Below are 57,250 nucleotides of genomic sequence, written 5' to 3'. Positions count from 1 at the left end.
CGCCGGTGGTCTTGACGGCGGCCGGTCGCCGTTCAGCTCGTGCGCAGGAGCGCGCGCAGCGGGGGGAGGAAGGGCTCGGGGCCGTCCGCGAAGCCGGTGTGGTCGCCGGGGAACATCACGGGCTCGATGCCGAGCGCCGAGGCCAGCGCCCTGGAGGTGCGGTCGCACTCCTGCCCGGCCGAGTCCTCCCCGATGCCGACCACGATGCGGGTCGTGGTCGCGCGGAGGGCGTCCAGGTCGGGCCGCCAGTGGGTGGTCGCGCGCAGCTCGTGCGCGAACCAGCGACGCTCGTCCGCGACCTGCTGCGGGTCGCGCTCCCCGCCGAACATGTGCTCGATCGCGCCCTCGGGCAGGTCGATGTCGGCATGGGCCATGAACTTCGTCCAGGCCCCGACGACGTCACCGGACAGATAGGTGGCGATGACGTCGTCGGTCTGGGCGTGGATCAGGTCGCGGTCGTCGAGCAGCTCGACCACCGGCGGCTCGTGGGCGATGACGGTGCGGACCTGGTCAGGACGGCTCTGGGCGAGCGCCAGCGCGGTGACGGCGCCCCCGCTGGAACCGAAGACGACGGCAGGACCGGCGTCCAGGTGGGCCAGCAGGCGGGACAGGTCGTCGGCACGCAGCTCCGGCGTGGAGTCCTGGCTCGGGTCGTCGAGCGGGCTGCGGTTGATGCCGCGAGGATCAGTGGTGAGCACGGTGTGGTCGGTGGCGAGCAGCTCGGCCAACGGCGCGAAGGACGTGGCGTCCATCGGCGCGCCGACGAGCGCCACGAGGGGGCCATGGCCGCGCACCTCGTAGTGCAGGCGGGCTCCGGGCACTCGCAGATGCCGTCCAGGGGTGGTGACGGTCGAGGGGGAGATCATCGGGTCCTCCGGTCAAGGCGTTGCCAGCTCCAACGAACTTAACTGTACGGTACAGGACAGTTGCCCTGTACTCAATAGTTAAGTTCTGGGTAGGATGGCGGCCGTGGCCAGAGACACCAGCAGATCGCCCGCCCCGTCGGGCAAGCGCGCCGAACGCAACAGGCAGGCCATCGTGGCCGCCGCCCGCGACATGTTCGTCCGTGACGGGTTCGACACCAACATGGACGTGATCGCCGCCGCGGCGGGCGTGTCCAAGGTGACCGTCTACAACCATTTCCGCAGCAAGGAAGAGCTGTTCACGGAGGTCATCGGGCAGGCCATGGACGAGGCGCACGCGACACTGGCCGAGGTCCGCGCCCATCTCGTCGACACCGGGGACGCGCGCGAGGCCCTCACGCGCACCGCGCGCGCCATGGTGGAGGCGGCCACCGATCCCTCGAGGCTGGCGCTGCGCAACCTCGTCACGAGCGAACTGCGCCGCTTCCCCGAGCTCGGCCAGTCCTACCAGCAGCGCGGGCCGGGCCGGTCCGCCGCCGCCCTCGGCGAGGTCTTCGGCGACCTGTGCGCGCGCGGCCAGCTGGCCATCGCCGACATGGAGGTCGCCGTCATCCAGTTCTTCGGCCTGACCGTCTACCCCCATCTGATCGTGAGCTCCATCGGCGCGACCCTTGGCCAGGATCTCACCGACCGCCTCATCGCCGACGGAGTGGACACCTTCCTCAGCCGCCACCAGCCCCGACCGCCAGGCTGAGGTGACGGCCGCACGACCCGTGACCCCGCGCCTCCTCGGAGGCGCGGGGTCAGTCAGAGGCGGGTTCGCGACGCCTGCGGCGGCGCAGACCGGCCGCGATCAGGCGCGACAGCAGCTCGCGCGAGCTGACCGGCTCGGCGCCCAGGGCGACGGCGCGCTGGTGGACGGTCTCGGGCACGTCGTAGTGGTCCCTGTCGAAGGCCCTCTCCGGCACCCCGAGCAGGGCCGCGAACGCGTGCAGCTCCTCGAGGGAGGTGTCGCTGACCAGATGGGACCACAGCAGGCCCCTGGGCCCAGGCCAGTTGGGCGGATCGATCAGCACGCTCACGGCGTCCAGCGTAGAACCATCCGCGACCGGCAGGGCCCTGGCCCCCTAACCGGCCGTGGGCAGCCAGACGCGCATGGTGGCGGGGCCCGCGTTGCCCCACCGGTGGTACGGCACCAGCCGCAGGCTCGTACCGGTGGTCGCGGGCCGCGCAGGTAGCGAGCTGTAGGGCCAGCCCGCGCTCTCCTCCTCCCCGAGCAGGGCCTCGACCTCCAGCTCGACCACGCCCGAAGGACCGGCGTGCTCGACCGGGGGAGTGAGGCGGGCCGAGAGGCCGGCCAGCGGCGGCTCGTCGGCGACGGACTCGGCGCAGTAGACCAGCGGGCCCCGCTCCACGGCGGCGGTGCCGCGCAGCGCGTCCACCCTGCGGTCGGGGAAGGTCCACCGGGGGGCCATCGGCAGGTCGAGCGTGACGACGTCGCCTGCCCGCCACTCGCCCTCGACGGCCGCGTATCCCGGCGCCGCGTCCCTGACGATCCGCGTCCGCGCGGCCGCCTCGTCGCGGGCGCCTGCAGGGAAGGGCGCCTCCCTCCGCGCGAGGTCGGCTGCCTGAGCGGGGCCGTACCCGACGGTCGCCCCCTCCGCCCACGCCGGCACCCGCAGGGAGAGCCGCCCGCGCCCGTCGGCCAGCATCCGCACCGCCACCCCGCCGGACCAGGGGTAGCCGGTCTCGACCGCCACGCGCATGCCCGCGCCCTCGATCACCGCAGGAGTGTGGTGGTGGATCCGCAGCCCTGAAGGGTCGGCGGCGGCGAGGTAGGAGCCCAGAGAGGCGAAGGTGCGGGCGATGTTGCTCGGGCAGCACGACACCGCGAACCACGGCGAGCGCAGCCCGCCGCTGTGCCCCAGATTGATCCCGTCGGACGGCTCGGCAGGCACCCGCACCTGCAGCGGGTTGGAGTAGAAGAACGACCGCCCGTCCAGCGCCACCCCCGTCGCCAGGACGTTGAACAGGGTCCGCTCGGCCAGGTCGGCGTAGACCACCTCGCCCGTGGCCAGCAGCAGCCGGTGCGACAGCATGATCGAGGCGATCCCCGCGCAGGTCTCGGCGTAGGCGCGGTCGGGCGGCAGCTCGAAGTCCTCGCCGAACCCCTCGTCCGCGTGGCGCGAGCCCATCCCGCCCGTCAGATGGGTACGGCGCGCCACCGCCCGCTCCCACTGCGACCGCACCGCCTCCAGCAGCTGGTCGTCGCCGGTCTCCACCGCGACGTCGACCGCGCCGCAGGCCAGGTAGAGCGCCCGTACGGCATGCCCGCGCAGCGTCGTCGCCTGCCGTACGGGGAGGTCGTCCTGGAAGTAGGCGGCGCCCAGGTGGATCGGGCCGAGCGCGGGCAGCCCGCGCCGCTCCAGCAGGCGGCGGGCCAGCTCCAGGTAGCGCTCGACCCCGGTCGCCCGGTAGAGCTCGACCATGGCCATCTCCAGCTCGGGGTGCCCGCAGGTCTCCGTGCCGTCCATGAAGCGGCGGCACACGTGGTCGGCGGCCTTGCGCACGGCCTCGGTGAAGGCGTCCTGGCCGTGCGTGCGCAGCCTGGCCACCCCCGCCTGGATCAGGTGGCCGTAGCAGTAGAGCTCGTGGCCCCACTCGAAGTCGGTGTAGCGGCTGCCGCTCCACCTGGTGTTGAGGTAGCCGTCGCCCTCCTGCGCCTTGACCACGGTGAGCGCGAGCTCGGCGAAATCCGGATGATCGGCCCAGGCCATCGCCTCGAGCAGCTTGTAGATCTCCGAGTCGCTGAACTCCCTGCCGCGCCTGGGCAGCTCGCCGCGGAAGTTGCCGATCCAGCCTTCGCGCTCCATCCACTCATGGGCGTGCGCGATCGTGACCTCTCTGTTCAGCGCCACGCGGTCGCCCCAGAAACCGGGCGCGAGCCTGACCGCGTCGAGCCCGAGGGGAGACAGCGCGCCGGAGGAGGGCAGGACGGGGTTAGCCACGCAGAGCTCCTGACATGAATCCGCGCACGTAGTGGCGCTGGAGGAGGACGAAGAGGATCAGGCAGGGCAGCGCCATGACCATGACGCCCGCCTGCAACACGCCGTAGTCGATGGCGCCGAAGGTCTGCTGCGTCATGCTGACCACGGCGACCGGCAGGGTGAAGGACGCGCCGTCGTTGAGCAGGATGAGCGGCGCGAAGAAGTCGTTCCACGAGGCGAGGAAGGCGAACAGGCCGACCGTGACCAGCGCCGGCCGTACGGCGGGCAGCAGGACGCGCAGGAAGGCCAGGAAGGTGCCGCAGCCGTCGACCATCGCCGCCTCCTCCAGCTCACGCGGCACCGCCTCGAAGGCGTTGCGCATCATGAACAGGGCGAAGGGCAGCTGGAACATCACGAACACCAGCGAGAGCCCGACCAGGGAGTTCTGCAGGCCGAGGTAGCCGAGCAGGACGTACAGCGGGATGAGGATGGTGGCGTAGGGAACCATGAGGATCGCCAGCGTGGCCAGGAACAGCAGGTTCTTGCCCGGGAAGTCGAACCGGGCGAAGGCGTAGCCGCCGAGAGCCGCGACGACGAGCGTGCCCGCCACCGTCATGGCCGAGACCAGCACGCTGTTGGTGGCGTAGGTGCCGACGCCCTCGCCGAAACGGGCCATCTCCAGGTAGTTCGACGGGTCTTCGAAGGAGGCCCAGCCGCTCCACACCAGCGGGAAGAGGAACAGCACGGCCAGGGCCGACAGGGTGGTGTAACGCCGCGTCATCGGTCGTTCACCTCTCCTCACTCTCTGCGCGGGCCGCTCGTCCCTCGGGGACCGCTCCGCTCGCCGCGTCGGGTTCTCTCCTCATCGCAGTCTCCGCATCATCAGCGCGTTCAGGCCGACCAGCGCCACCAGCAGCACCACCGACAGCGCCGCCGCGCCGCCGAGGTCGAAGCGGAAGAACGCCTCGCGGTAGATGACCATGACCATCGAGACGGTGCTGTTGTCGGGGCCGCCGTTGGTGAAGACGAAGAACTGGTCGAAGGCCAGCAGCGAGCCCGTGACGCTGAGGATCAGCATCAACGCCAGCGTCGGGCGCAGCAGCGGCAGGGTGATCCTGGTGAAGATCTGCCAGCGCCCTGCGCCGTCGCTCCTGGCCGCCTCGTAGACCTCGACGGGGATCGCCTGGAGCCCCGTCAGCAGGATGAGCATGTTGAACCCCGCGAACCGCCACACCACGAGCGCGATCGTCGAGAACAGCGCCATGTCGGGGGTGCCGATCCACTTGACCGGCTCGTCGATGAGGCCGACGGCCCGCAGGGTAGGGTCGATGGGTCCGAAGTCGTTGTTCAGCAGGCCGTAGAACAGCAGCGCGGCGGCCGCGAAGCCCACCGCGCCCGGCAGGAAGAACGCGGTCCTGAAGAAGGTGATCCCCGGCCTGCGCTCCTGCACCAGCAGGGCCAGGCCGAGGGCGACCAGCGAGAGCAGGACCGTGGTGATCACGGTGTACTTCAGCGTGAAGAGCACCGCGTCGAGGAAGAGCGGATTGTCGGCGATCTTGAGGTAGTTGGCAGGGGCGTTGAACGTGGCGCCGCCGAGCAGCGGCCAGCGGTGCAGTGACATCCACACCACCAGCACCAGCGGGGCGAGGAACAGCACGCCGACGATCAGGGCGGTGGGCGCGGCGTAGACCCAGCCCATCGCCCGCCTGGAGCGGGCGGCGGTCAGTCGCACGGGTCTCTCCTACTGCTGCAACGAGGCGGTGACCTCGGCGTTGAGCCGCGCCACCTTGGTGGTGTCGCCGAACATCGCCTCACGGGCCAGCCGCAGCCACGGGCCCTGCGGGTCGTTGAACGTCTGGCCGAAACGCGGCGCGTACGGCGTCTGCCCCTTGGCGACCAGCGAGTTGATCAAAACCACCCTGGGGTCCTTGGCGGAGTGGGCGTTGGCGGCCAGGTCGGTCCTGGCCAGCACGTCCTTGTTCTTGGCCATGACCTCGACCTGTGCCTCGTCCGAGACGGTCCACGACAGGAACTCCCACGCCGCGTCGGCGTGCTCGGTGGTGGAGGAGATCCCGACCGAGTCCCCGCCGACGAACGTCGACTCGCCCCCTGAGGGGCCCGCGATCGGGGCGACCCCGATCTTCAGGTCGGCGGGCATCAGACCGAGCGTGGTCGAGGGCATCGGCATGACGCCGATCTCGCCCTTGGCGAAGTAGCCGGTCCAGGTCGGTCCCTGCTCCTCCTTGGCCGTCGGCCCTGTCACGCCCTTGTCGTAGAGCCCGCGCCAGATGGCGAAGACCTCGCTCATCGCCGCCTGGTCGTTGAGGGAGGCGGTGCCCTCGGCGTTCATGACCTGCCCTCCGGCCGCCCAGACCGAGGGCCAGAAGGTGAAGACGTAGCAGCCGCCGCAGTTGCCGCCGAAGAAGGTGCCGTGGACCTTGCCGTCCCCGCCGAGCTTGTCCTGGACGGCCGTGGCGTGCTCGGCGAACTCCTTCAGCGTCTTCGGGCCCTTCTCCGGGTCGAGCCCGGCCTTGGCGTACAGGTCCTTGTTCCAGAACCAGACCGACAGGTCGAGGGTGTGGGGGAGCGTGTACTGGCGGCCGTCCATGGTGCCCAGCTTCATGTGGCTCGGCGCCAGACCCGCCTTGTACGGCAGGGCGTTGATCCGGTCGGTGATGTCCAGGAAGAGGCCCTGCGAGGTGTAGTTCGGAACGAAGATCACGTCTGCGGCGAAGACGTCGGGAAGCTGCTTGGCCCCGGCCGCCGCCGCGATCCGTGGCTGGTAGTTGTCGGTCGGGATGACGGTCAGCTTCACCTGGTTCTTGTGGCCGGCGTTGTAGGCCTTCACCAGGCGCTCGCTCTGCGCCTGGGTCGCGGCCCTGGTCCACATCGTGATCGTGACGGCGCCCTCCTGCGGCGTTTCGCCGCCGCCGCATGCTGTTAGCGTTAACAATGCAGCGAGCGCGATGCCGGTCACCACACGTCTCATGGCTGTCTCTCCTCTGAAACCGTCCCCCGCAGCGAACTAAAAGGTTTTCGGAAACGTAAGAGAAACACCGAGCGGTGTCAATGGCATGTACTGTCTCTGGTGTGCGAAAAGGATTTCGGGCGACCATTACCGATGTGGCCGCCCTGGCGGGCGTCTCGATCGCGACGGCCTCCAAGGCGCTCAACGGACGGCAGGACGTGCGCGACTCCACCCGCCAGAGGGTCCTGGAGGCCGCGCGGGAGCTCGCCTTCCAGCCCAACGAACTGGCCAGAGGGCTGCTGTCCGGTCAGACCCGCACCGTGGGGCTGCTCACCTCCGACAGCGCGGGCAGGTTCGGCATCCCCGTGCTCCTCGGCGCCGAGGACGCCTTCGGCGCGGGCGAGATGGCGGTGCTGCTCTGCGACGCCAGGGGCGACGCCATCAGGGAGCAGCACCATCTGAGGGCGTTGCTCTCGCGCAGGATCGACGGGCTGATCGTGGTCGGCGAGAGCACCGACCCCCGGCCGTCGGTGAGCAGCGACGTCCCGGTGCCGGTGGTCTACGCCTACGGCCCCTCGGAGGATCCCGCCGACGTCTCCTTCGTCCCCGACGACGTGGGCGGGGCGGCCATGGCCGTACGTCATCTGCTGGCCATGGGACGGCGGCGCGTCGCGCACGTCACGGGCCCCGCGCACTACAAGGCCTCCAGGGACCGCGAGGAGGGGCTGCGCCTGGCCCTGGCCGAGGCAGGGGTGGCGCAGACGGGACAGACGCTGTGCGGGCCATGGTCGCAGCGGTGGGGGCGGCATGCCGCCGAGATGCTGCTGATGGCCGAGCCCGAGATCGACGCGGTGTTCTGCGGGAGCGACCAGATCGCGGCAGGTTTCGTGGAGATCGCCCGCGAGCGCGGACGGCGGGTGCCTGACGACCTCGCGGTGGTGGGCTACGACAATTGGGAGGTGCTGTCGACCGAGACGCGACCCGCGCTGACCACGGTGGACATGAACCTCGAGATGCTCGGCAGGACCGCGGCCCAGCACCTGTTCGCCGCCATCGACGGCAGGGCCACGCCCGGTGTCCACCGGATGCCGTGCGAGCTGGTCATCCGCGACTCCACGGGCAGGTCGTGACAGCTCCCGCCTTCCGGTTCTCCCGATCGTTGTTCCGCGAGGCGTGTGTGCGCGGGGAGGGCCGGGGGCGGCGTCGTTCCGCGGCTCCGCTGCTTCCGCGCTCGGCCGCATGGCGTCTGAGCGGTCTTCCCTTCCTCGTGGCAGTCACCTCCACCATGTGGTTCCACGCTCTGACACCGGCGCCGGGGGCCGTCCTGGGCGGGCCACCAGTTAACGAGGCGGGCGGGTCGGCCGTCAAGGGGCGTTAACAGCAGGTTTCGTGTGACCGGACCGTAATCGTGCAGACCCTTGACGCTCCCTAGTGTTAGCGCTCACAGTCTTGCCCAGACAAGAAAGGAGCAAGCCGTGGGAGCGACCGATGCGCGCCGACCGCCAGTCATGGCCGATGTGGCCAAGGAGGCGGGCGTGTCGCACCAGACGGTCTCACGGGTGCTCAACGACCACCCCAACGTGCGCGGAGAGACCCGCGCCAGGGTGCTCGCGGCCATCGGCAAGCTCGGCTACCGCCGCAATCTCGTCGCCCGCGCGCTGGTCACCAAGCACTCGAGAACGCTCGGCGTGGTCAGCTTCGACACCACCCTGTACGGCCCCGCCAGCACGGTCTACGGCATCGAGCAGGCCGCCAGATCGGCCGGATACTTCGTCAGCATCGTCAGCCTCAAATCGATCGACAGGAGAGGGGTGCTCGATGCCCTCGACTACCTCGCCGACCAGGGTGTGGACGGGATCGTCGTGGTCGCGCCCCAGCGCTCGGCCGCCACGGCGCTGACCGACCTGCCGGGCGGCATCCCGACCGTCGCCGTCGAGGGCGGACACGCAGGCGGAGTCCCCGTCGTCTGCGTCGACCAGGTCGAGGGCGGCAGGCTCGCCACCGAGCACCTGCTGTCGCTCGGGCACGAGACGGTCTGGCACGTGCGCGGGCCGTCCGACTGGCTCGAGGCCGAGGGACGGGTGGCCGGATGGCGGGCGGCTCTGGCCGCGGCGGGTCGTGACGGACCCGAACCGCTCGCCGGGGACTGGAGTCCGCGCTCGGGCTACGAGGCCGGGCGCAGCCTGGCGAACATGAAGGACGTCACCGCGGTGTTCGTGGCCAACGACCAGATGGCGTTGGGCGTGCTGCGGGCGTTCACCGAGCGGGGGGTGAGGGTGCCCGACCAGGTGAGCGTCGTCGGTTTCGACGACATCCCCGAGTCGGAGTTCTTCTCCCCGCCGCTCACGACCATCAGACAGGATTTCGACGCGGTCGGCAGGCAGAGCATCGAGGTGCTGCTGCGGCAGATCGGGGGCTCGAGTGAGCGCGAAAGGCTCGTGGTGTCGCCCTCCTTCGTGGCGAGGGCGAGTACGGCGGGGCGGTAGCCGTACCCGGCTTGCCGGGAGGACGGAGACGGTCCGGCCGGGACGCGCTCCCGGCCGGGAGGCGACGACAGGCTACGACCTGACCGGCAGCGCGTGCCGGCCAGAAAACGGTGACACGCACGGCTTGCCGGCAGCGCGAGACGGGCCGGTGCGGTAGGGCCTGGCTTGCAGCGCATGCAGGTCAGGAGGCAACAGCGCAGTACGGCCTGGCCGGCGGCACGGACCGGTCAGGTGCCAACAGCGAAGTGGGACGTGGCCGGTAGCGCAGGGCGAGGCGGCGACGCCGGTGCGGTACAGCCTGGTTGGTAGCGCCGAGACGGGCCGATTGGTGCAGCAGGACCTGATTGGCGGCCCGTGCCAGTCAGGAGGCACCGGGGCAGCACGGCCTGGCCGGTGACGCGAACCGGTCGGGTGGCAAGGGCGAGGTACGGCCTGGCGCCGTAGCTCGGCCGGACGAAGTGGCAGGACCGGTACGGCCTGGTGGTCGTAACGGATCAGGAGTGAGGCGCGACGTCGCGCACGCGAATGTTAGCGCTAACAATCAGAGAGGACACCCCCCAACGTGTTGAAGAGGATCTCGGCCCTGGTGCTCGCGGGGCTCACGGCGGCCGCGCTCACCTCCTGCGGTTCAGGAGGCTCCGGCGGCGCGTCAGGCGCGGACGACGGCTCGATCACCATGGGCTTCTCCCAGGTGGGCGCGGAGAGCGGATGGCGTACGGCCAACACCAAGTCCGTCCAGGAGGCGGCGAAGGAGAGCGGCATCACGCTGAAGTTCTCCGACGCCCAGCAGAAGCAGGAGAACCAGATCAAGGCCATCCGCTCCTACATCCAGCAGAAGGTGGACGTGATCGCCTTCTCGCCGGTGGTGGAGTCGGGGTGGGACACCGTGCTGAAGGAGGCGCGCGACGCCAAGATCCCGGTGATCCTCACCGACAGGGCGGTGGACTCCAAGGACACCACTCTCTACAAGACCTTCCTCGGATCGGACTTCGTCGAGGAAGGCCGCAAGGCGGGTAAATGGCTCGTCGAATCGTTCAACAATTCCACAGACCCCGTGAATATCGTTGAACTTCAGGGCACCACGGGCTCCGCACCCGCCAACGACCGCAAGGCCGGTTTCGCCGAGGTGATCGGCGCGGACCCCAAGTTCAAGGTCATCGCCTCGCAGACCGGCGACTTCACCAGGGCGAAGGGCAAGGAGGTCATGGAGGCCTTCCTGAAGTCGAACCCCGACATCGACGTGTTGTACGCGCACAACGACGACATGGGCCTGGGCGCGATCGAAGCGATCGAGGGCGCGGGCAAGGTGCCGGGCAAGGACATCAAGATCATCACCGTGGACGCGGTGAAGGACGGCATGCAGGCGCTGGCCGACGGAAAGATCAACTACATCGTCGAGTGCTCGCCGCTGCTCGGCCCGCAGCTGATGGACCTGGCTAAGAAGGTCGTCAAGGGTGAGACGGTGCCGGCTCGCGTGGTGACGGAGGAGACGACGTTCACGCAGGAGCAGGCCAAGACCGCGCTGCCGAACCGGAAGTACTGACCGGGTGAAGCACCCTCTGGGTGTCTCCAGGATTCCGGCCTCCGGCCTCCAGGATCCCGGCCTCCGGCCGGTATCCGGTTCCGGTCCCGGCTACCGGTCTCTGGTCCCCGGTCTCTGGTCCCCGGTCTCTGGTCCCCGGTCTCGGGTCCCCGGTCCCCGGTCCCCGGTCCCCGGTCTCGGGTCTCGGGTTCCCGATTCCCGGTCCGGGTCTTCCGGGTCCCTGGTCTTCCGGGTCCCTGGTCTTCCGGGTCCCTGGTCCTCTGGGGTCCTGGTCACCGGGGTCTGGGGTTGGGCTCGGATCCGGGTGGCGCGGGTTCCGGTGTACCGGGCTTCCGGGGCGGAGGGTCCCGAAGGTTTCGATCTCGGGTCGAGGGTCTCGGGGTCTTCGAGGCCCGGGGCTCTGGAGTCCAGAAGCCCAGAAGTCCGGGAATCCGGGAATCCGGGAGTCCGGGGACCAGGGCCCTAGATCTGGGGGCCAGCAGTTCAGAAGTCCCGAGTCCGGGGCCCAGGAATCGCTTGCCCCGGTACTCGGGTGGTCCTGGAGCCCGGGCCCTGAAGTTGCTGCTGAAGCTCGGACCCTCGTGTCTCGGTTCTCGGTGGCGTGGTGGCTCAGTCTCTGAGGCTTGGTGTGTCGAGGAGGCGGGGGTCTGGGAGAGCTGACGTCTCCAGGAGGTTCGGTGTGCACGGGAGGTTCGGTGTGCACGGGAGGTCCGGTGTCTCCAGGAGGGCCGGGGTCCGGTCGCTGCGGGAGAGCCGTGATCCGGTGTCTTCAGGAGGGCCGGTGTTCCGGGTGTCCCGTGTCCCCTGTCTGCAGGAGGTCCGGTGGCTGTGGGAGGTCCGGTGTCCGGTGGCTGCGGGGTCTGGTGCCTCTGGGAGATCGGGTCTCGGGGTCGGGGGCGAGGGAGCGTTTGGTGGGTCGGCTGGGGCGCTTGACGGAGAGGAAGTAGCTCCCATGGGGCGATCGATGGACGGATGGGCGGGCCGTTAGGTGTGCCCCGTTGACAAGGAGAGGGGCGCCGCGATGGCCGTACCCGAGCCGATCCTGCGCATGAAAGGCATCGGCAAACAGTTCCCCGGGGTGAAGGCCCTGGACGGTGTCGACTTCCGGCTGCTGCCCGGCGAGGTGCACGCGCTGATGGGGGAGAACGGCGCGGGGAAGTCCACCCTGATCAAGGTGCTCACCGGGGTCCATCCCGTCGACACCGGCACCATCGACCTCGACGGCGTCCCCGTCGCCTTCGCCGGGCCGCTGGAGGCGCAGCGGGCCGGGATCAGCACGGTCTACCAGGAGGTCAACCTCTGCACGAACCTCTCGGTGGCCGAGAACATCTTCATCGGCAGGGAGCCGAGGAAGAGGGGCCGCATCGACTGGAAGCGGATGCGCGCCAGGGCCGCCGAACTGCTCGCCAGGCTTGATCTCGACCTGGACGTCTCGGCGCCGCTGGAGGCCTACTCCCTGGCCGTGCGGCAGATGGTCGCCATCGCCCGCGCGGTCGACATCGAGGCGCGGGTGCTGATTCTCGACGAGCCGACCTCCAGCCTGGACGCGGGTGAGGTGGCGCAGCTGTTCAAGGTGATGCGGACGCTCAAGGGCGAGGGCATCGCGATCCTCTTCGTGTCCCACTTCCTGGATCAGATCTATGAGATCGCGGATCGTATGACGATCCTGCGCAACGGCAGGCGGGTGGGTGAGTACCTGGTCAGCGAGCTGTCCCAGGTGGAGCTGGTCGGCAAGATGATCGGCCAGGAGCTCAAGGAGCTCGAGCGGTTGCACGGCGAGGCGAAGAGGTTCGACGCGCCGCTGGTCGAGGCGCGCGAGCTGGGCCGTCCGGGAGCGATCGAGCCTTTCACGCTCACCATTCACGAGGGCGAGGTCGTCGGACTCGCGGGGCTGCTCGGCTCGGGCCGTACGGAAGTGGCGCGGTTGCTCTTCGGGGCCGACCACGCGGGCGGGGGAGAGATCGCGGTCGGCGGGACGCCGGCCGCGCTGCGCACGCCGCGCGCGGCGATGGGCCACGGGATCGCCTTCTGCTCGGAGGACAGGAAGGCGGACGGGCTCGTTCCCGACCTCACGGTCAGGGAGAACATCATCCTCGCGCTCCAGGCCACCAGGGGGTGGACCAGGCCGGTGCCGCGTGAGCAGCAGGACGCGCTGGTCGGGAAGTACATCAAGGCGTTGAAGATCAGCCCGCCCCATCCCGAGCACCTGGTGCGCAACCTCAGCGGCGGCAACCAGCAGAAGGTGCTGCTGGCCAGGTGGCTGATCCTCGAGCCCAGACTGCTCATCCTCGACGAGCCCACGCGCGGCATCGACGTCGGGGCCAAGGCCGAGATCCAGCGGCTGGTGGTGGAGCTGTCCGACGGCGGGATGGCGGTGCTGTTCATCTCCGCCGAACTGGAGGAGGTGTTGCGCCTCAGCCACAAGGTGGGCGTGCTGCGCGACCGCAGGCTCGTCGCCCAGCTGCCCAACGACGAGGAACTGACCATGGAGGTGCTCATGGAGACGATCGCGAGCGGAGGGCGGCCCTGATGCGACGCCTGCTCTGGCCGTTGGTGATCCTGGCCGCGCTGCTGGCGGTGAACGTGCTCTTCACGCCGGGCTTCTTCTCGATCCAGGTGCGCGAGGGGCACCTGTACGGGAGCCTGATCGACATTCTGCGGTTCGGCGCGCCGCTGATCCTGGTGGCGCTCGGCATGACGCTGGTCATCGCGACCGGCGGCATCGACCTGTCGGTCGGCTCGGTGGTGGCGATCTCGGGGGCGCTGGCCTGCCTGCAGCTCAGCCAGGACGCCGGTGTGTTCACCGCCGTCGTGCTGGCGCTCGGCCTGTCGGTCGCGCTGGGCGTGTGGAACGGGTTCCTGGTCGCCAACGCGGGCATCCAGCCCATCATCGCGACCCTGATCCTCATGGTCGCGGGGCGCGGGCTGGCCCAGCTGATCACCGACGGGCAGATCATCACCGTCAACGACCCCGCCTTCAAGCTCATCGGGGGCGGCTACCTGCTGACGGTGCCGTTCGGCATCCTGCTGGTGCTGGCCGTCCTGGCCGTCACGGCGTTCCTGACCCGCAGGCTCGCGCTCGGCATGCTGATCGAGGCGGTCGGAGGAAACGCGGAGGCCAGCAGGCTCGCCGGCATCAGGGCGCGCGGGATCATCGTGATGGTCTACGCGTTCGCGGCGCTGTGCGCGGGCGTCGCCGGGCTGATGATCAGCTCGAACGTCTCCAGCGCCGACGGCAACAACGCGGGGCTGTGGATCGAGCTGGACGCCATCCTGGCCGTCGTGATCGGCGGCACGTCGCTGGCCGGCGGGCGCTTTTCACTGGCGGGGACGGTGGTCGGCGCGCTCATCATCCAGACGCTCACCACGACGATCTACTCGATCGGCGTGCCGCCGGAGACCACGCTGCTGTTCAAGGCGCTGGTGGTGACGGTGGTCTGCCTGCTCCAGTCCGCGGCCTTCCGCGAGAAGGTCTTCAAGCGCCGCGCCCGTACGGCGGGGGCCCAGGAGGTGGCGGCATGAGCGCGCTCGCCTCCCGGCAGAGGTACCTGCCCGCGCTGGTCACCGGGTGCCTGTTCGTGGCGATGTTCGTGGCGGGCGGGATCCGCTACGAGGGGTTCGCCAGCGGCCAGGTGATTCTCAACGTCTTCGTCGACAACGCCTTCCTGCTGGTGGTCGCGGTCGGCATGACGTTCGTCATCCTCACCGGCGGGATCGACCTGTCGGTCGGGTCGGTGGTCGCGCTGTCCACGATGATCGCCGCCACCCTGATGTCGGGCCCAGGCTGGCCGCCTTACGTGGTGATCCCGCTGGTGCTGCTGATCGGCTCGGGCCTCGGGCTGGTGATGGGCTACATCATCCACGTCTTCGACATCCAGCCGTTCATCGTGACGCTGGCGGGCATGTTCCTGGCCAGGGGGCTGTGCTACACGATCGGCACCGAGTCCGTCCCGATCGAGGACGCGACCTTCACCGCGTTCGCGCAGACCAGGATCGACCTGTTCGCGGAGATGTGGATCTCACCGAGCGTGATCATCGCGGCGGTGGTGGTCGCCGTGGCCGCGTACGTGCTGCACTACACGCGCCTCGGCAGGGCCGTCTACGCCACCGGGGGCAGCGAGCAGTCGGCGCTGCTCATGGGGCTGCCCGTGGGCCGCACGAAGATCGCCGTCTACACGATCAGCGGGTTCTGCTCGGCGCTGGGCGGGGTGCTGCTGTCGTTCTACATGCTCTCCGGGTACGGTCTGCACGCCGTCGGCATGGAGCTCGACGCGATCGCCGCCGTCGTCATCGGCGGCACCCTGCTGACCGGCGGGTCGGGGCTGCTGCTCGGGACCGTGCTGGGCGTGCTGGTGCTGGGCCTGATCCAGACGATCATCAGCTTCGAGGGCACGCTCAGCTCGTGGTGGACCAAGATCTTCATCGGTCTGCTGCTGTTCGTCTTCATCGTCCTGCAGCGCCTGTTCTCCTCCAGGAGCTCCCGTTGACCTTCGAGGCTCCGGCCGGAGTGGCCTGTCGTCACCGGCGACCTGCCAGCGGTGGGCGACAGTGACCGCGAGTGCGGCGAGGGCTGCGAGCGCGGCGGCAGGGGCGAGCACCGCCCAAGGGGCGCGTTCCACGTAGGGGAGCGATTCGGCCAGCATCAGTCCCCACTCCGAGGACGGCGGCTGGGCGCCCAGACCGAGAAATCCGAGGGAGGCGACGGCGAGAGCGATCGCGGGCAGCCGGAGCACCGCGTGGCGGGCTACCGGGCCCGCGACCGCCGGCAGCAGGTGGCGCCAGAAGATCCGCAGCTCCGAGGAGCCCAGCCCGCGCTGGGCCGTCAGGTGTGGTGCCGCCCTGGCCTCCTCCAGCAGCGCCGCGGTGTGCATGGCGAGCGGGGCCCATGCCACCAGACCGACGGCGAACGAGGCCCCGAGGACCCCAGGCCCGTACAACGCGGCCACCACCAGTCCGGTGAGCACCGGTGGCAGGGCGTTGACCATCTCCGCCGCGCCCGCCGTGAGCCAGGGCAGGAGCCCGACGACCAGGCCGACGAGGTAAGCGGCCAGGCACACCAGGACGGCGACCCCCACGGTCGCCAGCGCGCCGTGGCCCACGCGGGCCAGCACGTCCCGTCCCAGGCCGTCGGCGCCCAACGGCGCGTCGCCTGAGGGGGCGGCGAGCCGCGCGGCGGTGTCGAGCGTGGCCGGGTCGCGCAGGAGTCCCCAGCCGATGACGGCAAGCAGCACGACGGCGAGCAGCGCGGGCAGCGCTCGGCCGCGTGGGCCCGAGGTGTCGGGCGGCGGCGGTGCCAAGGCGGCGCCCGTGAGCGCGGCGCCGAGCAGGCCACGTCTGAGCAGGTCGGCCACGACTCCCACGGCGAAGCCCAGGAGGACGAGGGTCAGCACCGCCGCCTGCAGTACCGGCAGATCCTGCGCTTCGGCCGCGCCGAGGGCGGTGCGGCCGAGACCGGGTATGGCGAAGATCTTCTCCACCGCGACGGCTCCCCCTGTGAGGCCGACCACCACGAGCCCGAGCTGGGGAAGCAGGGCGGGCATGGCGCGCCGGGCGGCGGCCCGCGCGACGGTCTTCGCGGGGAATCCGGCCGCACGCCAGGTGGGTACCCATCGTTCGCGTAGCGCGCCCCGCAACGCGTCATCGGCCAGGTGAGCGAGGAGTCCACCGGCGGGCACGCCCAGCGCGATCGCGGGAAGGATCAGGTGGCGTGGTTCCTGCCAGCCGTACGGCGGAAGCCAGTCCAGCCAGACGGCGACCACGATCAGGGACACGGTGGCCAGCAGGAACTCCGGGATCGCGGCGAGCATCGCCGCGCGGGCGCCGTGTCCGCCAGGGGCATGACCGCGTGCGGCCCTGAGCGCGGTCGGCGCGCACAGCGCGACGGCCACCACCACCGCGACCGCCATGGCCGCCGCCATGAGGGTGAGCGACACACCGAGTCCGGACGCGATGCCCGGCAGCACCGGACGACCGGACACCCAGGAGACGCCCGCGTCGCCGCGCGGCAACCCGGACAGCCAGCGCCAGGTCAGCGCGACCGGCCCCGCGTCCAGCCCCAGGTCGGCCCGAATCGCCGCGAGCGCCTCGGCGGTCGGTTCCTGCTCGGCCGAGCGGGCCCGCAGCAACGACAGCGCGGGATCCCTGCCCGACAGCCACGGCAGCGCGCCCACCAGGGCGACCGCGCCCGCGATCGCGACGGACCTGCTCAGCGATGCACCCAGGCGGCTCATCGGGCGTGCGTGTCGGCGGTGATCAGGAGGCGTTCGCGCGGGTCCTTGACCGAGCCGGTGACGCCCTTCGCGTCTCCCTGCAGGACGCGCTCGTGCAGCATCGGGATCGCCGCGCCGGTGTTCAGGATCGCGGCTTCCGCCGCCAGGATCGCGCGCCGGCGTTCCTCTCCCGCCGGAGTGCGGGCGGCTTCCTCGAGCGCGGCGTCGACCCGTTCGTCACACAGCTGGGCGATGTTGAAGGACCCCTCGCAGCTGAAGTCGCTGACCATGTACGCGACCGGGTCGCCGGAGTCCAGTACGGTCGCCCGGGACAGGATGAAGGCGTCGAAAGCGCCCTCAAGGGCGTCCGCCTCGATGTGCGCGTACTCCCGCACGACGAGCTCGACCTCGAATCCGGCCCGCTCCAGTTGCTGGCGCAGGACCGCGGCCACCTCGGGCAGCTCGGCCCGGTCGGTGAAGGTCGCCAGAGTGATCTTCGTTCCGTTCGCCGGGCCTGGCTCGACGGTGGCGGGGCGGGCCGGACGCCGCGCGCTCCACGGCAGGGCGGGACCGAGCAGACCGGCGGCGACGTCGGCCCGGCCCTCGTACACGCCGGTCACCAGGGCCTTGCTGTCGATGGCCGCGCGGGCCGCGGCGCGCAGGCCGGGGTCCTTGAACGCGCCTTTCGCGGTGTTGAGGTAGAGGGTGTTGGTGCGCGGCATCGGCACCTCGCTGATCGTCTGGGAGTCCAGCAGCGCGGCCTGCGAGACCGGGATGGCCTCGACGATGTCGGCCTCGCCGGTCCTCAGCGCGGCGGCGCGGGCGGTGCCGTCCGGCACGAACCGCACCTCGATGCCGGCGGCCTTGGCCTTGGGACCCCAGTAACGCTCGTTGCGCTCGAGAGTGGCGCCAGAGGTGCCGTCCACCTTGGTGAGCACGAACGCGCCGGTGCCCGTGCCGACGGGGTTCACCGTGCGTCCCTGGTACGCCTTCTCGGCCAGGATCGCCAGCTGCGGACTGGACAGGCGGTGCGGCACCAGCGGGTCGGGCGTGGCGGTGGCCACGAGCACCTTGTCGTCCTTGGCCGTCACCGTCAGCTCGACCCCGTCCAGGATTCTGGGCTTGGGCGCGGCAGCGGCGGCGGCACGCAGGGAACGCGCCGCGCGCTCGGCGGTCAGCGGCGTGCCGTCATGGAATCTCACGTCCCTTCGGATCGTGAATGTCCACGTCAGCCGGTCACTCTGGGACCAGCCGGTGGCGAGCGCCGGCTGGGGATCGCCCGCGGCGTCGAGGTTGACCAGAGTCTCGGCTGTGCTCCAGCGCGACAGCTTGAACGCGTCGTCGCTCAGCGGGTTCAGGCCGGAGCGGGGCGGCTGGAGCATGACCAGGTCGATGCGGCCGGCTCCGGCGTCCGCCGCGCCGGGCATGGCCGAGCAGCCGGTCAGGGCGATGAGGGAGAGGATCACGGGAGGAACGAGAAGGGAGCGCATGCCGGTCTTTCACCAAGGGGATTCGAGCTCCGCACCCTAACACAGAATGAAAACCGTATTCATTTTTGCCCGGCGGTGGCCATCGGACACGGGCGGGCCCGCCGGGACCCGCCCGTATCAGGTCACTTCCTGCCGCTGCTCACCGCGTGGTACTGCAGGTCCTGCACGGTGAAGTCCTTCTTCACCTGCCAGGGCGAGGTGACCGTCACGGCGCCCACCGACGCCTTGTTCGTCCCGTACGCCAGGGGGAAGGTCTTGGCCTGGAGCCCGGCCTGGCCCGCGTAGGTCTTCTCGACCCCGCCGATGCTCGCCTTGACCGTGGCGGCACGGGTGAGGAAGGACAGCACCTCCACCGTGTCGCGCGGGGCGCTGGTGCCCGAGCGCGGGAGCATGAACTTGGTCTGCGTGCCCGACGTCGGCCTGGCGGCGGCGAACTGAGTGCGGTGCGTCAGGTAGAGCGTGTCACGCGTGATCGCCGGCGCCTTGCCGGTCTTCCACCAGGTCAGGTAGTAGGAGGAGATGTCCAGGTAGGCGCCGCCGTTGTGCACAGAGGGCGCGAACTGGGTGCCCTCGGAGAAGTCGTTCCAGGTGGTCAGCTGGATCCAGTCGGCGCCGCCCGAGATCGACTTCTCCCAGGTGACGCGCAGGTTCTCCGTGTTGTTGGCCTCGTCGTAGATGCCCTGGTTGGGACGCTCGTCCTGGACGGAGACCGGCTGCATCCAGATCTTCTTCAGCTCGTGCGCCTTGGCGATGTTCGAGGCGATGCCGCTCTGCCCCGCCGGGCTGCGGTTGCCCCAGTTGGAGAAGCCGTAGCTGATCGGCGCGAAGGCCGCGGCGTTGGAGGGGAAGTTCAGGAAGACGGGGACGAAGGCGACCGTGATGCCGTGGGTGTCCTTCATGATCTTCATGAAGTTCGTCCACCAGGCGGCCGACTGGCCCTCCGCCTTGAACGGGGAGATCACCAGGCGCCGGTCCGGCAGGCGGTAGACCGACTTGGCCGTGGCGAGCTTGGCCATGGCGGCGGCCAGCGTGGCCGCGTCGGTCTTCAGCGAGGTCATGTCGGGCATCAGCACGATCTTGAAGCCGGGGTCGACGGCGTCGGCCGCCTTGATCAGGGTGTTGAGCCTGTCCCAGTGGGCGCTGGTGAGGGAGAGCACGTCCACGGTGAAGCCGTCGAGTCCTGCCTCGACGGCGGTCTCGATCTCCTGCTTCATGTCGGCCAGCTGCCAGTCGCCGGACAGGACGCCGCGCGGGATCGGCCGGTCGCGCAGCAGGCCGCCGTAGGCGAGGTGCTTGTTGCTCTCGCCCGTGGGGGTCAGGTAGTGCTTGGTGTAGTAGTCGTCGGCGCCCGTCCTGTTGTTCAGCGAGATCGGGTACGGCGTGAAGTAGTGCGCGAAGACCTTGCGCTCGGAGGCCCGCAGAGTGGCGGTCGAGGGTATGGCGAAGGGCAGCGGGCCGCTTGGCGCGGGGGTGGCCGTCTCGGTGTCGTAGCCGATCGTCAGCTTGGGGCCCTGGCCCGAGGTGGCGCGCGAGGAGTGCAGCACGCCGTGGGCGCCCGAGGGGGAGGTGAGGGCGAAGTCGTAGGCGCCGTTTCCGGTGAAGGCCGACGACACGTCGAGCTTGGCCGTGCCGCCCGCTGTCAGACCCTTGTGAGTGGTGATCACCTCACCCAGGGCGGGGCGGTTGTCGAACGTGAGCGAGTCGGCGGTCCACTCGCCCTTGACCGGGCGCACCTCCAGTGTGGTGTCGGTGGTCCTGACCGACTGCACGTCCAGGGTCATCGTGACGTTGACGGCGTTGGCCGGCACGTCCTTGACGTCGAAGCGGACGAAGGCGCCGCGCTCGGAGGCGGCGGCGCCGTCGCACGGGGTGGTGCAGACCGACAGCCAGGTGACGGTGTGGTGCGTCTTTCCCGGCCCTGCCTGGCTGACGTAGCTGTCCTCGGCGGAGGCGAAGGAGACGGTCTTCTCCGCCTCCGCGACAGCCGGGGTGACCGCCGCGGCGGTGCTTCCCAGGAGGACCAATAACAGGGTGATCGCGCGTAGGCGCATACTCATCGTGCCCTTCATGTAGCGATATGTCATGACATACCGCGTGACAACGGGCAAGATCATAGGCTGACGGGTCACCGGTCCACCGGGTTTCGGACCGAAACCCTCACGCCGACCGAAATGACGGAGGGAACAGCTCCTCCACCGGCCTGCGCAGGTGGTCGCGCGTCGAGTAGGCGGCCTTCATCTCGGTGAAGTACGCCTGGGCCCGCCCCATGAAAGCCTTCTCGTCCACGCCGGGGATCACCCTGTCGCGCATCACGACCCTGCCGTCGATCACCACGGTCGTCACGTCGGCGCCCGAGCAGTTCATCAGCAGGGTTCTGATCGGGTCGTCGACCGGGCCGGTGCGCGGGCCCGACAGGTCCACCACGACCAGGTCCGCCTTCGCTCCCGGCGCCAGCCTTCCCAGGTCGTCGCGGCCGAGCGCCCGCGCGCCCGACAGCGTGGCGGCACGGTAGTAGTCGGCGGCCGAGCCGGCCTCCAGCCGCCCGGTGACGAGCTTGGCCAGGTTGTTGCCGTAGTCCATGTTGCGGATCATGTCGGGCGGGAAGGAGTCGGTGCCCAGCGCCACGTTCACCCCCGCCGCCCGGTAGCGGTCGAAGTCCTGGAGCGCGTCGCCGTACCTGACGGTGGTCAGCGGGCAGTGCACGATGCCGGCCAGCGCGGCGAGCCTGTCGGGCGAGCCCTCGAAAGGCGTCTCGGGCGCGCCGAGGTAGAGGGCGTGCGGGATGAGCAGCCTGGGGCCGAGCAGTCCCACCGACTCCAGCACGTCGAGCGGATGCCTGCCGTACCACTCCCGCAGCAGCCGCAGCTCGGACAGCCCCTGCATGCAGTGCAGGCGCACCAGGCAGTCGAGCTCCTCGGCGGCGCGCGCGGTGGCGCGCATCAGGTCGAGGGTGACGGTCTCGATCCTGCACGGCAGCAGCGCGCCGCGCAGCCTGCCGTCGTAGGCGCCGTCGAAGTCGCGGACGAACCTGACCGCCTCGGCCAGGCCCTTCTCTCCGAGCTCGGGCTCCCAGTGCACGTCGCGAGCGCCGTCCCTGACCACCGGCACGCCTGAGCGGTAGCTGGGGCCGAGGTACATGCGCAGGCCGAGCCGTCCGGCGATCTCGGCGACGCCGGCGAACTCCTCGTACGACTCCGCCCACGCGCTGTGTGTCTCGGCCGCGATCGGCATCGCGGTGGTGATGCCGTTGCGGATCAGCTGGGTGAGCGCGTACTCCCGCATGAACAGCGTCTCCTCCAGCGGGAAGACGGCGGCCCTGCGCCCGGCGGCGTACTCGGCCGACCAGGTCAGCCCGTCGGAGGAGGCGTGCCAGGTGTCGATGAGAGCGTGGTCGATGTCGGACAGCGCGTCGAGGTCGATGAAGCCGGGCCCGACGATCGCCTCGCCCGCGTCGATCACCTCGTCGGCGGGCCCGTCGTAGGAGGACCCGACATGGACGATCGAGTCGCCGGCGTAGACGACGCAGCCGTCGCGGTGGACGACGTGGTCGGCGCCGTCGAAGCCGATGACGTACGACGCCCTGACAACAGTGGTGCTCACGTGACTCTCCGAGATGGTTTCCAGCCTGGCCTGGGGACCGCGGCCAGGAGGGCCTTGGTGTAGTCCTCCTGAGGTTCGCGCAGCAGGTCCGCGGTGGGACCCCGCTCCACGACCGCGCCCCTGTGCATGACGATGGCGCTGTCGCTGATCTGGTTGACGACGGCCAGGTCGTGCGAGATGAAGACGTAGCTCATGCCGCCCGGCGCGCGCAGGTCGGCCAGCAGGTTGAGGATCTGCGCCTGGATCGAGACGTCGAGCGCGGCCACCGCCTCGTCGAGCACCAGCACGCGCGGCTCGACGGCGATCGCGCGGGCGATGGCCACCCGCTGCCGCTGCCCGCCCGACAGCTGCTTGGGCAGCATGGCGGCGTGCCGCTCTGCCAGCCCGACCGACTCCAGCAGCTCCAGCGTGCGCCTGCGCAGCTCGGCGGGGGTGAGGGTGAAGTGCAGCGACAGGCTGGTGGCGATCACGTCGCCGATCCGCTGCAGCTTGTCCAGCGAGGAGTAGGGATCCTGGAAGACGATCTGGATCTCCCTGGCACGCCTGCGCCGCTCCTTGGAGGAGACCCTGCCCGCCGCGCGCGGGCGGCCGCAGACGGTGATCGTCCCGCTCGTGGGGGTCTCCAGGCCGAGCAGGATCCTGGCGACCGTGGTCTTGCCCGAACCGGACTCGCCCACGATCGCCAGGGACTCGCCCTCCTCGACGGTGAACGACACCTCCTCCACCGCCACGGCCTCGCCGTAGACCTTGCGCAGCCGTTCGGCCTGGATGACGGTCATGACTCCCCCTGGAGGGTCAGCTCGGCCGAGCGGGTGCAGGCGACGGTGCCGTCGAAGACCGGCCGCGCCTCACCGCACGCGGCCAGCGCGTGCGCGCAGCGCGGGACGAAGGCACAGCCAGGGCCGGCCTCGAAGGCGGCCACCGGCCTTCCGGGGATGACCGGCAGGCGGTGGACGGTCTCCTCCAGCCGGGGGCGCGACAGGAGCAGACCGCTGGTGTAGGGGTGCAGGGGCGCGGCGGTGAGCGAGCCCGCCTCCCGCGCCTCGACGATCCTGCCCGCGTACATCACCGCGAGCCTGTCGCACGTCGCCGCCGCCAGCTCCAGGTCGTGCGTGATCAGCAGCATCGCCATGCCGCGCTCGCGCCGCAGCTCGTCGAGGATCGCCATGACCTCCGACTGCGTGGTCACGTCGAGGGCGGTCGTCGGCTCGTCGGCCAGGATCAGGTCGGGTTCGAGCGCCAGCACAGAGGCGATCATCACCCGCTGCAGCAGCCCGCCGGACAGCTCGTGCGGGTACTGCCGCAGCCGCCGCGCCCCGTCGCCGATGCCCACCTCCGCCAGCAGCCTTACGGCCCTGGCGGCGGCCTCGCGGGCGGGCAGGCCCAGGTTGGCCACCATGGCCTCGGTCAGGAAGTCGCCCACGCTGCGCACCGGATTGATGTGCGCCCTCGGGTCCTGGAAGATCATGCCGATGCGCCTGGCCCTGAGCGCGCGCAGCTCCTTGGCGCCCAGCGAGGTGACCTCGGCGCCGTCGAAGACGATGCTGCCGCTGACCCGCGCGCCCGGAGGCGTGAGCCCCAGCACCGCGCGAGCCGTCATCGACTTGCCCGACCCCGACTCCCCGACCAGGCCCACGGCCTCGCCGGCGCCGATCGTCAGGTCGACCTCCTCGACCAGCGTCCGCCACTCGCCCGCCGAAGGGACGGCGAGCGCGAGGCCGGAGATCGTCAGCAGGCTCATACGGTCCTCCCCAGACGGTCGCCGAGCACGCTCACCGACGCGACGACCAGGGCGATGAGCACCCCTGCCGAGATCGCCTCCAGCGGCTGACCGCGCATGGCGCTGTCGAACCCGCTCTTGACCATCAGCCCCCAGTCGGCGGCGGGCGGCTGCACGCCGAGCCCGAGGAAGGAGATCGCGGCCACGTCGATCACCGCGAACCCGAGCGCCGACACCGACTGCGCAACGATGATCGGCCGCAGGTTGGGCAGCAGGTGCCGCACGCAGATGGCGAAGGCCGAGCGGCCCTGCACCCACGCGGCGGCCACGTACGGCAGGCTGCGCTCCCGCAGCGCCGCCGAGCGCACCACCCGCGCCACGTACGGCGTGTACGCCACGGCCAGCCCCGCCACCACGCCGGGGATGCCGGGACCGAGCACCGCCACGGTGATCAGGGCGAACACGATGCCGGGCACCGCGAACAGCACGTCGAGCACGCGAGAGATGACGGCGTCCACGCGGCCGCCCGCCCACGCCGCGGTGATCGCCAGCGCGGTGCCCACCACGCTGGAGACGCAGATGACGAGCGCGGGGCCGAGCAGCGTGGTCCGCGCGCCGTACATGAGCCTGGACAGCACGTCGCGGCCGAGCGCGTCGGCCCCGAGCGGATGCGAGGAGGAGCTGCCCGCCAAAGCGCTGAGCAGGTCGGGGAAGTCGGGGTCGTAGGGCGCCAGCAGCGGAGCGGCCAGCGTGGTCACCGCCACGACGGCCAGCAGCGCGGCTGCCGCCGTGCCGAGACCGCCCAGGCGGCTCACCGCGACAGGCGCGGATCGAGAGCTGAGTAGCACAGGTCCACCAGAAGGTTGATCAGGACGAACGCGGTCACCAGCACGAGCACCACGGCCTGGACGATGGCGAAGTCGCGCTGGAGGATCGCCCGGACGAACAGCGAGCCGAGGCCGTCGAGGGCGAAGATGTTCTCCACCACGACGGAGCCCGCGATCAGTCCCGCGATGTTGAGCCCGGTGACCGTGACCACCGGGATCGAGGCGTTGCGCAGCACGTGGCGGCGGACGATGTGGCGCTCGCCGAAGCCGCGGGCGCGGGCGGTCTCCACGTGCTCGCGGTTCAGCTCCTCCCGCACCGAGGCGCGGGTGATGCGGGCCAGGAACGCGGCGCTGGCCAAGCTCAGCGTGATCGCGGGCAGCGTCAGGTGGTAGAGCCTGTCGAGCAGGCCCTCGCCCGGTCCGAAGACGGGGAACCAGCCGAGCCCCACCGAGAACACGATCGCCAGCAGCACCCCGACCACGAACGGCGGCGTGGCCAGGAACAGCGAGGACAGCACCCCGATCGCGGTGTCCAGCCTGCCGCCGCGCAGCCCGGCCAGCAGGCCCATGGCGATGCCGCCTGCCGAGATCAGCACGGTCGCGTAGCCGACCAGCAGGACGGTGGTCGCCACCCTCGAGCCGATGAGCGCGGCCACCTCCTGCCGGTAGACCAGCGAGCTGCCGAAGTCACCGGTCAGCGCGTCGCCCAGCCACGAGAGGTAGCGCAGCAGGAACGGGTCGTCCAGGTGGTACTGCGCCCTGATGGCGGCGACCTGCTCGGGCGTGCCGCTCCTGTTGCCGAGCAGGAAGGCCATCGGGCCGCCGGGCACCAGGTACAGCAGGCCGTACACCAGGAAGGAGGCGACCAGCAGCACCACGGCCAGGCCCGCCAGCCGCTTCAGCAGGAAGCTCACTTCGCGCCCAGCCCCACGGCCCACGGGTAGTACAGGTAGGGGAAGGACGGCACGGCGCCGGTGACGCGGTCGCTCATGTAGAGGATGACGGGCAGGTTGTTCAGCGGCATCCAGGCCACGTCGCGGGTGACCTTGTCCTGGATGCCGGTGACGAGGGCGGCCCTGGCGGCCGGGTCGGCCTCGGCGCGGGCCTTCTTGACGTCGGCGTCGACCGCGGGGTAGCCGTTGAAGTTGGTGCGGCCGCCCGCCTGGAAGACCGTGTAGATGTCGAGCGGGTCGGGCACGTTGCCGTACCAGGTGGAGAAGAAGGCGTCGACGCCCTCGCGCGCCTTCGGGTCGGAGTAGAGGTTGCCGTACTGCTCGACGGGGACGACCTTGATGTCGATCTTCAGGCCGAGCGCCTCACCTGTGGCCTTGATGAGGTTGGCGGTCTGCTCGTGGGTGGCCGCGCTGCCCTGGATGGCGATCGTGATCGGCTCGGTGGGCGAGCCCGCCTCGGTGAGCAGCTGCTTGGCCTTGGCCAGGTCCTGCGTCTCCTGCGGCAGCGCCTGGTAGGCCTTCTCGAAGGTGGCGCGCTCGTAGCCCCAGTACTCCGCGCCGGCCAGCGTGCGCTGCGGGGCGGCGGTGCCCTGGAAGACGACCTTGGAGATGGCCGCCCTGTCGAGGGCGAGCGAGAGCGCCTGCCGCACCTTCGGGTCGGCGTAGGGGCCGTCCTTGGCGGCGCTGAGCAGCGTCCAGAACGTCAGCGACTTGCCCAGCGTGACCGAGCCCGTCGTCGACTCCCGCAGCTGGGCCAGGCCCGCGGGCGGCAGGTAGAAGTACTGCCCGTCCACCTCGCCCGAGCGCAGCGCGTTGACCGCGGTCGTCTCGTCGGCGATGAAGCGGAAGACGATCTCCTTGGACTTGGCGGTCAGCGCCTTGTCCCAGTAGGCGTCGTTGCGGACGATCGACAGCGAGTCGCCCGACTTCCACGCGCCGAACTCGAAGGGGCCGGTGCACATCAGGCCGCCCGTGGGGGAGCCGAGGTCCTTCTTGGCGGCGTACTCCTTGGACACGATCGCGCCCGCCGCCGTCGCCATCGCCTGGTTGAACAGCACGTCGGCCTGCTTCAGGGTGACCGTGACCTGCATCGGCCCGGTCGCCTCGACCTTCTCGACGGTGGAGAAGTAGTCGCTCCACCAGGTGCCGAGTGCAGGATCGAGGTGCCGCCTCAGGCTGGCGGCGACGTCCTGGGCGGTCAGCGGCTTGCCGTCCCAGAACGTCACGCCCTCGCGGATGGTGTAGACCCACGTCGTGGGCGTCGGGTTGTCGGCCTTCTCGGCGAGGCCTGGCTCGATCGTGAAGTCGGGGGTCAGGCGCAGCAGGCTCTCGCACATGTTGGCCAGCGCGGTGTTCTCCGCGTAGTTGAACGACCTGATCGGGTCGAGCGTCTGCGGCTCGTAGGGCAGGTTCCAGGTGACCTTGTCCAGACCCTTGGCCGCCGCGGCGGTGGAGGTCTTCAGGTCGAGGGCGACCGGCGCGGCGGAGGCGGGGGCCTGCTGGGTCTGGGGCCCCGCGCCGCAGGCGGCGAGGGCGAGGGCCAGCCCTGCGAGGGGTACGGCACGACGGATCATCGGGGGGACCTTTCGAGAAGGCGTCCTTCGCGGGCGATCACGGCCCCGCCTCGGACGACGAGCAGAGGGGTGGGCCGGTCCACGACGGCCTCGGCGAGCGAGGCGGCGGGCACCAGCACGAAGTCGGCCGGGTCCCCGGCCTTGAGATCGACCCGTTCGAGGCCGAGGAGCGCGGCGCCCCCGTGCGCCGCGACCGCGTAGCACGCGGCCAGCTCCTCGTCGGTCCTGGCGTCGGTGCGGTAGGCGAGCAGGTGCGCCCGCGCGATCATGTCGCCGTCGCCGAACGGCGTCCACGGGTCGCGCACGCCGTCGGAGCCGGCGGCCAGCAGCACGCCCGCCGCGGTGAGCGGGCCGACGGGCAGCACGGGGTCGGCGCCGAGCGCGCAGGTGGTCAGCGCCACGTTCGACTCGGCCAGCAGGTCGTCGAGCTCGCGCGCCTCGGCCAGGCAGAAGGCGTGGCTGATCGTCACGCGCGTGCCCGTGGCGCGGCGGGCGATCTCCCTCACCTGCGCGAGGCCCTGCTCGCCGCCGTCGTGCAGGTGGATGTCGAGCGGCGCGCCGGTCCGCTCGGCGAGGCCGAACAGCACGTCGAGGTGGCCGTGCAGGTCGCCGTCGATGCCGAGCGGGTCGAGGCCGCCGATGACGTCGGCGCCCTCGCCGAGGGAACGCTCCATCAGCTCGGCGGTTCCTGGGCGGGTGAGCAGGCCCAGCTGGGGGAAGGCGACGATCTGCACGTCGAGCAGGTGCCTGCGGGCCTCGGCGGCCTCCCGCACGCCGTGCACGTTGGCCAGGCCGTACTCGGGGGCCACGTCCACGTGGGCGCGCCAGGCCCGGGTGCCCCTGGCGACGGCGCTGTCCATCAGCGCCCCCGCCCGCTCGGCCACGGAGGCCGTCATGCCCGCCCGCGCCTTCACCTCGCCCTCGATCAGCTCTCGCAGGGTCGAGGCGGGCGTACGGCTGAGCCAGGTGTGGCCCCACGTCGTCTTGTCGGGGTGGATGTGGGCGTCGACGGGGGCGGGCAGCGCGAGCGCGCCGCCGCCGTCGACGATCACGGTGTTCTCCGGCCTCGTCGAGGGGTCGGCGATGCGGCCGTCGACGACCAGCAGGTCGTGTGGGCGGATATTGGTGAACAGCACGGAGTCCATGGGAGGTGATCCCCTTAATCTGAGGAGAACTCCGGACTAGAATAATCAGACATCAGATGTTTAGAGAAGAGGATGAATGCGGAACGTGGGCCGGATCTCGCTCGTCGACGCCGCGATCGGCGAGCTGCGCCAGGAGATCGTGAGCGGGGCGTGGCCGGTGGGAAGCAAGATCCCGTCAGAGAGCCAGCTGGCCGCTTCGCTGGGCGTGAGCAGGCTGTCGGTGCGCGAGGCCGTACGGGTGCTCGTGCACGCGGGGCTGCTGACGACCAGGCAGGGTGACGGCACCTACGTGACCGCCAGCGACGAGTCGCAGGTGGCGCTGCGGCGTCGGCTCGACAGGGCGGCGGCCATGGACATCATCGACGTGCGGCGCGGACTCGACCTCGTGGCGGCGCGCCTGGCCGCGACCAAGCGCACCCCCGAGGACCTCGAACGGATGAGGGAGGCGCTCGAGCGGAGGGTCTCGGCGGGGCGGTCGGTGGACGTGGACGCCTTCGCCGACGCCGACGTGGACTTCCATCTGCTGGTGGCGGAGGCGGCGCACAATCCCGTGCTCGGCGACCTCTACCGCAGCATGAGCGAGGTGCTGCGGGACAGCGTGCGCAAGGACCACTGCATGGAGCGGGTGGTGCTCGGCTCGGACACCTCGCACGACGAGTTGCTGGCGGCGATCGAGGCGGGCGACGCGAGCACCGCGGTGTCGGTCGCCCTGGCCATCCTGGACCAGCAGGAGCGCGACCTCTGAGGGTGCCACGCGACGGGAGGCCGTCAGGGCGGCCTCCCGACGTGCGGGCCGCGGCCGTGAAAGCGCGGCCGGCTGGATAGAACCCGTGCGCGCTGGGCAGTGGCAGGCCCACCCCCCAAGGAGTCGTCATGGCCCGCAGCATCGCCCTTCTGGTGGCCGCCGCCCTGTTCGCGACCTCGTGCGGCCAGGATCCAGGGTCCGCCGTCACGCTGGACTTCTTCCAGTTCAAGCCCGAGGCCGTCAAGACCTTCGACCGCATCATCGAGGACTTCGAGCGCGAGCACCCAGGCGTCAGGGTGGTCCAGCGCCATGTGCCCAACGCCGAGACCGCCCTCAGGACCCGCCTGGTCAGGCAGGACGTGCCCGACGTGCTGACGCTCAACGGGGCAGGCGTCTTCGGCGAGCTGGCCGCGGCGGGCGTCTTCCACGACTTCAGCCGCGACAGGGTCGCCCAGGTGGTCAACCCGCCGGTGCAGAAGATCCTCAACGACCTGGGCACCTTCGGGCGCGGAGAGGTGAACGGGCTGCCCTTCGCCTCCAACGCCAACGTCGTGATCTACAACAAGGACCTCTTCGCCAGGCACCGCGTCGAGCCGCCCCGCAGCTGGGCGGAGCTCATCGCGGCCGCCAGGACGTTCAGGGCGGCGGGGGTGACGCCGTTCTACCTCACCCTGAAGGACGCCTGGACCGCGCTGCCCACCTTCAACGCCCTGGCCGCCAACCTCGCGCCCGCCGACTTCTTCGCCAGGCGCAGGGCGGGCAGGGCCACCTTCCTGAGCGCCTACCCGCAGGTGACGGAGAAGCTCAAGGAGCTCTACTCCCACGGCCAGCCCGACCGCCTCTCACGCGGCTACGACGAGGGCAATCGAGCCTTCGCCGATGGCAGGGCCGCGATGTACCTGCAGGGCAGCTGGGCGATCCCGGCCATCAAGGGCCTGGAGCCCGCCTTCGAGCTCGGCACGTTCGCGCTGCCCGCCGTACAGGATCAGCGGCTGGTGTCGGGGGTGGACGTCGCGGTGACGATGGCGCGCGAGCCGCGGCATCCGAAGGAGGCGATGGCGTTCGTGGAGTACCTGATGCGGCCCGAGGTGATGAAGGCCTACGCCGAGGAACAGGTGGCCATCCCTCCGCTGAGACAGGCCGGCTCGCCGGTCCTTCGGGAGGTGCTGCCCTACTTCGAGCGGGGCCGCCTGGCCGGCTTCCCCGACCACCACATCCCGCTGGCCGTCCAGCTGGAGCGGCTGCTGCAGCGCTTCCTCATCGACGGGAACTCGCGCGCCTTCCTCACCGAGCTCGACAGCGAGTGGGACAAGGTCATGGAGCGCAGGTCATGAGCAGGGCCTTCTACTGGATGGTGCTGCCCGCCTTCGTGCTCTTCTTCGTCTTCCACACCGTGCCGGTGCTGCAGGGCGTCTACTACAGCCTCACCGACTCCCCGGGCTACGGCGAGCACGCCTTCGTCGGCCTGCGCAACTACGTCAACCTCTTCAAGGACGACCGGATCCTCGACGCCTACCTGTTCACCTTCCAGTTCGCCGTCGTCGCGACGATCCTCACCAACGTGATCGCCCTGGCGATCGCCGTGGGGCTGAGCGCGCGCATCAGGTTCAGGACCGCGCTGCGCGGCATCTTCTTCATCCCGAACGTGCTGGCCATCCTGATCGTCGGCTACATCTTCAACTACCTGTTCTCCAACTACGTGCCCGTGCTGCTCGGCGAGCTGGCGTGGATCGGCGTCGTGGTCGTCGCGGTGTGGCAGGCCGTGGCCTTCAACATCATCATCTATCTGGCCGGGCTGCAGACCATCCCCGAGGATCTGCACGAGGCCGCGCGGATCGACGGGGCGGGCTCGTGGCGGCGCTTCCGTTCGGTGGTCTTCCCGCTGATCGCGCCGTTCTTCACCGTCAACATGGTGCTGTCGCTGAAGAACTTCCTTCAGGTCTTCGACCACATCGTGGCCCTCACCAACGGCGGCCCCGGCACCGCGACCACCTCGGTGTCGCTGCTCATCTACACCGGCGGATTCCAGGGCGGGGAGTACGCCTACCAGACCGCCAACGCCATCGTCTACTTCGTCGTCATCGTGCTGGTCTCGATCTTCCAGCTCAGGATCCTGCAACGGAGGGAACAGCTGTGACCCGCGTCAACTGGTGGCTCACCGGACTGCTGGCCGCCTGCTCGCTGACCGTGCTGGTCCCGCTCTACTTCACCGTCGTCACCGCGCTCAAGTCGCCCGACCAGCTGACGGGCTCGGGTCTCGCCTTACCGAGCGAGATCCGCTGGAGCAACTTCGCCACCGCCTGGGAGCTGACCGGCTATCCGCGCGCCGCGCTGACCAGCGCCCTCATCACGGTCTCCGCCGTGCTGCTCACGCTGCTGACCAACTCGCTCGTCGCCTACGCCATCGCCCGCAACATGGAGCGCCGCCTGTTCAAGGGGCTGTACTACTACTTCGTCTCCGCGCTGTTCGTGCCGTTCCCGATCATCATGCTGCCGGTGGTCAAGCAGACCTCGATGCTGGGCCTGGACAACCAGGCGGGGCTCATCCTGCTGTACGTCGTCTACGGCCTGGCGTTCAACATCTTCCTCTACGTCGGCTACATCCGCTCGATCCCCGTGTCGCTGGAGGAGGCGGCGCGCGTGGACGGCGCGGGCACCTGGACGGTGTTCTGGCGGGTGATCTTCCCGCTGCTCGCCCCGATGAACGCCACGGTCGGCATCCTCACCTTCCTGTGGGCGTGGAACGACTTCCTGCTGCCGCTGGTGGTGCTGTCGGAGGCGCAGACGCTGCCGCTGGTGCAGTACGTCTTCCAGTCGCAGTTCAACACCGACTACACCGTCGCGTTCGCCTCCTACCTGATGGCTCTGGCGCCCGTACTGATCGTCTACGTCTTCGCCCAGCGCTGGGTCATCTCGGGTGTGCTGCGCGGCTCAGTGAAAGGCTGAGCTCCTCGATCGTCTCGCGCCCTTCGAGCGGCCGCAGCCACTCGGCGGGCAGCGCGGCCGTGCCGTGAACGGCGCCGAGCAGGTTGCCGCAGATCGCGCCCGTGGAGTCGCTGTCGCCCGAGTGGTTGACGGAAAGCAGCAGCGCCCTGGCTGGATCCGGCTCGGCCAGCGCGCAGTGGACGGCGATGGCCAGGGCCTCCTCCGCCACCCACGCCCCGCCCAGCCGTTCGACCGCCTCAGGGGTGCGTTCGTCAGGGGCCCGCGAGGCCGCCAGCAGCGCGATGCTGGTCTCGTCGCCGCCAGGCAGCAGGTCGAGAGCGCGCCGCACGGCCTCGGCCAGCGGCGCTCCCTCCACCAGGCAGGCCGTGATCGCCGCGAACGCCCCCGCGGCCAGGTATCCGGTCGGATGCCCATGGGTGATCTGCGCGCACTCCGCGGCCAGCCTGAACGCGGCCACGGGCTCGGCCACCAGCCCGAAGGGCGCCGACCTCATGACCGTGCCGCAGCCCTTGGAACCGGGGTTGACCGGGCCTGGCTCGCCCATCGGGGCAGGGCCGGGGAAGGGCTGGCGCAGCCCCGACAGACAGGCGTTGCCCGGCGCCCGCCTGGAGTAGAGCCACCCCTGCTCGCGCAGCGATCCCGTACGCCACGGCCGGTCGGGCGGCGGGGGAGCGGAGTGGTCCTGGGTGTCGAGCCAGCGCAGGTAGGCCTGCCGTACCGACTCCACGTCACCGCCGCCGACCAGGCCCTCGATCGTGAACAGCGTCATCTGCGTGTCGTCGGTGACCAGGCCGATCCCGCCCCGCCAGTCGGGCACGTAGCCGGTGACGCCGTCGGGGCCGTGGTGCTCGCGGATCTCCCTGATCGAGTCGAACTCGATCGGCGCGCCGAGGGCGTCGCCGATCGCGCCGCCGAGCAGAGACCCGCGAATGCGCTCCAACTGATCCATGAGGGGACATGGTAGGCCTCAGGGGAGGAGCTTCTCCAGAGCCTTGGTGATGCGCTTCTCCGAGATCGGGGTCGGGGTGCCGAGGGTCTGGGCGAAGAAGCTGACCCGCAGCTCCTCGATCATCCAGCGGATCTCCCGCACGTCGGGGTCGCCGCGGCGGGCGGGAGGGAGCTTGTCGAGCACGTCGAGGTAGTCGTCCTCGACCTTGTGCACCTTGTCCATCCACTCCACGTCGCGCCAAGGCTCCTCGGGGAGCTTGGCGAGACGCCGGTCGATCGCCCTGATGTAGCGGGAGATGTCAGGCAGGCGGCTCGCCTCGGTGGCGGTGATGAAGCCGGGGAAGATCAGCTTGCCCATCTGGTCCCTGACGTCCTCGGTCGAGGCGTCGGAGCGCAGCGCGCCGAGCTTGAGGTTGACCTCGTGCCAGGCGGCCAGGATCTGCTCGACCTTCGCCAGGATCTCCCTGGCGGTGTCGTACAGCTCGGCGCGGACGTGCTGGTAGAGGCGGTCGAAGGAGACAGGGTCCCACGCGGGGCCGCCGACGTCACGCATCAGCTTGTCGACCGCGGCGTTGACCACGTCCTCGAACAGCGCCACCGCGCCGCCGTGAGGCGAGCGCGACAGAGCCAGCTTCGCCTGGTTGGACAGGCCGCCGAGCAGCGACTTGGCGGGCGAGGTGACGTTGAGCAGCAGCAGCCGCCTGGTGCCGAGCCACATGGACCTGCGCTGCTCGGCCTGCGTCTCGAAGATCTTCACCGAGACCGAGGAGCCCGCGTCGACCAGGGCGGGGTAGCCCTTCATCCGGCCCTGCTCGAACACCTTGGGCAGGGTGCCCACGCTCCACGTGGTGAGGCCGGTGCGCTCCAGGCCGTCGCCCGCCTGCGAGAGCGTCTGGCGCAGCTTGGGAGCCAGACGTCTCTTGAGCGCGTCGAGGTCCTTGTCCTCGGCGACCGTCCGCTTGCGCTCGTCGATCACCCGGTAGGTGACGCGCAGGTGGTCGGGCAGCTGGTCGAGCTGCCACGCCTCGCGCGGCACCCGCACGCCCGTCAGCCGCAGCAGCTCGCGCTCCAGCGCCTCGAGCAGCGGCTCGCCGCCCGCCTTGACGTGCTGGAGCACCTGCTTGGCGTAGTTGGGCGCGGGCACGAAGTTGCGCCTGATGTTCTTGGGCAGCGACCTGATCAGGGCGGTGACCAGCTCCTCGCGCAGGCCGGGGATCTGCCAGTCGAAGCCGTCGGCGTTGACCTGGTTGAGCACCTGCAGCGGGATGTGCACGGTGACGCCGTCGGCCTCGGTGCCGGGCTCGAACTGGTAGGTCAGCTTCATCCGCTGGCCGAGCTGGCGCCAGGTGTCGGGATAGTCGCGGGTGCTGACGTCGGCACCCTCGTTGACCAGCATCTCGGGCGAGAACGTCAGCAGCGCCTTGTCGGGCTGCCTCTTCCACCAGGAGTCGAAGTGCGCCGCCGAGACCACGTCGGCCGGCACCCGCTGGTCGTAGAAGTCGAACAGCGCCTCGTCGTCGACCATGATGTCGCGGCGGCGGGCGCGGTTCTCCAGCTCCTCGACCTCGCCGAGCAGCCTGCGGTTCTCCTTCAGGAAGGCGTGGTGGCTGTCCCAGTCGCCCTCGACGAGGGCGTGCCTGATGAACAGCTCGCGCGACAGCTCGGGGTCGATCCTGCCGTAGCCGACCTTGCGGCCGACGACGAGCGGCACGCCGTACAGCGTGACCTTCTCCATGGCGACGACCGCGCCCTGCTTCTTCTCCCAGTGCGGCTCGGAGTAGGTGCGCTTGATCAGGTGCTGGGCCAGCGGCTCCACCCAGTCGGGCTCGATCCTGGCGTTGACCCGCGCCCACAGCCTGCTGGTCTCCACCAGCTCGGCCGACATCACCCACGCGGGCTGCTTCCTGGCCAGAGCCGAGCCGGGGAAGATCGCGAAGCGCGCGTTGCGCGCCCCGATGTACTCCTGGATGGGCCTGCGCCCGTCGACGGCCTTCTTGTCGACGACGTCCTTGACGCCCAGGTGCGACAGCAGCCCGGCCAGCAGCGAGACATGGATCTGGTACGGCGAGGCGGCCTGGCTGTTCGGCACGGCGCCGAGCGCCTGGCGCAGCTGGCTGTAGATGTCCTGCCACTCGCGCACCCGCAGGTAGTTGAGGAACTCCGAGCGGCACATCCGCCTGAAGGCGCTGGAGGACAGCTCCTTCTGCTTGTCCTTCAGGTAGTTCCACAGATTGAGGTAGGACAGGAAGTCGGACTCGGGGTCGGCGAAGCGGCGGTGCTTCTCGTCGGCCTGCTGCTGCTTGTCGGAGGGGCGCTCGCGAGGGTCCTGGATGGACAGCGCGGAGGCGATCACCATCACCTCGCGCACGCAGCCGTTCTTCTCCGCCTCCAGCACCATGCGCGCCAGGCGGGGGTCGACGGGCAGGTTGGCCAGCTTGCGCCCCATGGCGGTGATGCCGCCTGCGGCGTCGAAGGCGCCGAGTTCCTGCAGCAGGTTGACGCCGTCGCGCACCTGCCGCTGGTCCGGCGGCTCCACGAAGGGGAAGGCCGCGATGTCGCCCAGGCCGATCGTGGTCATCTGCAGGATGACGCTGGCCAGGTTCGTGCGCAGGATCTCGGGATCGGTGAACTCCGGCCTGGCGAGGAAGTCCTCCTCCTCGTACAGGCGGACGCAGATACCGTCGGAGGTACGGCCGCAGCGGCCCTTGCGCTGGTTGGCCGAGGCCTGCGAGATCGCCTCGATCGGCAGGCGCTGCACCTTGGTGCGGTGGCTGTAGCGCGAGATGCGCGCGAAGCCGGGGTCCACGACGTACTTGATGCCGGGCACGGTCAGCGAGGTCTCGGCCACGTTGGTGGCCAGCACGATCCTGCGGCCGGTGTGCGACTGGAAGACCCTGTGCTGCTCGGCCGCCGACAGCCGCGCGTACAGCGGAAGGACCTCGGTGTTGCGGAACTCGGCCTTGGTCAGCGCGTCGAAGGTGTCGCGGATCTCCCGCTCGCCCGACAGGAACACCAGGATGTCGCCCTGGCCCTCCAGCACGAGCTCCTTGCAGGCGTCGACGATGCCCTGCGTCTGGTCGTCGTCCTCGCCCAGCGGCCGGTAGCGCACCTCCACGGGGTAGGTGCGCCCCGACACCTCGATGATCGGCGCGTCGTCGAAGTGGCGCGAGAAGCGCTCGGGGTCGATGGTGGCGCTGGTGATGACGACCTTGAGGTCGGGACGCCTGGGCAGCAGCTGCTTGACGTAGCCGAGGATGAAGTCGATGTTGAGGCTGCGCTCGTGCGCCTCGTCGATGATCAGCGTGTCGTACTGCTCCAGCAGCCTGTCGTTCTGCAGCTCGGCCAGCAGGATGCCGTCGGTCATCAGCTTGACCAGCGTGGAGTCGTTGGCCTTGTCGGTGAAGCGCACCTTGTAGCCGACGACGTCGCCGAGCGTGGTGTCGAGCTCCTCGGCGATGCGCTCGGCCACCGTGCGCGCGGCGATCCTGCGCGGCTGGGTGTGGCCGATGACGCCGCGCACGCCCCTGCCCAGCTCCAGGCAGATCTTCGGGATCTGGGTGGTCTTGCCCGAGCCGGTCTCGCCCGCGATGATCACGACCTGGTTGTCGCGGATCGCCTCGAGGATGTCGTCCTTGCGCTGCGAGACCGGCAGGTTCTCCGGATACCTCACGACGGGGACCACCTCGCGGCGGCGGGTCACGCGCTGCTCGGCGCGTTCCACGTCGGCGAGGATCTCGGCGGCGATCTTCTGCTGCGCCTCGCGGGAGCGTACTCGGCGCGCGCCGTCGAGCCTGCGCCGAAGCCGCCGCTGGTCGCGCGGCATCAGTTCGGGCAGGCGTGAGTGGAGCTCGGTGAGCGAGGAGGTCAAGGAAGGCGTTCCCATACTGCTATCAGGATATGCATGCGGACCAACGGCCCATCGTGCCCGACTCATTCCCGAACCCGCATCTCAATTTCCGCCCGCGCCGCCGTACGGTCAGCGGCGCCTCACGCCAGGGGCGGCCTTCGGGGCAGGCCGCCCGACGGCACCGGGTCGTTCAGGTGGGCAGCGCCTGCGACCCCTCGCGAGTAGCCAGGGCGGCGCCGATGATGCCCGCCTCGTTCTGCAGCGCGGCGGGAACGACCGGGGTGTCGAGTTTCACGTGCGGCAGGAACTTGTCGGCCTTCTTGCTCACCCCGCCGCCCAGCACGATCAGGGCGGGGGAGAAGAGCATCTCCACGTGCCTCAGGTACTCCTCGACGCGCTCGGCCCACTTGTCCCACGACAGGTCGTGATCCTCGCGCGCCCGGTCGGAGGCGCGGTGCTCGGCGTCCTTGCCGTGCAGCTCCAGGTGGCCGAGCTCGGTGTTGGGCACCAGAATGCCGTCCACGAACAGGGCGCTGCCGATGCCGGTGCCGAAGGTCAGCATGAGCACGGTGCCCTTGCGGCCCCTGCCCTCGCCGTACCTCATCTCGGCCAGGCCCGCGGCGTCGGCGTCGTTGAGCACCGTCGCCCCGCCGAACAGCTGGGCCGCGTCGACGCCCACCCATGAGTGGTGCACGTTGGCGGCGGTGCGCACGACGTCGTCGACGACCACGCCGGGGAAGGTGACGCCGAAGGGGCCCTTCCACTCGAAGTGCTTGACGATCTGCGCCACCACCTCGGCGACGCCGTCGGGCTTGGCGGGCTGCGGAGTGGGGATGCGCAGCCGCTCGGCCGACAGCCGGCCCTTCTCCAGATCGACGGGTGCGCCCTTGATGCCGGAACCGCCGATGTCGATGCCGAGAACGTCCATGCCCCCAGACCTGCCCTGGAAAAGTCGGGATGAACCCGACGCCGCCCGGCCGCGTACCTCGCTTCACAAGCGCACATACCAAGGAGGCAGGATGCGGCCACGCATCGTCATACTCTGCGCAGCGGCGCTCATCCTCGGCGCCACGGCCCCCGCCGCGGCCGCGCGTCACCAGACCAGGTTCGACGTCGTCAACCTGGTCTCCGACGTCAAAGGCAAGGCGCGCACCACCGATCCGAAGCTGGTCAACCCGTGGGGCCTGGCCATGGGCAAGACCCTGTGGGTCTCGGCCACGGGCACCGGCGTCGCCACCGTCTACTCGGGCGAGGGCAGGAAGGAGGCCACCGAGGTCGTCGTGCCGGGAGGAGCGCCCACCGGCCAGGTCTTCAACCCGACCGAGGGCTTCACCGTCAAGGGCAGGCCCGCCACGTTCGTCTTCGCCAGCCCCAGCGGCGCCATCAGCGGGTGGAACGCCGAGGCCGACGCCAAGAACGCCGTCATCGCCGCCTTCACCAGGGGCGCCGACTACAAGGGCCTGGCCATGATGCGGACGGAGGAGGGCGCGTTCCTGCTGGCCGCCGACTTCGCGGGCGGGCGCGTGCACGTCTTCGACGACGACTTCAGGCGGGTACGGCTGGACCGCCGCCAGTTCGCCGACCCCTCCATGCCCTCGGGCTACGCGCCGTTCAACGTCTCGGTCGCCCGCGGTGCGGTCTGGGTGTCGTACGCCCTGCGCGACGCGTCCACGGGCAAGTCGGTGGCGGGCAGGGGGAAGGGGTTCGTCAGCCGTTTCGACGCCTCAGGCCGCTTCACCGGACGGCTCGCCGCCCGCGGGCCGCTCAACGCGCCGTGGGCGGTGACCGTCGCGCCGCGGGGCTTCGGGCAGTACGCGGGGGCGACACTGGTCGGCAACTTCGGCGACGGCCGCATCCACGCCTTCAGGAACGGCCGTCACCTCGGCCCGCTGCGCGACGCGGGCGGGCGGGCGATCGTGCTTCCCGGCCTGTGGGACCTGGAGCCAGGCACCGCGGCCAACGGCGGCGAGAACGCCCTGTGGTTCGCCGCGGGCATCGACGGGGCCCAGCACGGCCTGCTCGGCCTGCTGCGCCCCACAGGCGATCGCGCCCGCCAGCCGGCCCCCTCGACCACTCCCTCGACGAAGGCGCCCTCCACGGGCGCGCCCGCGCCCGCCGCCAGCCCGAGCTCGGGCTACGGCTACTGAGGAAACGCCACGGGACCGTCCGGTACGGCAGGCGCGGGCCGTACCGGACACCCAGGACGCTCAGGAACCCGAGATGTGGGTAAGGTGCGGGCGTGAGCGAGGGAAACTTCAGCGAGTGGCTGCGCGCCCGGTGCGAACCCACCTGGACCGAGGTGGTCACCCACCCGTTCGCGGAGGCGATCACCAAGGGCACGGTGCCCGACGACGACATGCGGCGCTACCTGAGCCAGGACTACCAGTTCGTCGACACCTTCACCGCGCTGCTCGGCGCCGCGGTGGCCTGCGCCGACAGCTTCGAGGCGCGGGTGCCGTACGGCCGCTTCCTCGGGCAGGTGGCCACGACGGAGGAGAAGACCTACTTCCACCGCGCGCTCGACGCCCTCGGAGCGGGCACGGGCACGACGGTCCTCGAGCCGGTCACCGAGGACTTCCGCACGCTGATGGACGAGGCCAGGACCAGCCAGGACTACGTGCTGATCGTGGCGGTCCTGTGCGTGGCCGAGTGGACCTACCTCGGCTGGGCCTCGCGCGCCACCCAGCCCTACCCCGACAACTTCGTCCACCGCGAGTGGATCGAGCTGCACGAGGGCCCCGAGTTCAGACAGTGGGTCGACTTCCTGCGCGGCGAGCTCGACAGGCTCGGGCCCGGCCTGGACGAGGACCACCGCCAGGAGGTGCTGAGCGTCTTCCACAGGGCGGTCGAGCTGGAGAAGCGCTTCTTCGACATGGCTAGAGGCTGAGCGCCCTCGCCAGGTCACCCGCCTCGGTGAAGTGGACCCCGATCATGCCGAGCGCCCTGGCGGCCTCGACGTTCTCCAGCCGGTCGTCGACGAACAGGCAGCGCGAGGGGGTGACGCCGGCCACCTGCGCGGCCAGCTCGTAGATGCGCGGGTCGGGCTTGGCCAGGCCGACCCGCGCGCTGCTGACCACGGCGTCGGCGAAGTAGGTCAGGCCGAGACGGTCGAGGTGCTCCTCGAGCGTGTCCATGGCGTTGGTCAGCAGGACGAGAGGAACCCGCTCCTGCGCCTTGGCCAGCAGCGCCCTGACCTCCTCGTCGACCCAGAAGGAGACCTCGGCGAACTCGGCGACGGCCTGGCGGGCCCGCTCGTCGCCGCCGAGCGCGAGCGCGACGGACTCGACCCACTGCGCCTCGGTGATCTGCCCGAGCGTGGCCGGCAGGATGCGCTCGGGCGCGAAGGCGGTCTTCATCAGGGGCAGGCCGTAGCGGGCCTCGATGTCGGCCTGGGCCACGTGGTCGAACTGGCGCAGCACGCCGTCGAGGTCGCTGAGAACCGCGTCGTAGGAGGTCACAACCACCCATTGTGCCGCGCCATGCGAGCGGCCTCGATCCGGTTCCTGGTGTGCGTCTTGCCGATGGCCGACGACAGGTGGTTGCGCACCGTGCTCTCCGACAGGTGCAGCCTGGTGGCCAGGTCGGCGATGGTGGAGCCGTCGATCGCGGCGGCCAGCACGTCGCGCTCCCTGTCGGTCAGCGGGCTCGGGCCCGCGTTGAGCGCGGCGGCGGCCAGCGCGGGGTCCACGATCCGCTCGCCCGCCACGGCGCGCCTGATCGCCGCGGCCAGCTCCTCGACGGGCGCGTCCTTCACCAGGAACCCGGCCGCGCCCGCCTCCATGGCCCTGCGCAGGTAGCCGGGCCTGCCGAAGGTGGTGAGGATCAGCACCACGATGCCCTTGCCGCGCAGGTCGGCGGCGGCGTCGAGCCCGCTGCGGCCAGGCAGCTCGATGTCGAGCAGCGCCACGTCGGGGCCCACCCGCTCGGCGGCGGCGACGATCGCCGAGCCGTCGGCCACCTGCGCCACCACCTCGATGTCGTCCTCCAGGCCGAGCAGCAGCGCCAGCGCGTCGCGCATCATGCCCTGGTCCTCGGCGATGAGCACCCTGATCACTTCGGCACCGCCACCGTGAGCACGAACCTGCCGTCCTCGGCGCGCGCCTCGACGGCCGCGCCCCGCTCGGCCAGGCCCTTCAGCCCGTTCCCCCTCGTGAAGGCCTGGGCCGCGCCGTCGTTGGCGATCTCGAGCAGCACGAGCTCCCCCTCGTCCCTGAGTGTGATGGCGCAACCGGTCGCCCGCGCGTGCCTGATCACGTTCGTCACCCCTTCCCTGACGACCCAGCCCAGCAGCGCGTCCGCGTCGGGCGAGAGCCGTACCTCCTCCAGCATGACCTCCGCCCGCACCCCCGCCTCCTCCAGGGCCAGGCGGGCGGCGGCCAGCTCGTCGGCCAGGCCCCGCCCCCGATAGCCCGCCACGGCCGAGCGGACCTCCGCCAGCGCCCTGCGCCCGATCTGCTCGATGTCGCCCGCCTGCCGCGCGGCGGCGTCGGCGTCGCGGGGGGCGAGCCTGCGCACCGCCTCGGCCTTGACCACCACCAGCGACAGCGTGTGCCCGAGCAGGTCGTGCAGGTCGCGGGAGAAGCGCTCGCGCTCCCTCAGCACGGCCGCCCTGGCCAGCTCCTCCCTGGTCTCGAACAGCCTCAGCGTGACGTGCACGACGACCCCTGCGACGAAGGTTCCCCAGGCCACCGCGGCCACCGCGTCCTCTCCGCCGCCGGACCGCAGCGTCACCAGCATCGAGACCACCGTCACGCCCCCCAGCGCGTACGGCGCCGCCCGCTCCCGCACCACCACGCCGCACGCCATCGACACCAGCGGGCAGAGGTAGAGCCACTTGCCGCCGTAGGCCATGCCGAGCGCGAAGGTCACCGCCGCCAGCACCACCAGCGGCACCCACGCCGGCCCCTCGCCGAACGCCATCCGGATCGCGGCCAGGTAAGCGGCCGCGAAGACCGCCAGACCGAGCGCCCCCACCCACGACGGCTGCCTGAGCAGGTCGTAGGCGGGGAACCAGGCCACGGCGATCCAGACGTAGAACGCCGAGGGACCGGGTCTCATCGTCACCTCCAGTACGCCAGGTTGTGCTCGGCCGCGTAGTCGATCTGCTCGATCCTGCCCGGCGCGAGCGACTGCGTGCCCCCCTTCAGCGTGGGCCACGCGGGAAGGCCCGCCCCGTTCGGGTCGCCCTTGCGGGCGAAGGCGGTCCAGTACCCCACCATCTGGTCGGCCAGGCGCCGCTGCGCCGGCTCCAGCTTCGCCCGCCCCTCCTCGAACAGGTAGGCCAGCTCGGCGGCGTGGTAGGCGCCCCAGTCGAAGCCGTCGCCGCCGATGTCGAGGAACATCGGCGCGTCCCTGTCGGCGAACTCGTAGCCGTAGACGGGCACGTGCCTGGCCAGCGCCGTGTTCTGGGCGTGGGTGCCGCGCGCCCACATCCTGTCGGTGATCACCTGGGCCCACGCGAGCGCGGGGTCGTCGCCGGGTGGGTACTCCTTCAGCACGTCCTTGCCGGGGAAGGCCGCCTCGGCCAGTTCCGGATAGTCGACCTTCCCGCCCGCCAGCCCGACGAAGATGCGGTGCTCGTCCTTGGTCGCCCCCGCCAGCACCGGCATCCGGTGGAAGCGGCCCTCCTCGACCGCCCTGGAGGGGATCTCGGGCAGGACCCTGTTGCCGTAGGCGTAGACCTGGAAGGCGTTCATGATCTGCGGCACGGCGAGGATCCTCTTCACCGGCAGCCTTCTCAGGCACGCCAGGTCGGAGCAGCCGAGCTGGGCCGCGTAGTGCGCGCCGACGGCCTCGGCGTCGGCACGGGAGCGCCATGCGAAGGACGGCTGCGCCGGCAGGCCGGGGATCATGGCGCCCGCGGGCATGTCCATCATGGTCTCGCCGCTCTGCATGATGGCGCGCTGGAACAGGCCCTTCGCGCCGGGCGAGGTGAGATGGCCGCCGATGGCCAGCGCGCCGAAGGAGACGCCGAACGCCGTGACGTTGCCCGGGTCGCCGCCGAAGGCCGCGGCGTTGCGGCGCACCCAGCGCAGCGCCTCCTGCTGGTCCTGGAGGCCGTAGGTGCCCGAGTCCGCGAGCCCGGGGAAGCCGAACCCGCTGAAGACGCCGAGGCGGTAGTTGATCGTCACCACGACCACGCCCTTCGCGGCGATCCTGCGGGCGTCGGTGAGGTGGCCCGCGCCCAGCGCGCCGTCGCCGTGGATCCACACCATGACGGGTCGCCCGCCGCCGGGCTCGCGGGGCGTCGTGACGTTGAGGAACAGGCAGTCCTCCGTGGAGCTGGTGATCTTGGCGTAGTCGGAGCCGACCTGGGGGCACATCGCGCCGGGCTTGGTGGCGTCCCGCACGTCCTTCCACGCCTTCGCCGGGTGGGGCGACTCCCAGCGGGCCGCGGTGGCGTACGGGATGCCCTGGAAGAGGCGGTGGGCGCCGGTGACGGTGCCCCTGACGGGGCCCGAGGCGGTCTCCACCACCGCGGGGTCGTCGACGGCGGCGCACCCCGTCAGCAGGAACGCGAGAGCGAGCAGAATCCTCATGACTCGAGGCTCGCGCAGCCGCGACCTGCGCAGAAGATTCATCGATCCCGTGTCCCTCAGGACAAAAGTCCCGGGGGACTACCATCTTCCGAGACATGAACACTCACCAGCTACCGGCGAGTCTTTGCCGGCTGTTCGAGGACGGCGGCCGCGGGCGGTCGCTCTCCTTCGAGCTGCCCGCGGGCGACGTCGTGTGGCCGGAGCAGCCCGCCAGGCGCCCGGCCTTCTGGATGAGCGACGAGCCCGCGCGAGACGGGCTGTGGGCGGCGATGCGGGCCGAGCATCCGCGTTCGGGTCTGTGGCCCGTGCTGCTGGACGAGTCGGCGCAGCCGTGGTCGTCCGCGCAGGTCGCGCCCGACTCGCCCGATCTCATCGACACCTTCACCGCCGCCGGGTTCATGAGCGAGGTGTGGCGAGACTGGGTCGCGCAGGTGCCGGTGGAGTCGCTGGCCGAGATCGAGCCGTTCGGGCCGCTGTGCCCCGGCCTGGCCGATCCTGGGGAGCTGCGGGCCGATCCCGGGTCGGTCGCCGACTGGTACGCGGGCGTGCTGGGCGAGCGCGGCATGCCGCTCGGACTGGCGGCCGCGCGCAGGGGCGCCGACGCGCTGGCGGTGATGGGCTGGCAGGGCGCGCTGCACCACAACGAGTGGATGGTGCCGCTGGCCGCGGTCGTGCGCAGCTGGGAGGAGCGCTTCGGCGCACGCGTGGTCGCGCTGGGGTTCAACACGCTGGAGCTGAGTGTGGCCGCGCCGCCGGTCAGCCCCGAGCACGCGATCCACGTCGCGGCCGAGCACTGGGCGTTCTGTCCCGACAACGTCGTCCAGGGCGCGGGCGACCTGTACGGCTACGCCGAACAGATCAGGGGACAGTTCTGCTGGTCGTTCTGGTGGGACTAGTTCGCTAGTGGAAGGCGTGCTCCGGCGTCGGCAGCTCCACCTCCTGAGGGCCGCGCCACGTGGAGGGGCCGGTGGGCACCTCCGCCAGCGGCGCGCTGAGCGCGAAGGGCACGGTCACCTTGCTCCTGGCCAGATCGACCGTGACGGCCGCGCCGGTGGCGCGCTCGCCGCTGTAGGTGGAGTCGGTGCCCGCGATCACCAGGGCGAGCCTGTGACCCTTCTTGAAGACGTAGTCGTGCGGCAGGGTCTCCCACTCGACCTGGGCGAAGGCGCCGGGCGTCAGCGGGCTGGGCGAGGACAGCGAGTCGCGGTTCTGCACGTCGAGCCAGCCGCGGGCGACGATCTCCAGCGGGCGGGTGGCCAGGTTCGTGGCGACCTTGCGGTAGCAGCCGTCGTCGGCCGCGGTCGACTCGCCGTGGCAGTCCTCCTCGGCGAGCGTGGTGATGCCCTGGCCGCGCCGCCAGTCGACGCGGGTGTCGTCGCCGAAGTCGACGAGCAGCGCGGTCAGGTTCGCGGTCGGCCGGTCCAGCGCGAGGCGCAGGTCGACCACCGGCGTGCCGGACAGGCGCAGGTCGAGGGGGAGCGCGCCGGTGGTGAAGGCGAGCCTGCCCGGCTTGGCGGTGCCGACGTCGGCGACCATCTCGGTCTCGGGCATCCGTACGTCGGTGAAGGCCGCCGTCGCGCCTCTGCGGGCCGGCAGCAGGCCGAGTGAGCCGTCGGCGGAGGGCCGCAGCGGCACCCTCATCGCCCCGCGCGCGGGCCAGTCTCGCTGGGTGATCCACTGCGCGGGGCCGACCTGCACGTCGGCGCGGGGCTTACTCATGATCCCGTTGTCGACCCCGAGCAGCCAGTGGTCGAACCACTGGTGCAGCGTGTCCACCCACAGGCCGCGGCGGCCCTCGAAGTCGAAGGGGTCCACGTGCTGGTACTGGCCGACCCAGATCTTGCGCGGCACGCCCCTGCTGCCCAGCGCCTTCCACCAGGCGGAGAAGTTGTCGGGCTTGACGTTGAGGTCGTTGACCGTGTGGACCACGAAGACGCTGGCCTTCACGTTCGCGACGTCCTTCTCGTAGTCGCGCTCGGCCCAGAACGGGTTGTAGTCGCCCGTGTCGTCGCCGTCGCGCGCGTCCATGTCCGCCCGCACGGCCGCGCACTTGGCGTCGGGGTCGGTGTCGACCACGTTGGCCAGCCATGAGGCGTAGTCGTAGGAGTAGACGACGCCGCCCGAGCGCTGGTAGCGGTACCACGAGCTGATCGCCGAGATCGGGACGATCGTCTCCAGCCCCTCGACCCCGGTGGCGGCCACGGCGTTGGCCAGCGTGCCGTCGTACGACTTGCCGATCATGGCGGCCTTGCCCGTGGTCCAGGTGGCGTGGGCGGGCGTGCCGTCGGCGCGGTAGGCGGGGGCCCTGCCGTTCAGCCAGTCGATGACCGCCTTGCCGCCGACGACGTCGGCCTGACCGCCCGTGGCCGGGCAGCCGTCGGACCTGGTGGTGCCGAGCATGTCGACGTTGAGTACCGCGTAGCCCCTCGGGACGAAGAAGTTGTCGTAGAACAGCGGGAACTTCGCCAGGTTGCCCTCGGCGTCGTAGACCTTGCGTTCGCTCTCGTTGCCTCTGCCCGAGTTGTCGTAGTAGGGGCTCTCGTCGATGATCACGGGGATCCGGTCGGCGGTCCTCGGGCGGATGATGTCCACCCTGACCCTGTCGAGGCGGCCGTCGGCGTCACTGTCGATCGGCGCCTCCACGTAGACGTGCTCGCGGATGGCGTCGGCGTAGGAGAAGACCGGCTGCGAGCGGTCGCCGGCGATCGTGAGGGTGGCGGCATGGGCTGGTGGGGCGGTCGTCGCCACGAGGGCTAACGCGACGAGGGCGGCTCGTAACTGTGGCACGCGGGTCCTCCGATGCAGGGGGCTACAAGCGCAATGTCGATGATCGGGATGTCCCTGGCAAGATCTCCTCATAAAGTGCACCGGCTGGCCGGTATAGTTTCGAGGCGTGCCCAGACCCAGTTCGAGAGAGCGGCTGCTCGACGCGGCCGCCGAGGTGCTGCTCACCGACGGAGCAGAATCGCTGACGCTGGAGGCCGTGGCCAAGCGCGCGGGGGTGTCCAAGGGCGGCCTCTTCTACCACTTCCCGACCAAGCAGGCCATGGTGGCCGCCATGGTCGACAGGCTCACCTCCGCCTTCGACGCCGCCCTGGCCGGCGCGGGCAGCGAGCCGGGGGACTTCCTGCGCGCCTACGTCGCGGCGACGATCCCCGAGGACCACACCGCCGCGCCCGCCGACAGGGTGACGGCGGCGCTGCTGGCGGGCGTGCTGGTCGATCCGGCGGGCCTCGAACCGCTGCGCGGGCGGTTCGCCGCCTGGCAGGCGCGGCTGGTCGACGACGGCATCGACCCCGCCGCCGCGACCGCCGTACGGCTGGCGGTCGACGGATGGTGGGCCGTCAGGCTGCTCGGCCTCGGCGAGCCCGCACCCGGACTGCACGAGAGCACCCGCCGCTACCTCATGGAGGCGATCGACCGTGCTGCGCGCGACTAAGGCCCTCATGCTCGTGACGGACCTCGGGTTCGTCGTCTACTTCTCGGTCACGGGACTGGGGCTGATCCCGCCGGAGTGGGCCTTCGCCGACTACGGCAACCCGCTCATGGCCGACTGGAACTGGTCCTTCCTCTGGATCGACCTCCTGGCCAGCGCCACGGGCCTGACGAGCCTGTGGCTGCTGAGGACGGGCGGCGCGCGCGGGGCCGGTCTCATGCTGGTCTCGCTGGTGCTGTCCATGGCCTCGGGGCTGATGGCGATCGCGTTCTGGACCCTTCGCGGTGACTTCTCGCTCGCCTGGTGGATCCCCAACCTCTACCTGCTGCTCTTCCCGATCCCCGCGATCGCCGCGCTGACCGCCCCCTCGGCCGCCCGCGACGGCGAGACCGTAGAGTTGGGGCGGATCAGGGAGGATCGATGGTGGTCAGGGCAGTGGTGTTCGACGTCGGCGAGACGTTGATCGACGAGACGCGCATCTGGTCGCGCTGGGCCGACAGGCTGGGCGTGACCCGGCTGACGTTCATGGGCGTGCTCGGCGGGATGGCCGCGCTCGACCGCTCCCACCGCGACAGCTTCCAGATCCTGCGGCCCGGTTTCGACCTCGAGGCCGAGATCGCGGCATGGGAGCGCGACGAGCCCGAGAGCCTGCGCAACCACTTCGACGCCGACGACCTCTACCCCGACGTGCGCGAGGCGCTGGACGGCCTCAGGCAGGCGGGTGTCCAGGTGGTCATCGCGGGCAACCAGCCCACCAGGGCCTACGACGCGCTGGTGGCCATGGACCTGCCGGCCGACTCCATCCACACCTCCGACGGCTGGGGCGTGGCCAAGCCGGCCCCCGAGTTCTTCGCCAAGGTCGCCGCGGTGGCGGGCAGGGAGCCGGGTGAGATCCTCTACGTCGGCGACAGGTTCGACAACGACGTGCTGCCCGCCGCGCGCGCGGGGATGCGCACCGCGCTGCTGCGCAGGGGCCCGTGGGGCCACCTGCACGCCGACAGGCCCGAGGCCGCCGCGGCGGACGTGATCATCGACGACCTGTACGGCGTGCTGCCCGCCGTGCGCGCACTGAACGAGGCACGCAGGCCTTAAGGCCATCGGAAGGCGATCGTAAGGGGCGAGGGGCACTGTGAGGCACGTCGGAAGTGATCCACCTTCGAGCCCCTGAGAGGCCGGCCATGACGCAGACCGCCGAGTACGAGATCGTCCTTCACCTCGACGCCCCCCGCGAGCAGGTATACGCCGCCTGGACCACCCCCGGGCGCTTCGCCCGCTGGTTCGGCCCCCGCATCTTCACCACCCCCGCCGACCGCGTGGCCCTGGACGTCAGGCCGGGCGGCGCCTGGCAGGCCACGCTGGTCGGCGACGAGGGCTTCGAGGTCACCCTCCAGGGCGCCTACCGCGAGGTCGCGGGCCCCGGCAGGCTGGTCTTCACCACCGGCGACCCCGACAACCCCGGCGACGCCCCGGCCTCGGTGGTGACCCTCACCCTGGACGAGGGCGAGGGCGGCGGCACCACGATGCGCTTCCACCAGTTCGGCGTCAACACCGACCAGGAGCACGCCGAGCAGGCCAGGGCGGGATGGCTGGAGTTCTTCGAGCGCCTGGCCGAGCACCTGGCCGTTCAGGCCGCGTCGTCACAGGCCGCGTCGTCTCAGGCGGCGTCGTCTCAGGCCATGTCGTCTCAGGCCGCGTCGTCTCAGCGCGTGTCGTCTCAGGCCGCCGCGTCCCCGGCCACGTCGTCGAAGGTCAGCTCGCAGCCGGCGGCGTAGGCGGCGGCGAACGCCTCGGGGCCGAGCGCGGCCTCGATCCTCGCGGTGATGCGCCGCACCTCGTCCTCCTCGGTGCGGCTGGCGGGGGTGCGGTGCGCCAGCCTGGCCGACGCGGCCAGACCGAGCAGCCTCGCGCCCTCCTGCGGCCCTGACGCGGCGGCGAGGCCCTCGACCGTGAGCGCCGTCGTGCGGGGGTCACCGATCCTCCTGGCGGCGGCGAACGCCTCGAGGAACAGCTCACGCGCGCCCTCGGCGTCGCCCCGCAGCTCGTGGACGAAGCCCAGCTCCACGAGTGTCGTGGGCAGGAACAGCGGGGGCTCGCCGTCCCTCGGGACGCCGTCGAGCAGCCGGTCGAGGTGGGTGCGCGCCAGATCCAGCCTGCCCGCCCTGCGGGCGGAGAAGCCGAGGCCCATCTCGGCGAAGATCTGTCCCTCGCGGTAACCCTGCCCCGTGGCCAGCTTGAGCGCCTGGCCGCAGTGGTCCATCGCCGCGTCGTGGTCGCCCTCGTTCATGGCCATCCAGCCCAGCCACGACAGCCTGCCCACGACATCGGGCCACAGGCCGAGCTCCTCGGCGATGCGCAGGTCCTCGGTGAACAGCCGGGTGGCCGCCTCGATGTCGCCGTGGATCTCGGCCAGCCCGCCGAGCCACTCGGTGGCCTGCAGCCGTCCCCAGCTGTCGCCGAGCTCCGCGAACAGCGCGGCGCTCTCGCCGCCGTCGCGCTCGAGGGCCTCCAGGTCGCGCAGGGTGAAGGCGTCGCGGGCGTGCCTGCTCAGCGCCGCCGCCACGCCCCACCTGTCGCCCACCTCGCGGAAGGTCTCCAGCGCGCTGTCGACCAGGGCGCGCGAGGTCGGCAGGTCGGCGATGCCGAGGCTGACGAACCACTCCGCCCTGGCCCTGTCGGCGGGATCGGCGAGATCCAGGGCCTGCTTCCAGTCGACGTCCTCGCCGAGCAGCAGCGCGAACCCCGCGCTCCAGGCCCGCGCCCTCGCCCTGTCGGCGGCGGAGGCGTCGCCCCCCACGGCCTGACCCGCCTGAGCGGCCTGAGCGGCCTGTCCCGTCTGGGCGGCCTGGTCGGCCGCGAGCGCGGCCTGCAGCGAGCGGCGTCCCTCGCCGAGCCTGCCGCGCAGGAACCAGTACCAGGCCAGGGCGTTCACCAGCCGCAGGGCGTCGGCCACGGGGGCGGCGTCGAGCGCGGCCCTCAGGTTGGCCGCCTCGGCGTCCAGCCGCCGCATCCAGCGCGCCTGCTCGGGCCCGCGCAGATACGACTCGGCCCGTACGGCGAGCGCGGTGTAGTAGCCGGCGTGCGCCTGCCGTACCCGGACAGCCTCGCCCGCGTCGTCCAGGCGGTGCAGGCAGTAGGCCGTCACCGACTCCAGCAGCCGGTAGCGCACCCCCGAAGGCCCCTCCACGACCACCACCAGTGACCTGTCGACCAGCCGCGCGAGCGTGTCGAGCACGTCGACGCCGTCCTGCGCGCACACCGCCTCGGCGGCCTCCAGCGTGCAGCCGTCGGCGTGGACGGCCAGGCGGCGCAGCACGACCCGCTCGTCATCGGTGAGCAGGGTCCAGCTCCAGTCGATCATCGCCATCAGCGTCTGCTGCCGGGCGGGAGCGCCGCGCTGGAAGCCGGCCAGCACCTTGAACCTGTCGTCGAGCCTGGCCACGAGCTCCTGGACACCGAGCGCCCTGACGCGGGTGGCGGCCAGCTCGAGCGCCAGCGGGATGCCGTCCAGCCTGCGGCACAGCTGCGCGACCGCCTCGGCGTTGCCCTCGTCGAGGGCGAACCCCCTGGCCGAGGCGGTGGCCCTGGCCATGAACAGCCGCACGGCGTCGGCCTTTGCCACCGTGAACAGCTCGGAGCCCTGGGGCAGCTCGAGCGCGGGCACGCTCCACAGCGCCTCACCCGCCACGTTCAGCGGCTCCCGGCTGGTCGCCAGGATGCGCAGGCCCTCCACCGAACGCAGCAGCGTCTCCGCCAGCAGGGCGGCCTGCTCGACCACGTGCTCGCAGTTGTCGAGCACCAGCAGCAGGCGTCGCCCGCGCAACGCCTCGACCAGGCGCTCCATGGTGCCCGCCGAGTCCTCACGGATGTCGAGCGCGACGAGTACGGCCTCGGCGAGCGACGGTGTGAGCCGGTCGTAGGGCGCCAGCTCCACCAGCCACGCGCCGTCGGGGTGCGCCCCTGTGAGCCGCCGCCCGACCTCCAGCGCCAGGCTCGTCTTGCCCACGCCGCCCGAACCCGTGAGCGTGACCAGCCTGCTCGTGTCCAGCAGGGCGCGCACCTCGGCCACCGCCTCCTCGCGCCCGATCAAGTCGCTCACGGCGGCCGGCAGGTTCGTCGCGGGGCGTTCGGCCCTGCTGCTCAGCGCGGGGTCCTGGCGCAGGATGCGGGCGTACAGGTCGGCCAGCGCGGGCGAGGGGTCGAGGCCCAGCTCGTCGGCGAGCCTCTCGCGCAGCTCGCCGTAGCTGGCCAGCGCCTCGCTCTGCCGTCCCGCCCGGTAGAGGGCGGCCATGTGGACGGCGCGCAGCCGCTCTCTGAGCGGATGCGCGGCCACGAGTTCGGCCACCTCGACGGGCTCTCCCGCCGCCAGCCGCGCCTCGGCGAGCTCCTCGACGGCGCTGAGGCGCGCCTCCTCCAGGCGGGCGATCACCGGCCTCAGGAACTCGAAGTCGGCGAAGTCGGCGAACGCGGCGCCCCGCCACAGCTCCAGGGCCTCCGCCCACCTGCCCTCCTCGGTCAGCGCCGTGAAGCGGGCGGCGTCGACCGCGCCGGAGGCGGCCTGCAGCGCGTAGCCGGGAGCGCGCGAGAGCACGAGGCTCTTACCGCCTGGCTCGGCGTCCTCCAGCGCGCGGCGCAGCTGCGAGACCCGCACCTGCAGAGCGGCCGAGGGATTGCCGGGAGGTTCGTCCCCCCACAGGTCGTCGACCAGCCGGTCGGCGGAGACCACCCGTCCGTCGGCGGCGAGCAGGGCGGCCAGCAACGCGCGCACCTTCAGGCCCGGGATCGCGACGACCTGTCCCTCGTCGGTCCAGGCTGTCACGGGGCCGAGCACACCAAAGCGCATACGACCGACCTTAAGGGCAGGCGAACGTCTCCTGCAGCGGGTCGCCGCGCGGCCAGGCCGGCCCACAGCCCACTGCGCCGCGTCCGCCCCGCCTACGCGATGGCGGTACAGGGGCGAGCACGCCGACGCCGGACCGGTTCCCACCGGTCCGGCGTCAGCGTCCTCACGGCTGCTCGGGGTCGATGCGGACGGCGCGCTCCTCTGCCGACAGGTCGCCCGAGTCGCTCCCCACGTCCTCGCCGATCTCCTCGCTCTCGACGTCGGGCGCGAGGCCCTCGTCGGGCGAGAGGAGCCTGTGCTCCTCGCGGGGCGCTCTCTCGCGTTCGGGGGCCTCGCGCCACAGCCGCTCGGCCACGGTGTCCTGGTGCTGGGGGTCGTCCTCCTCGATCACATGGTTCTGGCCGAGATCGTCGGTCCACTCCTCGACCTCGATCTCCTGCTCGTCGCTCATGCCGTAGCGGTCCGGCGGTGTTTCGGTCATAGCGGCTCACTACCCCGCACGAGGCCCGAAACCCTAGGACTTTGCCTTCTTGACGGCCTCGGCCAACTCATCCTTGTCCATGGTCGACCTGCCGGGGATGTCGGCCTCCTGCGCCTGCTTGTACAGCTCCTCCTTGGAGGGAGCGGGCGGGCGCAGGGCGAGCAGCTCGCTCTCCCTGCGCTCCTTGAAGGCCTTGCCGAGCTGCTCCAGCTGCTTCTGGCTGAGCGACTCGCGAAGGGCGGGGAGGATCTCGCTCTCCTCCTCCTCGACGTGGTGCTTCACGGACTCGACGAGCTTGACGAGGGTCTCGGAGAACTGAGGGGTGCCGGGGGTGGCGTGCTTGAGCGCGTCGAGGAGGACCTCGGCCTCCTTGTGCTCCTCCACGCCGTGGTGCGCCTCGGAGGGCTGGACCTCGGCGTAGACCCTGTCCTCCTCTGCCCTGGCGTGGGCGGTGAGCAGGGCGGCCAGCTCGGCCACGTCGGCCTCGGGGTCACCCTGCCTGCTGTTGAGCCGCTCGAACAGCGCCTCGATCGCGCGGTGGTCACTGGTGATCATCGTGATGACGTCGGTTCCCATGGGAGCCGGTGCTACCCAGGGGGTCAGCGTCCAATCGCGGCGCCGATGCGGGCGCGCGGGTCGGCCGCGCCCGCGAGAACCCCGTCCGGCAGGACGTCGATGAGGTGGGCGTGCCCGAATCCCGTCCCGTACGGCATGCCCGCCACCGGATGTCCGAGCGCGGACAGGCCGTCGGCCCAGCCCGCGCCCTCCTCCAGCTCCATGACGGTCTCGTCGGGTGCGTCCCAGGTGTCGAAGCCGGTGCCGCCGGTGCCCAGCCGCCAGCGCGGGGCCGAGATCGCCTGCCCCGGCGTCTGGCCGTGCCTGAGCAGGCGGGTGATGACCTGGAGCAGGATCTGGGGCTGCGCGTCGCCGCCCATGGTGCCCACGACCGAGCGAAGCGAGCCGTCCTGCCTGGTGATGAGGGCGGGGGTGAGCGTGTGCGGAGGGCGGCGGCCAGGGCCGTACTCGGCCGGGTGCCCGGGCGTGAGGGAGAAGCCGATGCCGCGGTTGTGCAGGTTGATCCCGGTGCGCGGCTCGACCAGCAGGCTGCCGAAGCCCGAGGCGTTCGACTGGATGAGGGAGACGCCCATGCCGTCGCCGTCCACGGCGCACAGGTAGGTCGTGTCGCCCTCGGCGGTCAGCCCGCGCACCCTGAGCCGGGCCGTGGGGTCGACCATGGCGCGCCGCCTGGCGATCTCGGCCTCCGACACCAGGTCCCGCGCGTGCTCGTGCAGCAGCGACAGCCTGTCGTGACCGGCGATCCTGGCGGCCTCGCCCAGCAGGTGCGCCCAGAGGGCGTGATCGGGGGTCGGGGGCAGGTCGAGGCCGTCGACGACGCCCAGCGACAGCAGCAGCAGGTAGCCCTGGGAGTTGGGCGGCATGGACCACACGTCGTGGCCGAAGGCTCGCACGCGCAGCGGCTCCACCCAGTCGGCCGTCGGCTTGGCCAGGTCGTCGGGGACGTACTCGCCCGCGCCGAGCTCGAGCAGGCCCCGGCCGAACTCGCCCTGGTAGAAGCCCTCTCTGCCGGAGGAGGCGATCGCCTCGAGCGTACGGGCCACGCCCGGCCTGGTCATCAGCTGTCCCGGCGAGGAGACGGCGGCGAAGTCGGGGTGGTGGGCCAGCGCCGAGGCGATGGGGGCCAGCAGGGGTGAGACGGGGAAGCCGTGCGCGGCCAGATCGATCGCGGGGGTGAGGACCGTGGCCATCGGGAGCCTGCCGTACCTGGAGTGCAGCGCGAGCCAGCCGTCCACGGCCCCCGGCACCGGCGCCGACCTGATGTCGTTGCGGAGGGGCATGACGGTGTGGCCCTCGGCCCGCAGCCTGCCGGGGTCGGCGCCCGAGCCCGCGCGTCCCGAGGCGTTGAGCGCGGTGACGGAGCCTTCGGCCCTGCCTCCGGAGCCGCCGTCGTGGACGAGGGCGAACAGGTCCCCGCCGAGCCCGCACATGTGGGGGGCGGTGACCGCGAGGACGGCGTTGGTGGCGATGGCGGCGTCGGCGGCCGAGCCGCCGCGGTCGAGCATGGTCAGACCTGCGGCGGAGGCGAGGTGGTCGACGCTGCACACCATGCCGGACCGGGCGTATCGGGTGTTCTGCACGGATCAGACCTTACGCGGTCCTCGCGCGCAGGATCCTGACGCCCGTGACCCTGGCCAGCGCCAGCGCGGCGAGCAGGGTGGCGGCCGTGGTGCTCACACCGCCGATCTGCAGCGCGAGGCGCGGGCCCATGGCGTCGCTGAGCCAGCCGAGCAGCGGCCCGCCCAGCGCGCCGGCCGCCGCGCTCACCAGGCCGAGCACCGAGATGACCCGGCCGCGCAGCTCGTCGGGGCTGCCGAGCTGGACCCTGGCGCCGATCGTGGTGTCGATGACGACCGCGCCGGCGGCGATCGGCAGCAGCAGCGCGGCGAAGGGCCACAGCCCGGGAACCAGGCCGCTGAGCGCCTGGGCCACGCTGGCGAGGAAGGCCGTGACCAGCAGCAGGCGCATGGTCAGCCGCGGCCTGCTCGCGGCGAAGATGCCGCCGAGCACGGTGCCGACCGCGAAGACCGTGGACAGCAGGCCGTAGCCGACCGCGCCCGCGCCGAGCGGTCCCGCCGCCATCGAGGCCATCGTCACCTGGTAGTTGCGGCCGAGGCTGCCGAGGATGAGAGAGAGGGCGAGCACCACCAGCAGCCAGGGGGTGCGCAGCACGTGACGCAGGCCGTCGCGGATGCCGCCGGCGCCCGCCGGCGCCTTGGCGAGCAGGTACATCTCTCCCGCGCGCATCGCGGTGAGCGCGCCGATGACGGCCAGGAAGCTGACGGCGTTGATGACGAACAGGCCGCCCGTGCCCGTGAGGGGAAGCAGCACTCCCGCCAGGCTCATGCCGAGGATGCGGCCCGCGGAGTTGATGACCGAGCCGAGCGCCATCGCGTTGGGCAGGTCGGCGGGCGGGACGACCTCGGCGCCGAAGCGGCCGAGCGCGGGGCCGCCGAGCGCGGTGACCAGTCCTCCCGCCAGCGCCACGCCGTACACGGGCAGGACGGAGGTGACGCCCGTCATCGCCACGACGGCGAGCACGACGGCCAGCAGTCCCTGGGCGACCTGCGAGGCGACGACCACCGGGCGGGCGGGCAGCCTGTCGGCGAGCGCGCCGCCCCACAGGCCGAAGGCGAGGGTTGGAAGCGCCTGAAGGACCAGGCTGAGACCCACGCTCGTCGCCGAGCCCGTGGCCTCCAGGATGAGCCAGTTGACGCCGAGCACCTGCATCCAGGTGCCTGTCACGGAGACGAGATCGGCGCCGGCCCAGAGTCGGTAGTTGTGGTGCTTGAGCGAGCTGAGCAGCAAGGAAGTGCAATCTCTTGGGAAAGGGTGTGCCGAGAGATTGGAACGTAGCGCTCTAGAGACGGATTCCGGTTGTGACCGGATTCACGTTTGGGACATCCTCTCGATGGACAAGCGCGGCGTACCGGCCGTCCAGAGCCATGAGCTGCTCGTGCGTGCCGCGCTCGGCGATCCGCCCCGCGTCGAGCACGACGATCTGGTCGGCCTCGCGCACGGTCGAGAGGCGGTGGGCGATGGTGATGGTGGTGCGTCCCTCGGCCAGAGCGTCGAGGGCCTCCTGCACGGCGCGCTCGGTCTGGTTGTCCAGCGCGCTGGTCGCCTCGTCCAGGACGAGCACGGGCGGGTTGCGCAGCAGCGTGCGGGCGATGGCCAGACGCTGCTTCTCCCCGCCGGAGAATCGGTAGCCGCGCTCGCCGACCATGGTGTCGTAGCCGTCGGGCAGTGCCGCGACGTGCTCGTGGATGCGCGCCGCGCGGGCCGCCTCGACCAGTTCCTCGTCGGTGGCCGACGGCTTGGCGAAGCGCAGGTTGTCGGCGATGGAGGCGTGGAAGAGGTAGGTCTCCTGCGAGACCACGCCGACGGTCCGCGCGAGCGACTCGAAACTCAGCTCGCGCACGTCCACGCCGTCGATGGTGACCCTTCCACCCGTGACGTCGTACAGGCGCGGGACCAGGTAGCTGAGCGTGGTCTTGCCCGAGCCCGTCTCGCCGACGACGGCCAGGCTGGAGCCCGCGGGGACGACGAGGTCGACGCCGGAGAGCGTGGGCGTCTCGCCGTAGGAGAAGTCGACACCCTCGAAGCGGACCTCGCCGCGCGGGGCGGTCAGGGCTCTGTCGCCGGGGGTGAGGTCGACCGGCAGGTCCAGGTACTCGAAGATGCGGCCGAACAGGGCCAGCGAGCTCTGCACCTCCACGCCCGTGCGCATCAGCGAGACGGCCGGACGGAACAGACCCGCCTGGAGGGTGGTGAAGGCCACGACCGTGCCGATGGAGAGCGTCGAGGTCGCGCCGGAGGCCCAGTAGATCATGGCGGGCATCGCGGCCATGATGATCTGGATCGACGACTGCCGCCAGCGCCCCGCCATGCTGGAGCGCACGCCGAGGTCGGCCAGGTCGTCGGAGGCCTCGGTGAAGCGGCGGGTCAGCTCCTGGGACTGGCCCATCGTCCTGCCGAGCAGGATGCCGCTGACCGACAGCGACTCCTGGACCATCGACGACATCACGGCCAGCTTCTTCTGCCGCTGGGCGGTGATGCGCCTGCGCTCCTCGCCCACCCTGCGGCTGATCCAGACGAACAGGGGAAGCAGGAGCAGCGAGACGGCCGTGAGCCTCCAGTCGAGCACCAGCATCGCGATGACACTGGCCACCACGCTGGTGAGGTTGGAGACGATCGAGGTCGCCGTCGAGGTGACCACCTGCTGCATCCCGCCGATGTCGTTGGCCAGGCGCGACTGCACCTCGCCCGTGCGCGTGCGGGTGAAGAAGGCCAGCGACATGCGCTGGAGGTGGCCGTAGACGGCGGCGCGCAGGTCGTGCATGACCCGCTGGCCGACGGTGGTGGAGATGAACGTCTGCATGACGTCGAACACGCTGGTCGTGACGGCGACGGCGATCATGCCGAGCGCGAGCAGGGCCAGCAGCGTCATGTCCCGCGAGGGGAGCGCCACGTCGAGGACCTCGCGCAGCAGGAACGGCGAGGCCAGCGAGACGAGTGACGACAGGA

General features: G+C 71.0%; 47 protein-coding genes and 1 pseudogene (1 of these 48 only partly in view). 18 read left to right on the top strand and 30 right to left on the bottom strand.

What is annotated here, in order from left to right:
* Positions 1 to 32 precede the first annotated feature (32 nt).
* A complete protein-coding gene (locus ABFX50_RS16365; RefSeq protein WP_346147255.1) occupies positions 33 to 866 on the bottom strand; it encodes an alpha/beta hydrolase in 834 nt (277 codons plus the stop codon).
* Positions 867 to 969: 103 nt separating this feature from the next.
* On the opposite strand from ABFX50_RS16365, the gene ABFX50_RS16360 reads away from it, so the two are divergent.
* Positions 970 to 1,617: a TetR/AcrR family transcriptional regulator gene (locus tag ABFX50_RS16360; RefSeq protein WP_346147253.1), complete on the top strand. Its 648-nt coding sequence runs from the start codon at positions 970 to 972 to the stop codon at positions 1,615 to 1,617.
* Positions 1,618 to 1,666: 49 nt separating this feature from the next.
* On the opposite strand, the gene ABFX50_RS16355 is transcribed toward ABFX50_RS16360, so the two are convergent.
* The 5 genes from ABFX50_RS16355 to ABFX50_RS16335 all read right to left on the bottom strand — a co-directional run bounded on the left by ABFX50_RS16355 (position 1,667) and on the right by ABFX50_RS16335 (position 6,839).
* Complete coding sequence (locus tag ABFX50_RS16355) at positions 1,667 to 1,945, bottom strand: DUF4031 domain-containing protein (protein ID WP_346116879.1); 279 nt, start codon at positions 1,943 to 1,945, stop codon at positions 1,667 to 1,669.
* Between the two features lie 45 nt (positions 1,946 to 1,990).
* The gene (locus ABFX50_RS16350) at positions 1,991 to 3,871 is read right to left on the bottom strand and encodes a glycoside hydrolase family 127 protein (protein WP_346147251.1); all 1,881 of its coding nucleotides are present in this window, start codon (positions 3,869 to 3,871) and stop codon (positions 1,991 to 1,993) included.
* Positions 3,864 to 4,631, bottom strand: a complete 768-nt coding sequence (locus tag ABFX50_RS16345) for a carbohydrate ABC transporter permease (RefSeq protein ID WP_183646717.1) — start codon at positions 4,629 to 4,631, stop codon at positions 3,864 to 3,866. The genes ABFX50_RS16350 and ABFX50_RS16345 overlap by 8 nt, the downstream gene beginning before the upstream one ends.
* A gap of 81 nt (positions 4,632 to 4,712) precedes the next feature.
* Positions 4,713 to 5,582, bottom strand: a complete 870-nt coding sequence (locus ABFX50_RS16340; protein ID WP_346147249.1) for a carbohydrate ABC transporter permease — start codon at positions 5,580 to 5,582, stop codon at positions 4,713 to 4,715.
* A 9-nt stretch (positions 5,583 to 5,591) separates the two neighbouring features.
* The gene (locus tag ABFX50_RS16335) at positions 5,592 to 6,839 is read right to left on the bottom strand and encodes an ABC transporter substrate-binding protein (RefSeq protein ID WP_346147247.1); all 1,248 of its coding nucleotides are present in this window, start codon (positions 6,837 to 6,839) and stop codon (positions 5,592 to 5,594) included.
* 101 nt (positions 6,840 to 6,940) lie between these two features.
* On the opposite strand from ABFX50_RS16335, the gene ABFX50_RS16330 reads away from it, so the two are divergent.
* From ABFX50_RS16330 to yjfF, 6 genes are all read left to right on the top strand, one after another.
* The gene (locus tag ABFX50_RS16330; protein ID WP_346147245.1) at positions 6,941 to 7,948 is read left to right on the top strand and encodes a LacI family DNA-binding transcriptional regulator; all 1,008 of its coding nucleotides are present in this window, start codon (positions 6,941 to 6,943) and stop codon (positions 7,946 to 7,948) included.
* A 378-nt stretch (positions 7,949 to 8,326) separates the two neighbouring features.
* On the top strand, positions 8,327 to 9,304 hold the full coding sequence (locus tag ABFX50_RS16325; RefSeq protein ID WP_346147589.1) for a LacI family DNA-binding transcriptional regulator: 978 nt from the start codon (positions 8,327 to 8,329) through the stop codon (positions 9,302 to 9,304).
* Positions 9,305 to 9,866: 562 nt separating this feature from the next.
* A complete protein-coding gene (locus tag ABFX50_RS16320; protein WP_183646708.1) occupies positions 9,867 to 10,847 on the top strand; it encodes an ABC transporter substrate-binding protein in 981 nt (326 codons plus the stop codon).
* A gap of 1,021 nt (positions 10,848 to 11,868) precedes the next feature.
* Positions 11,869 to 13,377, top strand: a complete 1,509-nt coding sequence (locus tag ABFX50_RS16315; protein ID WP_346147243.1) for a sugar ABC transporter ATP-binding protein — start codon at positions 11,869 to 11,871, stop codon at positions 13,375 to 13,377.
* Positions 13,377 to 14,369, top strand: a complete 993-nt coding sequence (locus ABFX50_RS16310; RefSeq protein WP_346147241.1) for an ABC transporter permease — start codon at positions 13,377 to 13,379, stop codon at positions 14,367 to 14,369. Before ABFX50_RS16315 ends, ABFX50_RS16310 begins: the two co-directional genes overlap by 1 nt.
* Positions 14,366 to 15,334 carry a galactofuranose ABC transporter, permease protein YjfF gene (gene yjfF, locus ABFX50_RS16305; protein WP_346147239.1) on the top strand — a complete coding sequence of 323 codons (969 nt, stop codon included), beginning with the start codon at positions 14,366 to 14,368 and terminating at the stop codon, positions 15,332 to 15,334. The genes ABFX50_RS16310 and yjfF overlap by 4 nt, the downstream gene beginning before the upstream one ends.
* A gap of 54 nt (positions 15,335 to 15,388) precedes the next feature.
* On the opposite strand, the pseudogene ABFX50_RS16300 reads toward yjfF, so the two are convergent.
* From ABFX50_RS16300 to ABFX50_RS16255, 10 genes and pseudogenes are all read right to left on the bottom strand, one after another.
* Positions 15,389 to 16,654, bottom strand: a pseudogene (locus ABFX50_RS16300) (ABC transporter permease subunit); the annotation flags it as partial.
* A 419-nt stretch (positions 16,655 to 17,073) separates the two neighbouring features.
* Entirely contained in the window at positions 17,074 to 18,522 is a 1,449-nt protein-coding gene (locus tag ABFX50_RS16295; RefSeq protein ID WP_346147237.1) for an ABC transporter substrate-binding protein, read from the bottom strand.
* Between the two features lie 146 nt (positions 18,523 to 18,668).
* Positions 18,669 to 20,603 (bottom strand): glycoside hydrolase family 71 protein, encoded by a 1,935-nt coding sequence (locus ABFX50_RS16290; protein WP_346147235.1) that lies wholly within the window; start codon positions 20,601 to 20,603, stop codon positions 18,669 to 18,671.
* 100 nt (positions 20,604 to 20,703) lie between these two features.
* The gene (locus ABFX50_RS16285) at positions 20,704 to 22,146 is read right to left on the bottom strand and encodes an amidohydrolase family protein (protein WP_346147233.1); all 1,443 of its coding nucleotides are present in this window, start codon (positions 22,144 to 22,146) and stop codon (positions 20,704 to 20,706) included.
* Positions 22,143 to 22,925 carry an ABC transporter ATP-binding protein gene (locus ABFX50_RS16280; protein ID WP_346147231.1) on the bottom strand — a complete coding sequence of 261 codons (783 nt, stop codon included), beginning with the start codon at positions 22,923 to 22,925 and terminating at the stop codon, positions 22,143 to 22,145. The genes ABFX50_RS16285 and ABFX50_RS16280 overlap by 4 nt, the downstream gene beginning before the upstream one ends.
* Positions 22,922 to 23,887, bottom strand: a complete 966-nt coding sequence (locus ABFX50_RS16275) for an ABC transporter ATP-binding protein (protein ID WP_346147229.1) — start codon at positions 23,885 to 23,887, stop codon at positions 22,922 to 22,924. Before ABFX50_RS16275 ends, ABFX50_RS16280 begins: the two co-directional genes overlap by 4 nt.
* Positions 23,884 to 24,681, bottom strand: a complete 798-nt coding sequence (locus ABFX50_RS16270; protein ID WP_183646691.1) for an ABC transporter permease — start codon at positions 24,679 to 24,681, stop codon at positions 23,884 to 23,886. The genes ABFX50_RS16275 and ABFX50_RS16270 overlap by 4 nt, the downstream gene beginning before the upstream one ends.
* Positions 24,678 to 25,607, bottom strand: a complete 930-nt coding sequence (locus tag ABFX50_RS16265; protein WP_346116908.1) for an ABC transporter permease — start codon at positions 25,605 to 25,607, stop codon at positions 24,678 to 24,680. The genes ABFX50_RS16270 and ABFX50_RS16265 overlap by 4 nt, the downstream gene beginning before the upstream one ends.
* The gene (locus ABFX50_RS16260) at positions 25,604 to 27,220 is read right to left on the bottom strand and encodes an ABC transporter substrate-binding protein (RefSeq protein ID WP_346147227.1); all 1,617 of its coding nucleotides are present in this window, start codon (positions 27,218 to 27,220) and stop codon (positions 25,604 to 25,606) included. Before ABFX50_RS16260 ends, ABFX50_RS16265 begins: the two co-directional genes overlap by 4 nt.
* Positions 27,217 to 28,365: an amidohydrolase gene (locus tag ABFX50_RS16255; protein ID WP_346147225.1), complete on the bottom strand. Its 1,149-nt coding sequence runs from the start codon at positions 28,363 to 28,365 to the stop codon at positions 27,217 to 27,219. Before ABFX50_RS16255 ends, ABFX50_RS16260 begins: the two co-directional genes overlap by 4 nt.
* A gap of 76 nt (positions 28,366 to 28,441) precedes the next feature.
* Here ABFX50_RS16255 and ABFX50_RS16250 point away from each other — a divergent pair, with 76 nt between their 5' ends.
* The 4 genes from ABFX50_RS16250 to ABFX50_RS16235 all read left to right on the top strand — a co-directional run bounded on the left by ABFX50_RS16250 (position 28,442) and on the right by ABFX50_RS16235 (position 32,056).
* Positions 28,442 to 29,110: a FadR/GntR family transcriptional regulator gene (locus ABFX50_RS16250; RefSeq protein WP_183646680.1), complete on the top strand. Its 669-nt coding sequence runs from the start codon at positions 28,442 to 28,444 to the stop codon at positions 29,108 to 29,110.
* Between the two features lie 128 nt (positions 29,111 to 29,238).
* The gene (locus ABFX50_RS16245) at positions 29,239 to 30,444 is read left to right on the top strand and encodes an ABC transporter substrate-binding protein (RefSeq protein WP_346147223.1); all 1,206 of its coding nucleotides are present in this window, start codon (positions 29,239 to 29,241) and stop codon (positions 30,442 to 30,444) included.
* Entirely contained in the window at positions 30,441 to 31,247 is an 807-nt protein-coding gene (locus ABFX50_RS16240; RefSeq protein WP_183646674.1) for a carbohydrate ABC transporter permease, read from the top strand. Before ABFX50_RS16245 ends, ABFX50_RS16240 begins: the two co-directional genes overlap by 4 nt.
* Positions 31,244 to 32,056: a carbohydrate ABC transporter permease gene (locus ABFX50_RS16235; RefSeq protein WP_312895513.1), complete on the top strand. Its 813-nt coding sequence runs from the start codon at positions 31,244 to 31,246 to the stop codon at positions 32,054 to 32,056. The genes ABFX50_RS16240 and ABFX50_RS16235 overlap by 4 nt, the downstream gene beginning before the upstream one ends.
* On the opposite strand, the gene ABFX50_RS16230 is transcribed toward ABFX50_RS16235, so the two are convergent.
* The 3 genes from ABFX50_RS16230 to ppgK all read right to left on the bottom strand — a co-directional run bounded on the left by ABFX50_RS16230 (position 32,019) and on the right by ppgK (position 37,779).
* Positions 32,019 to 33,005, bottom strand: coding sequence for an ADP-ribosylglycohydrolase family protein (locus tag ABFX50_RS16230; protein ID WP_346147221.1), 987 nt, complete (start codon positions 33,003 to 33,005; stop codon positions 32,019 to 32,021). The two genes, ABFX50_RS16235 and ABFX50_RS16230, sit on opposite strands and share 38 nt — an antisense overlap.
* Positions 33,006 to 33,023: 18 nt before the next feature.
* Entirely contained in the window at positions 33,024 to 36,887 is a 3,864-nt protein-coding gene (gene hrpA, locus ABFX50_RS16225) for an ATP-dependent RNA helicase HrpA (RefSeq protein ID WP_346147220.1), read from the bottom strand.
* A 154-nt stretch (positions 36,888 to 37,041) separates the two neighbouring features.
* Positions 37,042 to 37,779, bottom strand: coding sequence for a polyphosphate--glucose phosphotransferase (ppgK, locus tag ABFX50_RS16220; protein ID WP_346147218.1), 738 nt, complete (start codon positions 37,777 to 37,779; stop codon positions 37,042 to 37,044).
* Between the two features lie 91 nt (positions 37,780 to 37,870).
* Between ppgK and ABFX50_RS16215 the strand changes: the two genes are divergently transcribed.
* Both ABFX50_RS16215 and ABFX50_RS16210 read left to right on the top strand, forming a co-directional pair.
* Positions 37,871 to 38,998, top strand: coding sequence for a TIGR03118 family protein (locus ABFX50_RS16215; protein WP_346147216.1), 1,128 nt, complete (start codon positions 37,871 to 37,873; stop codon positions 38,996 to 38,998).
* 92 nt (positions 38,999 to 39,090) lie between these two features.
* The gene (locus ABFX50_RS16210) at positions 39,091 to 39,738 is read left to right on the top strand and encodes a TenA family protein (protein ID WP_346147214.1); all 648 of its coding nucleotides are present in this window, start codon (positions 39,091 to 39,093) and stop codon (positions 39,736 to 39,738) included.
* On the opposite strand, the gene ABFX50_RS16205 is transcribed toward ABFX50_RS16210, so the two are convergent.
* From ABFX50_RS16205 to ABFX50_RS16190, 4 genes are read right to left on the bottom strand one after another with little or no spacing between them, the layout of a single operon-like run.
* Positions 39,728 to 40,309, bottom strand: a complete 582-nt coding sequence (locus tag ABFX50_RS16205; RefSeq protein ID WP_346147212.1) for an HAD family hydrolase — start codon at positions 40,307 to 40,309, stop codon at positions 39,728 to 39,730. The genes ABFX50_RS16210 and ABFX50_RS16205 overlap by 11 nt on opposite strands.
* Positions 40,306 to 40,905, bottom strand: coding sequence for a response regulator transcription factor (locus ABFX50_RS16200; protein WP_183646651.1), 600 nt, complete (start codon positions 40,903 to 40,905; stop codon positions 40,306 to 40,308). The genes ABFX50_RS16205 and ABFX50_RS16200 overlap by 4 nt, the downstream gene beginning before the upstream one ends.
* Positions 40,902 to 41,909: a sensor histidine kinase gene (locus ABFX50_RS16195; RefSeq protein WP_346147210.1), complete on the bottom strand. Its 1,008-nt coding sequence runs from the start codon at positions 41,907 to 41,909 to the stop codon at positions 40,902 to 40,904. Before ABFX50_RS16195 ends, ABFX50_RS16200 begins: the two co-directional genes overlap by 4 nt.
* 2 nt (positions 41,910 to 41,911) lie before the next feature.
* Complete coding sequence (locus ABFX50_RS16190) at positions 41,912 to 43,390, bottom strand: carboxylesterase/lipase family protein (protein ID WP_346147208.1); 1,479 nt, start codon at positions 43,388 to 43,390, stop codon at positions 41,912 to 41,914.
* A 95-nt stretch (positions 43,391 to 43,485) separates the two neighbouring features.
* Here ABFX50_RS16190 and ABFX50_RS16185 point away from each other — a divergent pair, with 95 nt between their 5' ends.
* Entirely contained in the window at positions 43,486 to 44,286 is an 801-nt protein-coding gene (locus tag ABFX50_RS16185; RefSeq protein ID WP_346147206.1) for a DUF4253 domain-containing protein, read from the top strand.
* 4 nt (positions 44,287 to 44,290) lie between these two features.
* Here ABFX50_RS16185 and ABFX50_RS16180 read toward each other — a convergent pair whose 3' ends face one another.
* Positions 44,291 to 46,177 (bottom strand): Xaa-Pro dipeptidyl-peptidase, encoded by a 1,887-nt coding sequence (locus ABFX50_RS16180; protein ID WP_346147204.1) that lies wholly within the window; start codon positions 46,175 to 46,177, stop codon positions 44,291 to 44,293.
* A 106-nt stretch (positions 46,178 to 46,283) separates the two neighbouring features.
* On the opposite strand from ABFX50_RS16180, the gene ABFX50_RS16175 reads away from it, so the two are divergent.
* From ABFX50_RS16175 to ABFX50_RS16160, 4 genes are all read left to right on the top strand, one after another.
* On the top strand, positions 46,284 to 46,829 hold the full coding sequence (locus ABFX50_RS16175) for a TetR/AcrR family transcriptional regulator (RefSeq protein ID WP_346147203.1): 546 nt from the start codon (positions 46,284 to 46,286) through the stop codon (positions 46,827 to 46,829).
* Positions 46,813 to 47,289, top strand: a complete 477-nt coding sequence (locus ABFX50_RS16170) for a DUF5360 family protein (RefSeq protein WP_346147201.1) — start codon at positions 46,813 to 46,815, stop codon at positions 47,287 to 47,289. The genes ABFX50_RS16175 and ABFX50_RS16170 overlap by 17 nt, the downstream gene beginning before the upstream one ends.
* Positions 47,247 to 47,918, top strand: a complete 672-nt coding sequence (locus ABFX50_RS16165) for an HAD family hydrolase (protein ID WP_346147200.1) — start codon at positions 47,247 to 47,249, stop codon at positions 47,916 to 47,918. Before ABFX50_RS16170 ends, ABFX50_RS16165 begins: the two co-directional genes overlap by 43 nt.
* An 86-nt stretch (positions 47,919 to 48,004) precedes the next feature.
* Entirely contained in the window at positions 48,005 to 48,598 is a 594-nt protein-coding gene (locus ABFX50_RS16160; protein WP_346147199.1) for an SRPBCC family protein, read from the top strand.
* Here ABFX50_RS16160 and ABFX50_RS16155 read toward each other — a convergent pair.
* The 6 genes from ABFX50_RS16155 to ABFX50_RS16130 form a co-directional block, all read right to left on the bottom strand.
* On the bottom strand, positions 48,541 to 51,666 hold the full coding sequence (locus ABFX50_RS16155) for an AfsR/SARP family transcriptional regulator (protein ID WP_346147197.1): 3,126 nt from the start codon (positions 51,664 to 51,666) through the stop codon (positions 48,541 to 48,543). The genes ABFX50_RS16160 and ABFX50_RS16155 overlap by 58 nt on opposite strands.
* Before the next feature lie 163 nt (positions 51,667 to 51,829).
* The gene (locus ABFX50_RS16150) at positions 51,830 to 52,147 is read right to left on the bottom strand and encodes a DUF5709 domain-containing protein (protein ID WP_183646626.1); all 318 of its coding nucleotides are present in this window, start codon (positions 52,145 to 52,147) and stop codon (positions 51,830 to 51,832) included.
* Positions 52,148 to 52,180: 33 nt separating this feature from the next.
* Positions 52,181 to 52,723 (bottom strand): hemerythrin domain-containing protein, encoded by a 543-nt coding sequence (locus ABFX50_RS16145; RefSeq protein ID WP_183646623.1) that lies wholly within the window; start codon positions 52,721 to 52,723, stop codon positions 52,181 to 52,183.
* 23 nt (positions 52,724 to 52,746) lie between these two features.
* Entirely contained in the window at positions 52,747 to 54,303 is a 1,557-nt protein-coding gene (locus ABFX50_RS16140; RefSeq protein WP_346147194.1) for a gamma-glutamyltransferase family protein, read from the bottom strand.
* A 10-nt stretch (positions 54,304 to 54,313) separates the two neighbouring features.
* Positions 54,314 to 55,531, bottom strand: coding sequence for an MFS transporter (locus ABFX50_RS16135; protein WP_346147192.1), 1,218 nt, complete (start codon positions 55,529 to 55,531; stop codon positions 54,314 to 54,316).
* A gap of 52 nt (positions 55,532 to 55,583) precedes the next feature.
* On the bottom strand, positions 55,584 to 57,250 hold the 3' portion of the coding sequence (locus tag ABFX50_RS16130) for an ABC transporter ATP-binding protein (RefSeq protein WP_346147190.1). Its footprint extends 91 nt past the window's final position; the window shows 1,667 of its 1,758 coding nt (coding positions 92-1,758); its start codon lies off the right edge, out of view — the gene reads right to left on this strand; its stop codon occupies positions 55,584 to 55,586.

The sequence above is a fragment of the Nonomuraea recticatena genome, from assembly GCF_039533245.1.
GTDB classification, from domain to species: domain Bacteria; phylum Actinomycetota; class Actinomycetes; order Streptosporangiales; family Streptosporangiaceae; genus Nonomuraea; species Nonomuraea roseola.
This window is presented reverse-complemented; position numbering and strand designations above follow the sequence as displayed.

Coding starts and splice junctions, on each gene's coding strand:
- ABFX50_RS16185 (WP_346147206.1), top strand. CDS start 43,486: ATGAACACTCACCAGCTACCGGCGAGTCTTTGCCGGCTGTTCGAGGAC.
- ABFX50_RS16190 (WP_346147208.1), bottom strand. CDS start 43,390: ATGAGGATTCTGCTCGCTCTCGCGTTCCTGCTGACGGGGTGCGCCGCC.
- ABFX50_RS16290 (WP_346147235.1), bottom strand. CDS start 20,603: ATGAGTATGCGCCTACGCGCGATCACCCTGTTATTGGTCCTCCTGGGA.
- ABFX50_RS16260 (WP_346147227.1), bottom strand. CDS start 27,220: ATGATCCGTCGTGCCGTACCCCTCGCAGGGCTGGCCCTCGCCCTCGCC.
- ABFX50_RS16150 (WP_183646626.1), bottom strand. CDS start 52,147: ATGACCGAAACACCGCCGGACCGCTACGGCATGAGCGACGAGCAGGAG.
- ABFX50_RS16280 (WP_346147231.1), bottom strand. CDS start 22,925: ATGACCGTCATCCAGGCCGAACGGCTGCGCAAGGTCTACGGCGAGGCC.
- ABFX50_RS16315 (WP_346147243.1), top strand. CDS start 11,869: ATGGCCGTACCCGAGCCGATCCTGCGCATGAAAGGCATCGGCAAACAG.
- ABFX50_RS16275 (WP_346147229.1), bottom strand. CDS start 23,887: ATGAGCCTGCTGACGATCTCCGGCCTCGCGCTCGCCGTCCCTTCGGCG.
- ABFX50_RS16230 (WP_346147221.1), bottom strand. CDS start 33,005: ATGGATCAGTTGGAGCGCATTCGCGGGTCTCTGCTCGGCGGCGCGATC.
- ABFX50_RS16255 (WP_346147225.1), bottom strand. CDS start 28,365: ATGGACTCCGTGCTGTTCACCAATATCCGCCCACACGACCTGCTGGTC.
- ABFX50_RS16365 (WP_346147255.1), bottom strand. CDS start 866: ATGATCTCCCCCTCGACCGTCACCACCCCTGGACGGCATCTGCGAGTG.
- ABFX50_RS16165 (WP_346147200.1), top strand. CDS start 47,247: ATGGTGGTCAGGGCAGTGGTGTTCGACGTCGGCGAGACGTTGATCGAC.
- ABFX50_RS16250 (WP_183646680.1), top strand. CDS start 28,442: ATGCGGAACGTGGGCCGGATCTCGCTCGTCGACGCCGCGATCGGCGAG.
- ABFX50_RS16195 (WP_346147210.1), bottom strand. CDS start 41,909: ATGAGACCCGGTCCCTCGGCGTTCTACGTCTGGATCGCCGTGGCCTGG.
- ABFX50_RS16155 (WP_346147197.1), bottom strand. CDS start 51,666: ATGCGCTTTGGTGTGCTCGGCCCCGTGACAGCCTGGACCGACGAGGGA.
- ABFX50_RS16335 (WP_346147247.1), bottom strand. CDS start 6,839: ATGAGACGTGTGGTGACCGGCATCGCGCTCGCTGCATTGTTAACGCTA.
- ABFX50_RS16240 (WP_183646674.1), top strand. CDS start 30,441: ATGAGCAGGGCCTTCTACTGGATGGTGCTGCCCGCCTTCGTGCTCTTC.
- ABFX50_RS16145 (WP_183646623.1), bottom strand. CDS start 52,723: ATGGGAACCGACGTCATCACGATGATCACCAGTGACCACCGCGCGATC.
- ABFX50_RS16245 (WP_346147223.1), top strand. CDS start 29,239: ATGGCCCGCAGCATCGCCCTTCTGGTGGCCGCCGCCCTGTTCGCGACC.
- ABFX50_RS16310 (WP_346147241.1), top strand. CDS start 13,377: ATGCGACGCCTGCTCTGGCCGTTGGTGATCCTGGCCGCGCTGCTGGCG.
- ABFX50_RS16215 (WP_346147216.1), top strand. CDS start 37,871: ATGCGGCCACGCATCGTCATACTCTGCGCAGCGGCGCTCATCCTCGGC.
- ABFX50_RS16160 (WP_346147199.1), top strand. CDS start 48,005: ATGACGCAGACCGCCGAGTACGAGATCGTCCTTCACCTCGACGCCCCC.
- yjfF (WP_346147239.1), top strand. CDS start 14,366: ATGAGCGCGCTCGCCTCCCGGCAGAGGTACCTGCCCGCGCTGGTCACC.
- ABFX50_RS16345 (WP_183646717.1), bottom strand. CDS start 4,631: ATGACGCGGCGTTACACCACCCTGTCGGCCCTGGCCGTGCTGTTCCTC.
- ABFX50_RS16325 (WP_346147589.1), top strand. CDS start 8,327: ATGGCCGATGTGGCCAAGGAGGCGGGCGTGTCGCACCAGACGGTCTCA.
- ppgK (WP_346147218.1), bottom strand. CDS start 37,779: ATGGACGTTCTCGGCATCGACATCGGCGGTTCCGGCATCAAGGGCGCA.
- hrpA (WP_346147220.1), bottom strand. CDS start 36,887: ATGGGAACGCCTTCCTTGACCTCCTCGCTCACCGAGCTCCACTCACGC.